The sequence below is a fragment of the Eisenbergiella sp. OF01-20 genome (assembly GCF_003478085.1).
Classification (GTDB): Bacteria; Bacillota; Clostridia; order Lachnospirales; family Lachnospiraceae; genus Eisenbergiella.
The window spans coordinates 1-57,671 of the sequence record NZ_QUES01000033.1; the positions used below are offsets into that span (position 1 = coordinate 1).

At 47.9% G+C, this 57,671-nt stretch carries 53 protein-coding genes, 1 tRNA gene and 1 pseudogene (1 of these 55 running past the window's edge); 6 read left to right on the plus strand and 49 right to left on the minus strand.

Annotated elements, in window-relative coordinates; all coding sequences use genetic code 11:
* Positions 1-85 precede the first annotated feature (85 nt).
* Positions 86-508 (plus strand): MerR family transcriptional regulator, encoded by a 423-nt coding sequence (locus tag DXA36_RS25565; RefSeq protein WP_069410233.1) that lies wholly within the window; start codon positions 86-88, stop codon positions 506-508.
* 46 nt (positions 509-554) lie between these two features.
* Here the strand turns inward: DXA36_RS25565 and DXA36_RS25570 are convergent, their stop codons facing one another.
* The 35 genes from DXA36_RS25570 to DXA36_RS25735 form a co-directional block, all read right to left on the minus strand.
* A complete protein-coding gene (locus tag DXA36_RS25570; RefSeq protein ID WP_069410278.1) occupies positions 555-884 on the minus strand; it encodes a DUF3852 domain-containing protein in 330 nt (109 codons plus the stop codon).
* Positions 885-981: 97 nt separating this feature from the next.
* Positions 982-2,694 carry a hypothetical protein gene (locus tag DXA36_RS25575; RefSeq protein WP_069410232.1) on the minus strand — a complete coding sequence of 571 codons (1,713 nt, stop codon included), beginning with the start codon at positions 2,692-2,694 and terminating at the stop codon, positions 982-984.
* 64 nt (positions 2,695-2,758) lie between these two features.
* Entirely contained in the window at positions 2,759-3,310 is a 552-nt protein-coding gene (locus tag DXA36_RS25580; protein ID WP_069410231.1) for a DUF6550 family protein, read from the minus strand.
* A gap of 94 nt (positions 3,311-3,404) precedes the next feature.
* Positions 3,405-3,965 (minus strand): hypothetical protein, encoded by a 561-nt coding sequence (locus DXA36_RS25585; protein WP_171905979.1) that lies wholly within the window; start codon positions 3,963-3,965, stop codon positions 3,405-3,407.
* An 11-nt stretch (positions 3,966-3,976) separates the two neighbouring features.
* Positions 3,977-4,327, minus strand: a complete 351-nt coding sequence (locus DXA36_RS25590) for a DUF4320 family protein (protein ID WP_242879955.1) — start codon at positions 4,325-4,327, stop codon at positions 3,977-3,979.
* A 123-nt stretch (positions 4,328-4,450) separates the two neighbouring features.
* The gene (locus DXA36_RS25595) at positions 4,451-5,323 is read right to left on the minus strand and encodes a type II secretion system F family protein (RefSeq protein WP_069410230.1); all 873 of its coding nucleotides are present in this window, start codon (positions 5,321-5,323) and stop codon (positions 4,451-4,453) included.
* Positions 5,324-5,327: 4 nt separating this feature from the next.
* Complete coding sequence (locus DXA36_RS25600) at positions 5,328-6,257, minus strand: type II secretion system F family protein (protein WP_069410229.1); 930 nt, start codon at positions 6,255-6,257, stop codon at positions 5,328-5,330.
* A gap of 23 nt (positions 6,258-6,280) precedes the next feature.
* The gene (locus DXA36_RS25605) at positions 6,281-7,948 is read right to left on the minus strand and encodes an ATPase, T2SS/T4P/T4SS family (RefSeq protein WP_069410228.1); all 1,668 of its coding nucleotides are present in this window, start codon (positions 7,946-7,948) and stop codon (positions 6,281-6,283) included.
* Complete coding sequence (locus DXA36_RS25610) at positions 7,942-8,754, minus strand: AAA family ATPase (protein ID WP_118682216.1); 813 nt, start codon at positions 8,752-8,754, stop codon at positions 7,942-7,944. The genes DXA36_RS25605 and DXA36_RS25610 overlap by 7 nt, the downstream gene beginning before the upstream one ends.
* Positions 8,751-9,650: a Flp pilus assembly protein CpaB gene (cpaB, locus tag DXA36_RS25615; protein WP_069410226.1), complete on the minus strand. Its 900-nt coding sequence runs from the start codon at positions 9,648-9,650 to the stop codon at positions 8,751-8,753. The genes DXA36_RS25610 and cpaB overlap by 4 nt, the downstream gene beginning before the upstream one ends.
* A gap of 155 nt (positions 9,651-9,805) precedes the next feature.
* A complete protein-coding gene (locus tag DXA36_RS25620; protein WP_081336488.1) occupies positions 9,806-10,294 on the minus strand; it encodes a prepilin peptidase in 489 nt (162 codons plus the stop codon).
* A complete protein-coding gene (locus DXA36_RS25625; protein WP_412250472.1) occupies positions 10,284-10,460 on the minus strand; it encodes a DUF6133 family protein in 177 nt (58 codons plus the stop codon). The genes DXA36_RS25620 and DXA36_RS25625 overlap by 11 nt, the downstream gene beginning before the upstream one ends.
* Positions 10,461-10,534: 74 nt before the next feature.
* Positions 10,535-10,876 carry a SpoVG family protein gene (locus DXA36_RS25630; RefSeq protein WP_069410274.1) on the minus strand — a complete coding sequence of 114 codons (342 nt, stop codon included), beginning with the start codon at positions 10,874-10,876 and terminating at the stop codon, positions 10,535-10,537.
* An 83-nt stretch (positions 10,877-10,959) separates the two neighbouring features.
* The gene (locus tag DXA36_RS25635) at positions 10,960-11,514 is read right to left on the minus strand and encodes a YodL domain-containing protein (RefSeq protein ID WP_069410224.1); all 555 of its coding nucleotides are present in this window, start codon (positions 11,512-11,514) and stop codon (positions 10,960-10,962) included.
* 15 nt (positions 11,515-11,529) lie between these two features.
* Positions 11,530-12,084: a hypothetical protein gene (locus DXA36_RS25640; RefSeq protein ID WP_069410223.1), complete on the minus strand. Its 555-nt coding sequence runs from the start codon at positions 12,082-12,084 to the stop codon at positions 11,530-11,532.
* 3 nt (positions 12,085-12,087) lie between these two features.
* Positions 12,088-12,369: an AbrB/MazE/SpoVT family DNA-binding domain-containing protein gene (locus tag DXA36_RS25645; RefSeq protein ID WP_069410222.1), complete on the minus strand. Its 282-nt coding sequence runs from the start codon at positions 12,367-12,369 to the stop codon at positions 12,088-12,090.
* Positions 12,366-12,509 (minus strand): hypothetical protein, encoded by a 144-nt coding sequence (locus DXA36_RS33140; protein ID WP_159464066.1) that lies wholly within the window; start codon positions 12,507-12,509, stop codon positions 12,366-12,368. The genes DXA36_RS25645 and DXA36_RS33140 overlap by 4 nt, the downstream gene beginning before the upstream one ends.
* Positions 12,506-13,465 (minus strand): DNA adenine methylase, encoded by a 960-nt coding sequence (locus DXA36_RS25650; protein ID WP_081336487.1) that lies wholly within the window; start codon positions 13,463-13,465, stop codon positions 12,506-12,508. Before DXA36_RS25650 ends, DXA36_RS33140 begins: the two co-directional genes overlap by 4 nt.
* 47 nt (positions 13,466-13,512) lie before the next feature.
* Positions 13,513-13,836 (minus strand): LPD28 domain-containing protein, encoded by a 324-nt coding sequence (locus DXA36_RS25655; protein WP_069410220.1) that lies wholly within the window; start codon positions 13,834-13,836, stop codon positions 13,513-13,515.
* 44 nt (positions 13,837-13,880) lie between these two features.
* Positions 13,881-14,972, minus strand: a complete 1,092-nt coding sequence (locus tag DXA36_RS25660; protein ID WP_069410219.1) for an antirestriction protein ArdA — start codon at positions 14,970-14,972, stop codon at positions 13,881-13,883.
* Positions 14,973-16,508 (minus strand): hypothetical protein, encoded by a 1,536-nt coding sequence (locus tag DXA36_RS33660; RefSeq protein ID WP_242879953.1) that lies wholly within the window; start codon positions 16,506-16,508, stop codon positions 14,973-14,975.
* Positions 16,501-17,181 carry a hypothetical protein gene (locus DXA36_RS25670; protein WP_069410218.1) on the minus strand — a complete coding sequence of 227 codons (681 nt, stop codon included), beginning with the start codon at positions 17,179-17,181 and terminating at the stop codon, positions 16,501-16,503. The genes DXA36_RS33660 and DXA36_RS25670 overlap by 8 nt, the downstream gene beginning before the upstream one ends.
* A 19-nt stretch (positions 17,182-17,200) precedes the next feature.
* Complete coding sequence (locus tag DXA36_RS25675; protein WP_069410272.1) at positions 17,201-18,097, minus strand: phosphoadenosine phosphosulfate reductase family protein; 897 nt, start codon at positions 18,095-18,097, stop codon at positions 17,201-17,203.
* Between the two features lie 134 nt (positions 18,098-18,231).
* A complete protein-coding gene (locus DXA36_RS25680; protein ID WP_069410217.1) occupies positions 18,232-18,519 on the minus strand; it encodes a hypothetical protein in 288 nt (95 codons plus the stop codon).
* 104 nt (positions 18,520-18,623) lie between these two features.
* Entirely contained in the window at positions 18,624-20,237 is a 1,614-nt protein-coding gene (locus DXA36_RS25685) for a hypothetical protein (protein WP_069410216.1), read from the minus strand.
* A gap of 141 nt (positions 20,238-20,378) precedes the next feature.
* A complete protein-coding gene (locus DXA36_RS25690; RefSeq protein ID WP_118682217.1) occupies positions 20,379-21,758 on the minus strand; it encodes a hypothetical protein in 1,380 nt (459 codons plus the stop codon).
* 238 nt (positions 21,759-21,996) lie between these two features.
* Positions 21,997-22,554, minus strand: a complete 558-nt coding sequence (locus DXA36_RS25695; RefSeq protein ID WP_069410214.1) for a hypothetical protein — start codon at positions 22,552-22,554, stop codon at positions 21,997-21,999.
* 502 nt (positions 22,555-23,056) lie between these two features.
* Positions 23,057-24,793: an extracellular solute-binding protein gene (locus DXA36_RS25700; protein WP_069410213.1), complete on the minus strand. Its 1,737-nt coding sequence runs from the start codon at positions 24,791-24,793 to the stop codon at positions 23,057-23,059.
* Positions 24,794-24,960: 167 nt separating this feature from the next.
* Complete coding sequence (locus DXA36_RS25705; protein WP_069410212.1) at positions 24,961-25,884, minus strand: carbohydrate ABC transporter permease; 924 nt, start codon at positions 25,882-25,884, stop codon at positions 24,961-24,963.
* Between the two features lie 8 nt (positions 25,885-25,892).
* On the minus strand, positions 25,893-26,834 hold the full coding sequence (locus DXA36_RS25710) for an ABC transporter permease (RefSeq protein ID WP_069410211.1): 942 nt from the start codon (positions 26,832-26,834) through the stop codon (positions 25,893-25,895).
* A gap of 20 nt (positions 26,835-26,854) precedes the next feature.
* On the minus strand, positions 26,855-28,351 hold the full coding sequence (locus DXA36_RS25715; RefSeq protein ID WP_069410210.1) for an alpha-L-arabinofuranosidase C-terminal domain-containing protein: 1,497 nt from the start codon (positions 28,349-28,351) through the stop codon (positions 26,855-26,857).
* 282 nt (positions 28,352-28,633) lie between these two features.
* A complete protein-coding gene (locus DXA36_RS25720) occupies positions 28,634-29,662 on the minus strand; it encodes a LacI family DNA-binding transcriptional regulator (RefSeq protein ID WP_069410209.1) in 1,029 nt (342 codons plus the stop codon).
* A 604-nt stretch (positions 29,663-30,266) separates the two neighbouring features.
* Positions 30,267-31,673: an ABC-F family ATP-binding cassette domain-containing protein gene (locus DXA36_RS25725; protein WP_243114745.1), complete on the minus strand. Its 1,407-nt coding sequence runs from the start codon at positions 31,671-31,673 to the stop codon at positions 30,267-30,269.
* A gap of 139 nt (positions 31,674-31,812) precedes the next feature.
* On the minus strand, positions 31,813-32,091 hold the full coding sequence (locus tag DXA36_RS25730; protein WP_118682218.1) for a hypothetical protein: 279 nt from the start codon (positions 32,089-32,091) through the stop codon (positions 31,813-31,815).
* A gap of 45 nt (positions 32,092-32,136) precedes the next feature.
* Positions 32,137-32,745: a sugar O-acetyltransferase gene (locus DXA36_RS25735; RefSeq protein WP_118682243.1), complete on the minus strand. Its 609-nt coding sequence runs from the start codon at positions 32,743-32,745 to the stop codon at positions 32,137-32,139.
* Positions 32,746-33,094: 349 nt separating this feature from the next.
* Here DXA36_RS25735 and DXA36_RS25740 point away from each other — a divergent pair, with 349 nt between their 5' ends.
* Positions 33,095-34,366 (plus strand): hypothetical protein, encoded by a 1,272-nt coding sequence (locus DXA36_RS25740; RefSeq protein WP_182479264.1) that lies wholly within the window; start codon positions 33,095-33,097, stop codon positions 34,364-34,366.
* A gap of 28 nt (positions 34,367-34,394) precedes the next feature.
* Here DXA36_RS25740 and DXA36_RS25745 read toward each other — a convergent pair.
* The 8 genes and pseudogenes from DXA36_RS25745 to DXA36_RS33145 form a co-directional block, all read right to left on the minus strand.
* Positions 34,395-36,542: pseudogene (locus tag DXA36_RS25745) on the minus strand (thioredoxin domain-containing protein).
* 150 nt (positions 36,543-36,692) lie between these two features.
* Positions 36,693-37,517 (minus strand): choloylglycine hydrolase, encoded by an 825-nt coding sequence (locus DXA36_RS25750; protein ID WP_118682220.1) that lies wholly within the window; start codon positions 37,515-37,517, stop codon positions 36,693-36,695.
* A gap of 175 nt (positions 37,518-37,692) precedes the next feature.
* Positions 37,693-39,135 carry a 23S rRNA (uracil(1939)-C(5))-methyltransferase RlmD gene (gene rlmD / locus DXA36_RS25755; protein ID WP_118682221.1) on the minus strand — a complete coding sequence of 481 codons (1,443 nt, stop codon included), beginning with the start codon at positions 39,133-39,135 and terminating at the stop codon, positions 37,693-37,695.
* A gap of 68 nt (positions 39,136-39,203) precedes the next feature.
* Positions 39,204-39,524, minus strand: a complete 321-nt coding sequence (locus DXA36_RS25760) for a hypothetical protein (RefSeq protein WP_334295107.1) — start codon at positions 39,522-39,524, stop codon at positions 39,204-39,206.
* Between the two features lie 134 nt (positions 39,525-39,658).
* A complete protein-coding gene (gene pcrA, locus DXA36_RS25765) occupies positions 39,659-41,995 on the minus strand; it encodes a DNA helicase PcrA (RefSeq protein ID WP_118682223.1) in 2,337 nt (778 codons plus the stop codon).
* Between the two features lie 121 nt (positions 41,996-42,116).
* On the minus strand, positions 42,117-42,722 hold the full coding sequence (locus tag DXA36_RS25770; protein WP_118682224.1) for a hypothetical protein: 606 nt from the start codon (positions 42,720-42,722) through the stop codon (positions 42,117-42,119).
* Positions 42,723-42,843: 121 nt separating this feature from the next.
* Positions 42,844-44,421 carry an O-antigen ligase family protein gene (locus DXA36_RS25775; protein WP_118682225.1) on the minus strand — a complete coding sequence of 526 codons (1,578 nt, stop codon included), beginning with the start codon at positions 44,419-44,421 and terminating at the stop codon, positions 42,844-42,846.
* Positions 44,422-44,445: 24 nt separating this feature from the next.
* Entirely contained in the window at positions 44,446-44,622 is a 177-nt protein-coding gene (locus tag DXA36_RS33145; RefSeq protein ID WP_182479265.1) for a hypothetical protein, read from the minus strand.
* Between the two features lie 310 nt (positions 44,623-44,932).
* Between DXA36_RS33145 and DXA36_RS25780 the strand changes: the two genes are divergently transcribed.
* Positions 44,933-45,952 carry an ABC transporter substrate-binding protein gene (locus DXA36_RS25780; RefSeq protein WP_118682226.1) on the plus strand — a complete coding sequence of 340 codons (1,020 nt, stop codon included), beginning with the start codon at positions 44,933-44,935 and terminating at the stop codon, positions 45,950-45,952.
* A gap of 538 nt (positions 45,953-46,490) precedes the next feature.
* Entirely contained in the window at positions 46,491-47,036 is a 546-nt protein-coding gene (locus tag DXA36_RS25785; protein WP_118682244.1) for a Uma2 family endonuclease, read from the plus strand.
* A 494-nt stretch (positions 47,037-47,530) separates the two neighbouring features.
* Here DXA36_RS25785 and DXA36_RS25795 read toward each other — a convergent pair.
* A tRNA-Ala gene (locus tag DXA36_RS25795) sits at positions 47,531-47,603 on the minus strand.
* 286 nt (positions 47,604-47,889) lie between these two features.
* On the opposite strand from DXA36_RS25795, the gene DXA36_RS25800 reads away from it, so the two are divergent.
* Positions 47,890-48,873, plus strand: a complete 984-nt coding sequence (locus tag DXA36_RS25800; RefSeq protein ID WP_118682228.1) for an alpha/beta fold hydrolase — start codon at positions 47,890-47,892, stop codon at positions 48,871-48,873.
* Positions 48,874-48,939: 66 nt separating this feature from the next.
* Positions 48,940-50,001, plus strand: coding sequence for a hypothetical protein (locus DXA36_RS25805; RefSeq protein ID WP_118682229.1), 1,062 nt, complete (start codon positions 48,940-48,942; stop codon positions 49,999-50,001).
* An 80-nt stretch (positions 50,002-50,081) separates the two neighbouring features.
* Here the strand turns inward: DXA36_RS25805 and DXA36_RS25810 are convergent, their stop codons facing one another.
* The 5 genes from DXA36_RS25810 to DXA36_RS25830 form a co-directional block, all read right to left on the minus strand.
* On the minus strand, positions 50,082-51,962 hold the full coding sequence (locus DXA36_RS25810; RefSeq protein WP_147366652.1) for a hypothetical protein: 1,881 nt from the start codon (positions 51,960-51,962) through the stop codon (positions 50,082-50,084).
* Positions 51,963-52,013: 51 nt separating this feature from the next.
* Positions 52,014-53,525 carry a response regulator transcription factor gene (locus DXA36_RS25815; RefSeq protein ID WP_118682231.1) on the minus strand — a complete coding sequence of 504 codons (1,512 nt, stop codon included), beginning with the start codon at positions 53,523-53,525 and terminating at the stop codon, positions 52,014-52,016.
* A complete protein-coding gene (locus tag DXA36_RS25820; protein ID WP_118682232.1) occupies positions 53,522-55,321 on the minus strand; it encodes a sensor histidine kinase in 1,800 nt (599 codons plus the stop codon). The genes DXA36_RS25815 and DXA36_RS25820 overlap by 4 nt, the downstream gene beginning before the upstream one ends.
* A gap of 98 nt (positions 55,322-55,419) precedes the next feature.
* Positions 55,420-57,048: a DUF3502 domain-containing protein gene (locus DXA36_RS25825; protein ID WP_118682233.1), complete on the minus strand. Its 1,629-nt coding sequence runs from the start codon at positions 57,046-57,048 to the stop codon at positions 55,420-55,422.
* Positions 57,049-57,168: 120 nt separating this feature from the next.
* Positions 57,169-57,671, minus strand: the 3' portion of a protein-coding gene (locus tag DXA36_RS25830; protein WP_118682245.1) for a carbohydrate ABC transporter permease. The gene runs 406 nt beyond the window's last position; 503 of the gene's 909 nt are visible here — the last part of the coding sequence; its start codon lies beyond the right edge, outside the window — the gene reads right to left on this strand; its stop codon occupies positions 57,169-57,171.

Consider the following 57,671-nt stretch of genomic DNA (forward strand, 5'->3'; position numbering starts at 1 on the left):
TGCTATAAAATCAATGTTTGGTAGATATCACGAATTCACTTTGAAATTTTACCTTTTTTAGGAGGTCCCTTTTTAGGAGGTCAATATGAAATATACCGTCAAGCAATTAGCAGATAAAATGGAAATCAGCGAGCATACACTGCGCTATTATACCGACATGGGCTTGCTGCCCTGTGGTCGTGACAAAAATAACCGTCGAGTATTTGATCAGGAGAGTGTCAATTGGGTTGAGGGCATCAAGTGCTTGCGTAGTTGCGGAATGTCCATTGAGGCCATCAAGGAATACTCTGATCTCTGCATGGAGAAGGAGACCGAGGAGAGACTGAGGGCGAGGGAGACCATCTTCCTCCAGCAGCAAAAGGTAGCCCACCAGCGGCTCGCCCAAGCGCAGGCAACCGCTGACTATATAGACAAAAAGGTGGAGCATTACCGGGCGGTCTTGGCTGGAGAAACAGCCAACGACACCAATCCGAACAATTGGGATGCAGCGCCTAAAAAGGGATGCTGATAGAACAAAGCCGTAGAGTAGATTGATATGCTCTACGGCTTTGTTCTTATATACCTAATATAGTCCATACATACGTCGGGGCTGTTAACATAAACACAAGACATACAAATAAAATCGCGGGTGCAACCCACTCAAATTGTCCGTGTTTCCGGTAATCAAAATACGCTGTGCCAAGCTTGGCAAAAAAGAAAACAGCCAGAACTAGATCAATGGCAGGAAACACCACGTTATTTACGACTGCTTTTATCTGTTCTGAAGCCGCCCCCCATGTCTCCTCGATGGCACTTGCCACATCCCCGTTTGCTGCACATACCGGGATACAGAAAACACTGGCTGTCAGGATTACCGCACAGAGGATTTTTACAATTTGTTTCATTATTTCTCCCTTCCTGATGGTAAATAAGATGGAAAAGAAAAAACCGCAGATCCTGTATCCGGTTTCCACAGTTCTTTCTTTCCTGCTGTTCTATTTTTTACTCCGGATTCTGTGGTGCGTTATGCCAATCCTCCCAGGCATTTCCTTCAATGGTTATGGTATCTGACAGGTTCATGCTCAGCATGCCGGCCGGGGTCCAGCAGTCTGCGAGCCATGTATAAGGCGTATAACTTCCATCCGGAAACCATAGGGGAACAAAGTGCGTACGCCTGTTATAGGTGCTGTAGCGGTTTTCCTGGAATTCATGGGTCATATCGTATCCCCCGCCCATCCGATCTAATAGCCGCCAGTACAACTCATAATGAAACTCCGGGAAATAAGTGACTGCATTCTGCGCCGCCGTTACTGCGGAGCCCTGGTTTGTAGAAACATGGGTAGTAACCTCTTCATTGATCCCATAGCCTGACTTCATACTTTTTTCTTTGGCTGTAGGTGACTTTTCATCCGGAATGATGGCCATGGAGGCCGTCAGGCTGGCAGAGTAACGATCCAGTTCAAATTCCCATTTTCCTTCATCTTTCCAATACCCTTCATCCCCTGATATTTCTGGATTCCCACTATGCCAAACCCAGTTGGAATGCCACCATGGCCTCCAAACAGTCCAGTCCGCTGCGGTACACTGCTCTTTTCCCGGTATTGAGAGCCAAAAAAAGCTGTCATTTCGATCATCTGCCTGGGGATCCGGGGGAGGATTGTCGTCCAGATCTACAATATTTACCCGGATGCTTCCCTTATTCACAGAAGCACTCCCCTGTACCTGAACCATAATCGTGATTTTCTGTGGTTCCGCCGGCGTTGTCCACCGTATCCAAGCCAGCTGGCTCTCGCCCTCCGGATAATAAACATTCTCAACCTTATAACTTTGTCCTGCCACATGGAAGACTACCGATACCGCATGATCCGGATCGCTCTGCCCGCCTCTCACCGTCACTGCGGTTATCACCTCCGTATTGGTCCGGTACTCATAGTCAAAGGTACTGATTTCCGGCTCTTCCGGGGGCATATCTTTGAAACGCACAATTCCAAGGCCCAGGCTGGATATAATATCCGCATCCGACGCGGCTGTGCTGCGGCTGCCGCCCCATGCAGGAAAACCCAGATCGGCTGTTTCCAGAAACATGGATAATGGTAAGTTTTTATGTGTCAAAGATACCATCTTCTTACGCAGACCGCCGCTTAGCTGTTGATCATATATAGCTGCTTCGGTTGCAGTTGTTGCAATCATTACGCCTTGAAAAGTAAAATAGGCTACAGGCTCCAAAAGTAGGCGGTATTCTCCTCCGATCAGAACATCATAATCCATCCCGGTATGGTTCGCCACAAGCTGCGCAAGAAATTCTGAGCAAAAATATCTCTTTATTACCTCTATATTATTTTTACCATTTGAACTAATTACTCGTGGTATTGATTGTGGCGGTTTAATACAGGCATACCCGCCTTTTATTGGAGAAAGCTTTGCTCCATTGGTATACTGCAGCTTACTCACTTTTCCAAAATGATAAAGGCTGACCTTTGGTGGTGCATTTGTCAAATCAATTGAAGGTGCCACTATTGCATGATCACTGGCCCTTACCACGGTAACGCGAACCCCCTCATTCCCTGAAGTCCATCTATTCTGGCTCGTTCCCTGCCCCATCCCACCACCACCAGTATCAATATTTCCACTTCCTCCGGTGTCCGCATAAGCCGTTAAAGGGAATCCGCCTAAAAGCACACATAAAATAACCATAATACTATAAAAACATTTCATAGATTACCTTTCTGAAAAAAGAAAAAGCACAGTAAAATACTGCACTTTTTCAAAATAAAAATTATTAATCCATTATACCCACTTGTTTGTTGATATCTCCATCACTTTGGCCATTAATTACCTGATTGGCACCTCCATCCGGTACATTATCAAATCCGGGCAACCCGCCTCCGCTATTCTCCGCCCCGTTGTCGGCAGGCGGTGTATTAGAATCTTGCACCTCCGTTGCCGCTGGCGTCTCAACTTTCGTCCCATCCGGCTTCTTTGTCGGATCGGTTTTAACCGCATCCTCCGGTTCTGCCGGCTTGGTCACCTCCGGCTGGATGCTCTGTTCTGTTTGATCCGTCTGGGCCGGACGGCTGTCTACCGGCTGGTCTGTGTTATCCTCTGCCGTATTCGGCTGGATCACCATTTCCGTTTCCCTGCTTTCTTCGGTAGCTGCAGCTTCGGATGGTTCCACCACGACCTCCGTCTCTACCTGGCTTTCCTCCGGCATTTTATCTTCCCCTGCTGGCTTCTTGGAAAACTGCAGGCCAATTGCAGCAAGCAGAAGCACACAAATCACAGCCCCTCCGCCCACCGCCAGATATCTTTTCTTTTTTTCTGTCCATTTCATAGGATAAATTCCTCCTTGACATAAATGATTTCCTGTTACGTAAAACATACTATAACATGCACCGGAAGTCCAGCAGATTCCTTCACCATTCCGCTTAGAATACTTCGATATATCCTGCCTGCACTTTTAAGGTGAGATGTATCGAAGGCAGCAGCCTGCCGCCAAAACGCACAGGCACCTCCAGCCGGATTACGGCATCCGCTTCAAACCGTTGGGAATTACCGGGATCGGCTGGGGCCAGCGGCGCATTGCACAGGGTTACCTGCAGCCCGTCCAGGGCAAATTCCACAGCGGTTCCTGCCTCCCCTGCATATTTCACATGGCGTTCCCCTTCCATCTCCATGCCCAGGGTACTGTCCAGATACGTATAGATGTCTCCTTCTATCACATCAGGCTCCCAGCCTGTCTCACCGGAAGCCTGATAGCCTCCTGCATACCCCTCCCTTATCCCATGGTAAACACCTGCATAGTTATCGTTGACAACCGTAATCACTCCATCCTGCAATGCCTCCCGTACCCCCGCAGTGATGATTTGCAGGCGGAAGTACTCGCTGACACAACAAAAAAGCAGAAGGAGTGCCAGTACTACAGCTATCACCAAGGGAAAGGCGGTTCCCTGGTGTTCCTCAAGGATCCGTTTGATTTTTTGAATCAACTGCCTCCTCCTCACTTCCAATACACTTCTGATTTTCCGGTTGCCTGGGACTGCAGTGTCACCGGGAATGACCCGAACCTCCCAAACAGTCCAATCTCCTTCGGGAGTGTCAGTGTCACCGTCACTTCCTCATTCAGCTGGATTTTTCCTTCCGTCGACCATGTTATTTCCGGATCGATACCTGTTTTCTCCCGCAAAACCGCCGCACGCCGTTCCGTTTCTGAACCTACATTTCCTGTTATCTCCGCTTCCCGTACCAGTTCTGTGGCAAAGGTATCCAGCCGCTGCTTGGCGATATATACCGGCAGCACCCGCACAGCCAGGGCCAGAACCAGGACTGCGCACAAAACCAGCACAATCATATCCACATAGCCTTCTCCCCGTCTGTCTTTCCCAAGCCTGGCAAGCCGCCTGGTTCCCGTCCGGATAAGGGCACGTTTTGAATCCTTCCCACCCATGTTGGTACCCATAAGTTTCCCCCTCTCCTAAAACATCCCGCCCAGGCTGGTCACTGCGATATAGCAGATCACGGCCAGATAAGTCAGCAGAAAACATAAAAGCATGGCAAACGAAAACACACGGATTTTAGGCGGTATTTTCTGTGCTTCTGTCTTTAACCGCTGCAGTTCCAGCTGCTTGAAATCATGGGACAGCATCTGGAAATATACCGCACTGTCGTCCCCCCGCAGAACGCCGATTAACCCCCGCACCACATCCGACAGCATCGGCGAGTTCAGCCTGGCCTCAAACCGGGTAAGGGCCGCCTCGTAGTTGGAGGATCGCATATCCGCCAGCAGGATGTCCAGTTCCCCCTTCAGCGCAGGGCCGGCGTTCTTCTGGTACCGCTCCAGCATCCCTATTACGTTCCGGCCGGCTTTTAATTCCTGTTCTATCGTGGCCGCCAGACGGGGCAGTTCCCTTTCGATTTCCTCCCGTTTGGCTTTCCTCTTTTCGTCTGCCTTCTGGCTTTCTTTCAAATAAACCAGGACGGCCAGGACGACAACAAGCGGGGCCAGTAAAGGGAGGAGAAACACGCAGGGAATTACCCCAAGCAGGACGGTCCCCGCCTTCACCAGGGAATAGGCATGGAAGACTTCCGGGGACATAGCGATTCCGGCAGCCTGCAATACATTGACCCTCCGGCTGCGTTTATATTCCTCCATCCGGATCCCCCTGGCCAGCCGAACCGCCACAGTCATCAGAAAGGTTTCCCATGTTTTGGCCGCTTTCCGCTCCTGTTTCACTGTCCCCAGCATGGCTCTCGCCGCCCCCAAGGTAGGAATCCGGAAGAAAGAAGCAGCCAGGAAGAACAGGCCCAGGGCTAAAAACAGCCCGAATAAAAAGAGCAGTCCTCTCATCCCCTCACCTCCTGTACTCTATGGGACGGGTCAGCTTTACCACACAGCCGGCAGATACAAATACTACTCCGGCTGTCACCGCCAGGATTCCCTGCCCCAGCGCCGTATGCATCAGGACCGCATACCAGTCTTTGTTCAGCAGGTACATAAGCGGGATATTGCCTACAACAAAAAGTACCATGAGCAAAAACTCCTTACGCGGTTCAGCAACCATATAATCCAGATCGGCATTCACGTTGCGCATATCCGACAGCTTGGCAACGATAGGCGTAAGGGTGGTTTTCAGGCTGCGGTCATGCAGGCAGTCGCACAGGGCATCACACCATTCCCGGAACACCCCATTATCAATCCTTCCCTGCATGGCCTTGATAGCCGCTTCCACATCTGGGTCCACCAGCTTTACCTGCATGAGGAAGCTGCGGAATACCCGGGATACCGGCGGGTTTACGTAGGTGACATTTTCTTCCACTGCGGTTACGATATCCTCCGTGCGCAGATAGGCGGTTGTGATTACGGACAGCGCCGTTTCCAGTTCCTCGGAAACATCCCGCTTATAATGGCTGGCCGTCAGCTTCACATACCAGAGGGGCAGGAACAAAAACCCTGCCGCAAGCACCGGGGCCAGGAAGAAGTTCCCTATCAGGATCGCGGCAGCCCCTCCCACACAGAACAATACCAGGGAAGCGGCACACACCAGGGAAAAATGCTTTTCCCGGCCGGTCATCTCCAGGACGGCCTGCGCCTCCCGGAGTTCCCGCTGCAGGATACCCGGTTTCTTTTTGTGGGTGGATGCTTTCAGTTCCTCCCGGATATTCCGCCGGGGCTTTAAAAGGGCGGCAAACAGGCCGTCTGAAAATTCCACCGGTTTTAAATCCAACAGGATAAACACACCGGTAATCATGCCGGCACAGGCCAGCAGTCGGATTGCTGTCATACCGTTTTCTCCTCCTTTTTCTCTTAGGGCATCCGGGTAAGCCGTTCCAGAATCGTCTGGGGCATGCCATTTTCCATCAGGCGGCGGGCCAGGCTTTCCGAAATGGGATTTACCTGCCTGTGTTCCCCGGTGATGACGAAACTCCCGTTTTCCACCCGGTTCTCCTGAATCCGGTACTGGAACAGAGGCCGGAACCTGCGGGTGCCGTCCCCCAGGATTTCACACTCCATGATCTCCATCAGACGCCGTTCCTTATTTTCCAGCTGCTTACAGAACGCTACAATCGGGTAGGCTTCCGTTACAAAACCCAGCAGGGTTTCATCACTCATATCCACGGCGCGCTTACACAAGGACACCATGCGGCGGTAGGTGGCGTCACAGCTCATGGAATGGATGGTGGTGACCACCGCCATCCCGGTACGGGCCGCCTCCTGGGCCGCATTTGCCTCCGGGCCGCGCATCTCCCCCACCACAACCACATCCGGGTTAAAACGGAGGGCCATGTCCAGCAGGGCGATTTGATCGACCTTCTGGCGTTCGTTCTCGCTGTCACGGGTTAAGGTATGGATGATGGAATTCATCACCCTCCCATCCTCCCTCCGCACCAGGGCCAGCTCCCGGGAACCGTTCTCAATGGTATAAATCCGTTTCTTGTCCGGAATGGTGGTCAAAAGCCAGCCGAGCAGGGTCGTTTTCCCGGAACTGGTGGCTCCCGCCACGCATACGGATATTCCGTACCGGATACATTCCGCCAGGAAATCTAACATTTGCCCGGTGGCAGTCCCGCCCTGGATGAAATCCTCCCGCGTCATGTTCTGGGGATTGACAATCCGGATAGAAGCCGCTATCCCCACATCCGCATCCACAACAGGGGCTTTCAGGACGGCAATCCGTATGTTTTTGCTTAAATGCCCCAGGACGCAGGGGCTGGCATCATCCAGCACCATGCCGGAGACATGCAGCATCCGGCGCACCACGTTCAGGGCATGCTCCGGGCTGTCAAAATGTTCGTCAAGCTTGCGCGTAACGCCCCCCGCATACTGCACCTCCACATCGTCCCAGGCATTTACGTCGATCTCCTCAATGTCTTTACTATAAATGTACTTCGTCAGGAACCCGAACTCCGCCATCTCCGAATAAATTTCATCAATCAGCTGTCTGGTAGTCAGGCCGTCAACAGCAATCCGCTGATCCTGGATGTACTTGCCCGCAAAGCGGCGGATCTGCTGTCTTGCTTCTTCACTGCCGTTATCCAGCACCAATTCGCTGTATTCTTTGGCCAGATATGCCTGGACCTCCTTCAGTATCTCTGCAAAATTCCTGCGGTTATCCTCTGCATGGAAGAAAAGATCCTGGGTACGTAACGGTGGTGTTGTCCGTGTGGATGACACATTCCATACGCCGTCAGGTTCCTCAAGGGCCTCCGGGGCTTTGGTAACCGTTTCCACCGTGTCTTTCCCTACTGCCTCCAAGGGCCTTTCCTCCTGAATATCCCCCGGTTCCCTGGCTTCTTCGTTTCCTTCGCCTTCCCATGTACCAATACGGATACCATTCTCCGGCACCATCCGTTCTGCTTTCCGTTCCGGCGGTTGAGCGATCTGCCTGCCGCTCCCTTTCGCCTGGCCAGTCTCTGGGACACCTTTAGGCACTTCCCCATAAAATGCCCCCCTGCTTCTCTTTTCCCCTAACATCCAAACACCTCCCTTCCTATGGCTTCCAGGGTTTTCCGATAAATGCGGCTGTCTTTCAGCCCCAGCTCTTTCAATAAATTTCCTTCCAGCACCTGCCCCGCCAGTTCTTCCGAGTGGGGAAGCTGGAAAGCCACGCTGCCGAGTACCTGCTCGATGTGGCTGCTGGCTTCGTTGGGCTGTACATTACTTGCCACCTTATACTGCTTTTCCGCATTCCATTCCGCATCCCTTAAAAGCGGAAGCTGGCTGGAAAGGTAGCTGATGCTCTTCAAGTCACAATTTACCAGCCGCAGTACGGCATCCGCTTCCATTAGCGCTACCGCGGACAAGATATCGTTGGCAATGGCGCTGCTGCAATCGATGATAAGATAGGGCACTATGCCGCGCAGGCAGTCCAGGAGTTCTTCGGCCTGCTTCCTTTCGTAGGGGGGATAGGTATATTCGTTTTCTCCTTTCCTCATCCCTAAAATCGTCAGATGGCGGTACCTTTTATGGGTGATGCAGTGATGCTGTACCAGGGATTCCGATACGTGGGAAGCAGCCAGGATGCTTCCCAGAGAATGCTCTTCCTCCAGATCCCCCGGGGGACAGATGCAGGGGAGCATAGGGGTATTCATGTCACACAACAGCAGTGCCACATCCCGCTTCTGTGTGGCCAGATAAGCCGCCAGCTTCACTGCGGTAGTGGTTTTTCCACAGCCCGGGCTGCCCCAGACTGCCAGTATCTGGTTCGCATTCACCGGCTCCCCAATCGGTTCCTCATCTCTTATACTCCGGTTGAAAATACTGTGTTTCAGGAAATTCACTGTGTTTCCCCCTCACTTTCCACGGAACCAGTTACCTCCCCGGCTTCCTCCCTTTCCATGCTTTTTGTTTCCGGCTCTCCGCTTTCTGCCGAAACAGCATCCTTCCCGGGAACCTCTTTTTCTGCCTGCTTTGTCTGCGATTCGCCTTCCGTTTCTACGTCCGCCGGATGGTACATCTCGTCCAGCACCGTCTCCTGGGCGGTGATAAATGCCTGGGCATTCTCTGCTTCCCCCCGGTACACAAGAGAAAGATGCAGTTTCCCATCTGCCTCAAGTTCCGCAAGCAGTCTGGACTGTTCCGGGGTAACCAGCAGGGTGACCGTACCCGGAAGTTCTTTTTCGGAATCTTCCTCCGCCTTATCCCCTGTATTGGCATCATACCCACTGTTGGCTGTGACTGCGATGACCTCTACATACTGCAGCTCTGCCGGGATGACGGTCAGGCCCTGTTTCCGGTAATCCGGTGCAATAACAGATACAATGTCGCCGCTTTGCAGCTTTCCAGATAGGCCGTTGGCAAAGGCTTTTACCGACACAGATATGGCCTGTTTTTCCCCGTTCAGCTGGTAGAGGTAGGCGTTTTCTGCGATAGGTTCCTCCGCAATCTTCGAAAGCAGGATCGAGTCTCCGGGGGCAAAGTCTGCACAGGCGTATTTACCGATAACGGTGTCCGCATTTTTAGCCGTATCCTCCGGCAGGTTATAACTGCCTGCCTCTACTACGTTTACTTTTTCTGCCGTGATCACTTCCCCCTTTTCCACTGGCTTTACCACACGGACTATCGCTGCCCTTTCACTCATACTTTGATTGAACAGCGGTGTCACGACAAAGCAGATGATCAGGGACAGCAGGATACAAACCACACCGATAACTGTTCTATTTTTTAAAAATGACATTGTTTCCTCCCGATTGTTACTGGCAGGCTCATTCTTCAGGCCTGCCTTACTGTTCTGTTACTGTACCGAATAGTTCTTATGGGCGCGACGGTAAAGCAGGACCGCCACTACAGCCGCAGGAAGTATGGTGCAGATGGCGATAATAAGTCTTTTCTTCATAAAATAGTTCCTCCATTTTTTAATAAATAAGCAGCAATAGCCCCTGCCGAAAGGAAGGGGCCGACCGGATAGCCTTCTTTTCCTTCTTTTCCCAGAAGCCGTTTGATTCCGGAACAAACTCCGGCATACAGGATAAAACCGGTCAGGCCCAGGAGGGAAGCCGCCAGGCTGGCAGGCAGCCCCAATACCAGACCGGTGGCTGCCGCCAGCTTCACATCCCCGCCTCCAATCCCATTATCAAAGAATAGCGCCGTCATAAGATATGGCACAGCGCCCAGGATTCCGGCCAGGTTTTCCGGGGAAAAGCACAGCAGGGACAGTCCCGCAATCCCAAGCTGCAGGCTGTCAGGGATTTCTCTGGTACGGATATCACAGACAGAAACAGCCAACAGCAGAAGAAGGAACAAAACCGCCTGTATCTGCCAGCGAACTTCCCCTGAAATTTCACCGGTTACTGCCAGAAGGACAGCCTGGTTACCCGGCATAGTTGAACATTTCCTGGATCCGCCTTGAGATCTCAGGCAGTACCACGTCCCCGAACAGGGCATATAAACCGGCCAGCAGCAGTGCCCCAAGGACTACGGCGATCAGGATCACGACGGCCTGATCCACGTATCCGGATCCCCTTTTGTTCTTCAGTAAGGCAGCCATCTTTTTCCCCAGACAGTCCTTGCCCTGATTCCTGCGAAATAGTTTCTTCATTCTTTTTTTCTCCTTCCTCTCTTTTACATACCGCCCATCTGCTGGCCAGACGGCAGCGCTTCCTGTGCGGGTGCCTCCCGTGCCGGCAGTGCCTGCGCCTGGGTAATGGCCTGCTGGTAGGCATCCAATATCCCATGATAGAGCTGTTCCCGGAACTCGGCAGTCACAGGGAAGCACACCTCCTTATATCCGTCCTGCGTTTTCCGGCTGGGCATGGAAACAAACAGGCCGTCCCTGCCGCCTTCCACGACCTTGATCCCCCGGATGGCCAAACAGCCGTCGATGGTTGCGGAAGCATAAGCCCGGATTCCTCCCTGTCCCCCCGCCGGGTACATGGAAGAGATTCTGACATCCAATGTTGGCATAATGGTACGCCCTCCTTCTTTTCTGATTTTCATTCATAAAGGTTCCTTTTTGTTTTGTTATGGCCGCCGCAGACAGGCATCCCCTACAGGCTTTGGCTGTATCCTATCGTTTGGCTTCCCGCTTCCGGCTTCACTTCCTGAAAACCACACCGGTCCACGTAGTGGTATATGCTGCCGGAATCATCATAGAGTTCTAAAATATCGCTCATGGAGAGGGAATGCCCGGTATAGCCGGAGGGATGCTGCAAGTTGAATACCTCATATAATTGGTCCAGGTCATTGGTCTGCACCGCTCCGTCATAAACCGGCGTATAGTTTCTTAAATCAGGGGTCCCAAACACATGGCAGAGTTCTTCATATCCTATAAATTTCATCCGGATATCCACTTCCGGCTTCAGCTGCCAGACACGGCAGTTTTTTAATGGAGGCTGTTCCGGCCCTTCCTTCGTATGGGTCATGAGTCGTTCAAACATCCCTTCCACCCACTTTACTTCCCGGACAGCCGGCTGTTCTTCCAGGAACTGGCTTACGTCCTCCCGGCGGAACATCGGATCCACCTGTGCGCATCCGTCGGTAACCAGGCCTGCCCGGTTACCATAGTAAATAAGGATGCCTTTTTCTATTCGGATTGGTTTCATGTCATGCACGCCTCCTTACTTGAACTCCATCCCGTTTTCTGCCTCCTGCAGGAAGCCTCTGTTATTCCCAGGCGCAGGAAAGATGACCTGCCCTTCCTGTACTTCCATCACAGCCAAATCCTCCCTGTCACAAATCAGGATACGGTGCTGGTAAGGCATCTGCATCCTGACATATGCCTCCGCCTCTTCCGGGCCGCACAGCCAGACACCGGACGTATACTTTCCATCCTGCAGAAAACAGTAACCGGAAAACAACGGATCCTGTACGGAAGGGTTCCCTGCATCATACGGCCGGATCTGGGACAGCTGCAGCTTTGCGTCCTCCGGCAGCCGTTCCGGCTTTAGGGTTCCCATGACTTTCCTCCGTTCTATCTGGTATCTCTCCCCGTCCGCCAAAGAAACCAGATCCAGGGAACACTCCCCGGTATCCGGATTGCTGCCCTCCGGGCAGAAGAAAAGCTGCCCCGGGTAATCTCCTGACAACGCATCAGGGGTAAGTACAACGACATAGTTTTCCAAAGGACAGGCCTCCCCTGTCCGGTCGCAATCCCTATCGGTATACCCTGCCATCCCTCACCCCTCCTTTCTTTGCAGCAGTCCGCTCAATTCCCCTATCAGCTCCAGCCTGATGCTGTCGGACATGGATTTGAAGGCGGCACGTACATACGCTTCTACCGCTTCCGGGGACTGGTCCCCGGCCTCGATGATATCCACCTTGCAAACAGAGACGCTGCCATCTTCCACTCTCAGACGTACGATATCGCCATACTCCATTTTTGCCGCTTCCCGCAGGTTTTTGGGAATTAATACACGCCCCTTGCTGTCTACCAGCTTATAAATCGGTCTGTTACTCATACATATCCTCCTTCCTCCAGCGCCTGCCTGACTTCTTCCATGGGGATTCCCAGCTCTTCCAGCAAAACAGGCACCGATTGGTTAGCCATATGCAGGGGTTCTTCCTTTCCACCCTTTCCTTCTTGCGTTTCCCCGTTCATTTCTCCTCCCTTTCCGCTCTGTCTGCCCCGGAGATACCTGCCTCCTCCCATAGGGAAAACAGGCTGAGCTGTTCCGGCCTGTTCTGCCGCCCCGGATCATAGTTCGTTATAACTACTTCCGGGTACTCACAACCGCTGTCATAGCGCTGGGCCAGGTTATTTAACCGGCTGACTGCCGTGATAGGATACCCGTCATAAAGCTCCCGGATAAAGGAACAGTCATTGTAACTGACCATCCATTTTCCCTTACAACCTGCCAGGGCATCCCGGAGCCTGGCGTGATCCTCCCTGGCAAACACCACCGCGTAGTGCCCCTCGGTTTCAAAGTATGGCGGATCACAATAGAAAAAAGCGCTTTCCCGGTCATATTGCCGGATCAGCGCCTCAAAATCCTTGTTTTCAATTACCGTATCCGCCAGCCTGTGGGAAGCTTCCCAGATAGCAGCGAAACACTTGCGTACATCAAAGGGCTGGCAGGCATAGGAAGTACAGCCGCTTCCATAACTGTAGCGGATCAGCTTAAAAAAAGCGGCTGCCCGCTTCACGTCCGTCACCTCTGCATTTTCCTGCAGGATTTCCCGCATCTCCTCATAGGCTGGCGGCGGCAGGTTCCGCTCTGCCAGTTCCAGCTCCTCCTGTAAAAACCGGGTATCGAATTCCTGTTTCTCAATAAAGTTCCTTATTACACAGAACTCATCCCTGCTGTTAATGGGCAGGAACCCCAGCTCTTTTAAAAAGGCGCCCGTCCTCTTTTTCACGCAGAAGAACAGGTTGGCCAGGTTAGAGTTATAGTCATTATAGACTTCCATGCACCTTGGGTCCGGCGGCTTTCCAAACAGCACCCAGCCGCCCCCGCCGAATACCTCGATGTAACGGTCAAATGCAGCCGGAAACATGGTATATATCAGCTTTCGCAGCGCCTTTTTACCGCCTACCCAGGATATAAAACTGTTGATAATGTCTCACCTCCCGTGATGTCCATTTCTTCCCGATACGGCTGCCGCTACGCAGATGTCTGCCCGGTTTGTCCCTGCCGGAATTCCTCCAGGGACATCCCCCCGCAAAACCCCCAGTTTTTCGGAGTATAAGCGCCTCCTTCTGCCAGGGGGAATGGTTCCCTGCACAGAATCGTTCCCAGGTGGTTTCCTTCCACAAAGGGCCGTACCTCCGTAAAGCTGCCGTCCAGACGGTCCGAATCCCGGATGTCATAGCAATAAAGTCCTTCCGGTATGGTAGCCCGGTCCAGCCGCATACTGGTAAACAGTACCTGCCTGCCGTCAATCCGTGCTAAAAGATACCCTTCTTTCCCTGCATTAAAAATAGCCATTTCCTCTTTCCTTTCTCTGCTATATTCTCTGCCCCTCCCCTGTTTTACTGCATGGACAGGCCAGGCTCTGTTTGGGTATACTCCGGCAGGAAGGGCTTTTCATTCCGCCCTATAATCCCATAGGGGGTTTCCACAAACCCGCTTCTACGAAGCTGCCGTTCCCCAAAACCTTCAAAATCAAAGCCGGAAAAGGCCGGATCCTTTGTATGAATCCCCGCCTCCTCCAGGATATATTCCCCATAATCTGCGGCAGACAGGATTACAGCGTCATATTCATAACATGACAGATTCCCGGCTATGTCCAGTTCCATGTCAAGATCATTGCAAATTTCCCATTCCAGGATCGCTTTGTATTTTACCAGCGTCCGTTTATCCGGGAATGCCTGGATCCGTTCTGCCAGGAGGTTCAGCTTCCTGATATCCTCATCCCCTGCCAGCTGGTATTCCAGGGAAGGAAGGATACTTTTCGTTTCCTTAATGACACAGTTATCAAAGGTTTCCTCCCCCAATATACGTAATGCTTCCTGCATTGCTTCTTCCTCTGCAGGCAGCTCCAGCCATACCTTCCTCCCTGTCTCCTCCTCTGCGGTTTCCAGACGCAGTGCCAGGATCCCACCATGTTCCCCAGCCGCCCGGGGCAGATGCATCCCGTCATAAACCTCCCGCCAATCTTCTAAGGTTCCAAAGACATACCCTTTCCCGGTAAACATTCCCTGGTCGATCCTGCGCTGCAACGCCCCTGCCTTTTCCTCATCCAGCAGTTCATACACTTCGTCAGGCAGATCCCTGATCACATCCAACATATCCTCCTGGATGCTGACAGGATGGGTCCTATCCGCTCCCTCCTTCAGCCTCAGAATCCCTTCATATGCGGCAAGCTTTGCATCATCCATTCCCTGCAGCTTATGCGCAAGGAAGTTCACTTCCTCCAGTGTTTTACTTTCACATAATTTCAGATAAGTCCTGAGGAAATTCGGCCAGCCCTGAAATTGGTGCAGCTCATAGCCTCCCCCTTCCGGCACACGGGCGCGTTCCAGGGCATCTTCCATAGAAAACCTGCCCGCAGGCAGTTCCAACGGTGCCCCTTTGTACCCGCGTCTTCCTTTGTATTTGTCCGCAATGATTGTTACAAACATCTACGGTCCTCCCATCTGTATCCCTGTCGCCTGCTCCTGCTCTCCCTTCAGCTCCTGTTCTGTTTGTATCTGGAAAGAATAAGGGTTCCAGAAGCTGATATAAAGTTCACCGTCTTCAATCATCACCGGCCTTTGTTCAAATCCTTCCCCAAACCCATCGGAACACTGTCCTCTCCACTCCGCCTTCAGTTCTTCCAGTTCACCTCTGGATAACATGCCAAAGGTCTGTACCTCTAAAACACCCCATAATTCCCCATTCCAACTTTCAACGGAAGGTTGCATGCTGTAAACTTTACGTTCCAATAGTTTGTGATGCAGGTAAATGGCAAGCCCCCTGTCCCCTTCTTCCTCCAGGTGTTCCCGGCCCAGTGCCTCCCTTATCTCCTCCTCGTATGCAGTCAATTGATAAGGGTACCATTTTTGAGGCATGCCTTCCGGGTATCCCCAGCAGTCTGCAAAGAATTCCGCTGATAAAGGACTAAAAAACCGGAACGTTTCCACTTCCCCGGAAAAAGAAACCGGATGATACTTATTCCCCACAAGGCCATAGGCAGTTTGTACGGCTCCCTCCTGACTGTCTTTATGGGTATCTCCCGCAGGGGATGCGGATTCCGGCAGGAACCGGTATGCCTCCAAATCCTTCACAATCCGGATGGCCTCTTCCACGCAGGCAGGTGCTTCCGCCTCAAAGGCCGCGAAACAGAGCCTCTGTTTTTCTTCACTGTTTAGTTCTGTTTTCAGCATAGCGGCAAGCTGGTTGAGCTCCACAAGGGAACTGCCGCAGGGTACCCTTTCCTTTAATCCTTCCATGCCTTCCTTGTTATCCCGGATAAAAAAATCCTGGAAATCCTCCAGGCTTCCCACACCCAGTTTTTCCTTCCAGAAATGCAGGTTCGCGTCGGTTGCAGGCAGATACAAGGTATGGAATGTCCTCTTATACGGGATGGTTACCATAAGCGGGCTGGTATTCTCGTAGTCCGGATCCGGCAGCTGTTTCCCATCATAGAACACCTCCGCCGGCTCCTCCGTTAAGCCCAGATATCCTCCCTGCATGAAACAGCCTGTATGGTTCTGTAGATATCTCTGCCCTACCTCTTCATACTCGGAAAGCCCTTCCTGATTTACCTGCATCTCCCCCTCGTCTTCCATGATGATATACTCTCCCAGCTCATATTCGGTCAGGAGCCTGGGATAAAAACGGAAATGCGCCATGCTGCAGGACAGGTTTACCATATCCGCCAGGGTATCCGGTTTCCGGAGGGTAACTGCCGCACCGAACCTTTCCCGCTGGGAATCGGTCATCCCTTCGATCCGCCTGGCAAGAAAGTTCAGTTCTTCCAACTCTTGCTCTTGGCAAGGTATCTGATACAGGCATTCTTTCAGACTGGGGAAGGATGCAACAACCTGGTTTTCCGCATTCCCTGCCGGTTCCTTGTGCTGCAGCCAGGTGAATGCCACTTTGAATTCTTCCGCCGCAGCGGGAAGGATAAGCTCCATCCCCGCTTCCCCTTCCCGCTGTAAATATACTTTAAACATAATTTTCCCCCTTCTCCGGGAAAAGGAGGCACGGCCCATACCTGCAGAGCAGGAAGGCGTTAATCACCAGCCGGAAAGCCCTGTCACTTACCAACTCCCCATCCGTCAGTTCGGCCAGACTGACATGGCTCGTTCCCCGGTACAAATCCTTTGCTGTATGGTACAGTACATATCCATCCATATCCACACCGCGGATGGACACGGAAGTAAAATCGATAAAGTCCGGTTTCACAGCCGCCTCCGCACCTTTCCAAAGATTACTGTCCGCAGTTAACAGATACAGTGCCGCACACCAGGCCTCCTGGTCCGCATTCGCTTCCCGCTTTTCCCAGCAGGCCTGGAAACGGCTGCGGTGGCCGCTTTCCGGGAAAAAAGGCTTCGGTCTGCAGGACAGGGGTTGTGCACGCAGGGAAAAAGATTCTTCCCATACTTCTGCCAGGAACTGATGCAGGTAATCGCTGTAACCATTTGCCCCGCCTTCTTCCTGCCCTGTACTTCCCTCCCTGCCCTTTTCACAGGCACAGGCCCTGCCTGCCTCTATCCTGCCCTCCCCCATGCGGTTTTCCAGATGGCATATCACCATGCCGCTTTTCCGGGGCCGGAACCCGGGTATCCTCTGCATTTCCTGCTCCAGCCCTGCATAGGGGGTACCGTCCATAAATCTTGCCGTCATCCTGCGTTCTCCCTTCCCATCAATACATTTCCGTTTCGTTTTCTTCCTTCCATTGCTCCAGATCGGACAGACACATCTGCCCTTCTATCGTTTGATCTTCCATCCACCAGGAAAACACATCCGCCGCCGTCTTCCATTTCGTTTCCCTGCCTTCCGCATGGATCGCTTCCAGCATCTTGGCAAAAGACCGCAGGTATGCCTGTTCATAAGCGGGGAACAGGCGGAATTCAAACCACCTTGTTTTTCCGGCTAAAGGGCACCCCAGGCAGCCAACCCGGTAAAAGCCCATCCCATACAGGGGATTGGACTCCAGATGTTCGGAAGCAATATAATCCCAGATATTGGCATTACTCCAGTCTACAATGGGATTACAGATCCGCTTTCCCTTGACTGCGCAGCTTTCAAACAACTGCCTGCCTTCCTCATTGTCATTGTTCAGGATCGTTCTCTTCCTGATATCATCTGTATAATTCTCAAACACGCCCCTGCTGTTCTTCCGTTTTACACTTTCCGCCCATCTGACGCCGGTAATAATAAAACGGTTTTTGCATTGGTTTTCTTTTAAAATCTGACAGCAGTACCTCTGCCTCCTGGTGGGCGGGAACTTCTTCCGGGGGATTAGTGTCCACATGGTAACCGGTACTCCCTGGTAAACCGGTTTACTTATGGAACAGCGTATCCCCTGGCTTTCCAACTTCCGGAAAGTATCCCGCACATAGTAAATCGTCTGCGGGGCATCTGCCGTGGTCAGGTTATGCTGCACTTCATAGGGTATCCCTGCCCGCTTTGCTATTTCCCGGCATACCAGGCTGTCTTTCCCTCCGCTGTCTGTAACGACAAGCGGCTGCCCATACAGCCGCAGCGACATCTCGGATGCTGCTTTTACCCGTTCGATTGCTTTCTGCTCTAAATCCATTCGAAATAGAGTCAGATATCTTCTCCCGGCCGGAACTCTGCCTCCTTTCCCTGGTTTCTTTGCATAAAAAAGAGGCCTGCCGGATTTTTGCCCCTCCCGGTAAACCTCCATACTGCGTTATTTAATTGGATTTCTTAGCGGAACATGCCGATGGATTGGAACAACTCCACCATATCCCTGGCACCCATGTGATAGATTAACAGCCAGTCCTCTATGGCTGTGGCAAAAACCGAATCCACATATTTTTCTATCACCTCCTCTGCCTCTTTAGGCATGGTTTCCAATAATATTTTCACCTCTTCACTTGCTTTCCTCTGTTTTTTTACCACCTCCCCATAGCTCTCCCGCTTTTTCCGTTCTTCTTCCAGCTGGAGCTGTAAATATTCAATACATGCATTCCGGAATAGTTCCTCTTTGTCCATGCTGCCTCCTCCTTTCCCGTTTTTGGCAACACAAACATACTCCAAACCCGTTTCCAAGTCCAGCGAAAGAAGGGGAACCGGCTAAATTTTCTTATTTTTTCGGATCACATCTTGAATTCCATGGCCGAAAACGCTTTTTCCATTTCTTCTTCTGTCCTGACATATAACTCTTTCCCATTCTCTTCATCCCAGAAGCCGAGGAATGCGTCATCCCCCTGATAATCCATCGGGGACTCCAGAAACTGCCTTCCCCACCCTAATGCCATCATTTCTTTCCATTCTTCCATGAGCGCATGGTATTCCCTGTCATTTAATTCGCCCTTGGTTTGAATGTCCAGGATACAGTAAAGATCCTGGGCATATGCCACCACATCCGGCTGCATGAATACCACCCTGCGCAGCAGCAGCTGGTTGGATAATCCATCCGCCAGACCGCTTTCCCCCCATTCCTCCATACTTTTTTCTATGAGGGTATGGATACGGCCTTGTAACGGGACGGCCTTCTCCCCGGATAAAATATCCGGGAAGGTCCCATCCTTTCCGTTATAGCAGCTGATGGTAAGGGGGCTGTACCAGCGGAAGGGTTTGCCGTCCCGCCCGATCTCCGGGATTGCCCTTACCCGGTTCCTGACAATCCCGTGGCTGGTTTCTACAGGGCTGTCCTTCTTTATCCCCTCTTTCCCAAAGGCATCATACTTAAAAAATGGTTCCAGCTCTTCTCTTATCTTTATCCCCTTTTTTTCCAGGAGATACCTGGCATACTTATCCGGCTGCAGGGACTTTACCGGCAGGATTTCATAATCCGCATAATCCCGGATGACCTGGCATGCTTTTTCCATGGATTGGGGGGCCTCCGCTTCCAGGGCGGCAAGCAGTGTCCTGCGTTCCACTGGTCCTTTCTCCGCCAGGGCCTGTACCTCTTTTGCCGCCTGGTTCAGTTCCCCCAGGGTGCTGCCGGGAGGAAGGTATTCATACAGGCCGTAAAATCCGGAAGACACTTCCATCTCCGTTATTTCTTCCATCTGCCCATAACCGGATTCCTGCCGGAGTTCTTCCATTGTCTGCCCATCTGCGGGCAGGGTAACCAGGAGATACCGGCCATGCCGCTTTTTTTCCGGTATCCGTACCCGGAACACCGGTTCCTCCCTTTCTTTCCGATCCATCTGCTTCTGTTCCTGTTTCCCCGTTTTTCCACTCTCTACAAACCCCTCCTCCGTCAGGCATCCCAGGGAACTCTCCCACACGCTCCCTAGCAATGTATAGTCCATATACCCCGAAAGTTCATCCGGTATCTTCCCCATAACCCGTTCAGCCGCATACTGTCCCAGCGCTTCATAGGTAAGGATATCCGGGTGCAGGGTATACCGCTTCCGATGGTCCAGGGTATCCATTACTTTTTCAATGGAATCCGGCTTTTCCAGCCGGAGGGCCGCTTCCAAAACTACCTTTTCCTCTTTGGATAGGGCATCCACGGTTTCCGCCAGCCGGTTCCATCGAACAAAATGGTCCCGGAAAAACAGGGTTTCCCCCGCCAGCCACCTGCCCAGCCGGTGGCTAAGCCCTTCCTCCCCACAGTCCACCTCCCCGGCAAAAGGCAGCATGGCAGAAGGGTGATGCCTGGCCAGATCCTGCAGCAATTCTTCCCTGTCTTCCTCGGAAGCCGGAAGGGAAAACCAGACACCGCCATCCCAGTTTTCTCTCTTTACATATACGTTCATTCTTCCTCTCTCCTTTCCATGGCTTACAGTCACTTTGGCGACTGCCCGCGGGAATAAAAAAGGGACTTCTGCCTTTCGGAAAAGACATCCGTCACCACTGCGGATCCTGCTTCGGTATGTTCCAGGATCTCTTTCAAGAACCTACATCCCTAAGTTCATGCCACCGAAGAACTCCTGCTTTCTTTCTTCCCCGTCCCTCTCCTGTATCCGTGCTTCTGTTAGTGTTTGGTTAACCAAACGGAGATCCAATTGAAAGACGTAATCGATATGCATACACATATCTTCCAGGGCAATTCTGCTTTTTTGTGTCATATTCCGGAGTTCTTCCTCTAATTGGTTTAAAACCGGTACTTGTAATTCGGCAGCCGTAAGCCTGTGATTATTTAAGTATCCAATGCAAGGAACCTTGAGTTTACTATCAAAAGCCATTCCTGGTTTCACCCCGATTCTTCTTTTGCCTTCCAATAGGGTTCCCTCATTGGTCGGCAGCGGAATACGTATGGTTTTCCTGTCATTGGATAATTCTAGCCAAATCGGATTTGTTTTTTGGTAAGACCACTCGCTGCTAAAATCCGGCTCAAATCCGGTAACGTTCAGCACATGCCTGGCACAATGAGGGGCCTGCAGATGGAACATTTCCGGTTCTGTTAAAACCAGTTCCCCCTGTGCCTGCTGGCATACCTCTGTACATTTGGTGAACTTTACATGCAAGGTTCCTTCCGCCACTCTCGTATCAAAGGGAAATCTGCGCCGGTCATATAGGATATCCGCATTGAAATGTTCCTTCAGGGTTTCTATTTCTGTTTCATCTAATGGATAGGTTACCTCTGCAATAATCACTCCCCAGAGCTCCCCGTTTCGCACTTCAACGTCCGGCCTCTCTGACAAAAATCCCTCTTGTTTACAGACAGGCAGTTGAGCCACAAATTGAGAACTTTCCCAATCAAACCCATGCCTGCTGCAGCCACTTTCTACTATCTTATACGACAGCTGCTGCTGAAAGGCCGCTGCCTCTTTGCCGGTCAGTTTTCGTTCGGAACCATCCGGACAATGGAGGCTGGTATGGATCGGGACATAAAATTTCACTAATTGAAATGCAGGATGCTGGTTCCTCCGATCCTGAAAACGCTTATATTCCATTAGATCAAACAGGTTTTGCCCGGTATACTGCGGCAGCAGGCCTTTCCCTGGTACCCCGGCGGCTTCCGGGCATATGGCCAATGCATAATTAATCATTTCCCCACCCCTCATTGGGAGGAGGGAGGGGTATGCTTCCTGAAATTCCGCCATCTGCCGCTGGTCAAACTGTTCGAAAAGATAGGCCAGCAGGTTCATTTCCTGCAGCATCATGAATACGGGAAGCTTCTTTTTCAGGTCTAACCCGTTGATATCCGCATACAGCAATTCGGAATGGACGGTAAAGAAAAAGAATGCGGAATCTTCCTCCTGGGCTAATTGGATTAGTTCTTCATCGCTTATTGGTAAAGGAACCGGTTTTTCATTATATTCTGCTATTATCATTTTTTTATCTCCTGCCTTTTATCTGTCTATATACCCGGTTGCAGACTGTTGTAACTGCATTTCTGGTTCCTGTCATCTGTTTTGTTTGCACTTTCTGTGTTCGGATTTTCATTAACGTCTGAGAACCAAATGCGATTTCCTTCCCCATGCTTCACTAAAATCATCGATACGTCCCTTCCAATTTCTATACCGTCTACGGTTATATCCAGAATACAAACAGCCTACCGTAATACTGGTTTTACTCCATGTTATTCCAGTTCATCTGAGGGTCTATCTTTTCATCATGCCCAGGCAGAAGCCGTACATCCTGAAGGAAATAAGGCACCAGCCTCTCTATATCTGGGAAATTCATAAATTCAGGAATGCAGGCAGTTATAATTACCGCATCCAGAACCTCTTTCCCGTTCTGATCATGGGATAATTCTATCAGGTTTCCCCAATATCCATCTCCTCCTGTATGCAGTAACTTATATATGCCATCCACCTCCAGCAGATATCTGGCGGTATCGACACCAACCTGTTTATCACGCTGCTTCTGGAAATCAAACTTGTATCCTTTTACATAGGTATCTATCGTATGTCCCGGTGCCATATAAATGGTAAGGGAACGGTCCATGTAACCAGGAAGGTCTTCCGCTTCACTTTCACTCAGTACTACCCTGGCTTCAAAACCGGCAGGCGGACTATAATCAACAACTAGCGTTGAAAGTTCTTCCTCACTAAAACGTTCAAAATACATAGGATCTCCAAACCGAATCCGTTCAGGGCATTTCATAAGATACTGTTTACTTTTCATCTGTTGTCCCCCTCTTCTTTTGGCAGATGATTATAATTTCCCAATACAGGAGCCAGGAAATTAATCCGTGCTGTAATAAAGTTGTAATTGTGTTACTAACCGTCTCTATCTCCATTTAATACTTCCATCTATTTTATAGAATAATAGGATTTTCTTAATACTCATAATTTTGTATGATACGTCAGGCTTCTTACATAGTTTAAATACCTCCACTTCCGGACAATCCGCGCCGCCTAAAAGAGAGAAGTATCTTTCTTCCGAAAGCATGCTGGGAGAACGGAATCAGGAAGAAAGGAGTTATAAGCCATGGCATACAGGGAAACGATGTATCGCAGGCAATTTCCCTTTCTCTTATAAAACTCTCCAAGATTGCAAGGGAAAAAGGTAGCATTATAAAAAAGCACCAGTCCAATTATATACTGCCAATTATTTGGCGTAATTAATGAACTGATGCTTTATATATCTGGTAATCTTAACTATATAAGCCTAGAATATTTGTTATTTATTGATTATTATAGCGTTCTGCTGCGGTTTCATTAATTTCAAGCCATCTTTGCAATCCAATACTATCCAGATTTTTAAGATAAGCATCCCATTCTTCTTCAATGCCCCCATTCATTATCCACTCGCAGGATTGACGAGCAATTTCACTTATAATATTCGTATTCAGAGTACTCATTTCATCTGCCTCTTCCGGCGTATAAAACACAGGGGGAAATGGTTCTACATAATATGGAGCACAATATTCATCATTAAAATTAGATCTAGGCTCAGTAAATGTCAGTCGCAGCACTTCATTGTATTCCTTTTCTTGTACACACCATGCTCCTGAATGACCAGGACATACAGAATATCGATAGACATACTGTGAATCCATTCCCTCCAAAGGTTCTCCTATAATATAGTATCCTTCATCCTGCAGTTGAAGTCTCCCCCCAAACTCTCCTTCTATCATCTCTAATGAATTAATTTTGTCATAGATAAAATCGACCCAGCGCAAAGCCTCTTCCGGATATTTGGTTTGAGATGAAATTACACAGCCGCTTCGGTCCCACCCTGGTGCAGCATATTTATAAACAATTGGTTCCTGTCCATCAGGTCCTTTAAGAGGTTTAATATAATCATACTTTTCTGTTGCATTAGGTGTAATAACCTGATCATTTATATCCCATACACCAGCTACTCCGACAATTGAAGGATCCGCTGCAAGTTTAGCAAGATACTGATTACCATCCATTGTAAAGGCTTCTGCATCCATCAAACCTTCTGAATATAGTTCATGAAAATATGAAATTCCTTCTTTCCACCCCTCTGTCGCCGCCGAACAAACAAGTTTTCCATTTTGAAGCATACGGAAATCATTATCTGCAATCACTCCAAAAGAACCCATCAATAAATTAAAACCACCTGAATTTCCCTGTAGCTTAGAATCACTCGCTGCTATTGTGAGCGGTAACTCATCATCTGGATCCCCATTACCATTCGCATCCTGCTCTTTGAACGCCCTCAATACCTCTTTGAGTTCATCTATGCTAGAAGGCATTTCCAACCCAAGTCTTTCCAGCCACTGTACATTAATAATCGCATTGCCATTCTGTTTCATCCAAGCACCCTCATTTATTCTGGGTGTTGAATATATATTTCCATCAGGTGACGTAATAAATTTTTTTATATCCTCTCTTTCTTTAAAAATGTGTTCGAGATTTGGGGCCATCCCCGGGTACTCTTTCATCAATTCATTGTAAGAGTAAAGGGTTCCATCCGCACCGTAGCGCGCTATTTCACTGTCTGTAAGACCATTCAGAATAATATCAGGCATATCGCCACTTGCAAGAGCCAACGCTTTCTGTTCATTAAACGCACTGCTTCCAGGCATTACCCATTCAATATGGATTCCAGTTCGTTCTTCGGCTCGTTTAAACAACTCCTGTTCATTCATATCATCGGGATGTTCTGGAGTATTCGCTATCATCACACGTAAAGTAACGGATTCATCCGTGATCTTCCAATCTGCCGCGCGATTTGCCTCAACCATCTCTGTCGGAGACATACCTGTATAATCTATATAGGTCCCTCCTCCTTGTCCGCTTGAAATATCCGTAGCAGAAACAGTCGAATCGTCAGATTCTGGCGCATCTTCTGACGGTGACACCGCGTTTTGTGCATTCTCCCCTCCACATGCGGTAAACATCATAGCTGCAGTTAATAGTGCCACTACTTTCATTGCCTTACGTTTCATAAATAACCCCTTCCTTTTACCTTTACAGGTAATATATTTGTTTTTTTACTATTGCCAATTTTAAATACATAGCTTAGTAATTTAACACCTCATAATGCAAAATCCTCTTCAGCGACTTACATACAGTTATTCAGCCTGCTTAACTATCCATCCTTTTCCGGACATACTCATTCTTTTATGGCACCAACCATGATCCCAGATTCAAAATATTTCTGTAAAAAAGGATATACGATTAAAAGCGGTGCACTGGAAATTATAATGATAACATATTTAAGAAGTTCTCCTGCTTTTTGCCTCGCAACCTGTTCTGAAACATCTGAAATCATTTGATTTGAAGTTCTATTAACAATCAATATATCCCGCATAATAAGCTGTAGTGGCTGCAACTTTTGGCTTTTCAGAAATATCATCGCATCAAAATAACTATTCCATATTCCCACTCCGTAAAAAAGCACCATTACCATAGTTAATGCCGATGAGAGTGGTAAAGCAATTTTAAAGAAAAATTTTATATCATTACAACCATCGATCTTCGCTGCTTCCAGCAAGTCCACTGGTAAACTGCTTGAAAAAAAAGTTCTTGCAATAATTAGATTCCAGATGGACACTGCATTTGGGAGCACCATACACCATATTGTATCTGTAAGCCCTAAATTTTTGACAAGAAGATACCTCGGTATCATTCCTCCATTAAAAAACATTGTAAGCGTGAAAATAACCATGATGAAAGAACGAAATTTCAAATCTTTCCTGGAAAGTGCATATCCTGCTGATAATGTCATAAATGTACTAATAAATGTCCCTAATATCAGATATATAATTGTATTTAAGTACGCTCTCCATATCTGGGTATATGAAAAAACCCTTTTATATCCATCGAATGTAATTGCTCTTGGCAAAAGCAGTACTTTACCTGCATTTACATAATTAGGATCACTAATTGAGGCAATCAGTACAAAGTATAGTGGATATAGAATAATTCCAGTAATAAGCAGAAGAACTACAATAACCAAGATTCTTATCGTTCGATCACTAACTATTGATCTTCTTTTATTATATTGTCTGTTTGAAATCATTTTACTAACACTCATAATCCCTCCTATAAAATACCTACATCAGTAATTTTTTTAGAAACTGTATTAATAATTAATAAGAGTGCCAGATTAATAATTGAATTAAATAACCCAACGGCCGTTGAGAAACTATACTGTGCATTATTTAACCCCATTTTATATACATATGTAGATATTATCTCGGAAGTCTGAATATTTAAATTATTTTGCATCAGATACGCTTTTTCAAATCCAATTGCCAAAATATTTCCGGTATTGAGTATCAGTAAAGTTACGACTGTCGGTAAAATACTTGGAAAGTCAATATATCTGATGCACTGTATTCTGCTGGCTCCATCAATACTTGCCGCCTCATAAAGATCGGGACTTATAGAAGACAACGCCGCAATATAAATAATGGAATTCCAACCAAGTTCCTGCCAAATTCCAGACCATACATACAAATGATAAAATGCATTTTTATCAGTGAGAATACCCAGTGTCAATGGCTCCAGGCCAGCCATGCCCCGTATACTATTATAAATATTGGTAAAGACACCCGAAGTTGGTGCAAAAAAAAGATTTATCATGGCAACTATAACTACAATAGATATAAAATGTGGGGCATACGATATTGTTTTAATGACATTTTTTACTTTATTGTTTTTAATTGTATTAGTAAACAAGGCAAAAATAATAGGTAAAGGGAATCCTGCTAGCAAAGAATAAAAACTAATTACCATAGTATTTGTAAATATAGTTTTAAAATTGTAGTCTGTAAGAAATCTCTTAAAATGCTTCAAACCAACGAATGGACTTTCCAAAAGCCCCAGGGATGCTTTATAATCTTGAAACGCCATTATCACACCCCCCATTGGGCCATATAAAAAAACCAGAACATATATCAGTGTAGGAAGCAAAAGCACATAAAGTCCCCATCTTAATTTTATTTCCTTTTTAATTCCTTCAATCCAGCCTTTTCTTTTCATTGCTCACCTCTTCTAAGCTTTCATAAACAGCCAATCTGGATTATTTCTACCGAATGAGGCCGCAGCATAATTTTCATGCCCTTTTTAAATTCACCCAGACATTCTTCCTGAATCTCAATTTCTGTATGATTGATATCATTGTAAGATGAAGTACTGTTACCACTTATGAAATATCCTATGACTTCACCCATCGCCTCAAACTCGAACCGTACCTCCGAAAAATTATCAGCAGATTTATTTACAAGTGCAATTGCTAATCCTGCTTTATCACTGAATTCAGTAACACAAATATCAACTTCATCTACCATCTCCTCTTTATTACCCTTATTTAATACACAAAGCTTATTCATATCCAAATACTTAGCATCTCTAACCAGATCACCCATATAATTTGTATACAAATAGAAAACATAATACGTACTTCGTAAAACAATGCCTTTTTGATATGTATAAATACACCCCCTGGTATTAATTACCGGTGCAAAATTAGCCATGCCTACAATATCGCAATTCCTATTTAATGCATTCAAAAAACATGCTGTAAATATGGCATCCCCCATTGTGTAGAGAGAATTATCATCATTGCTGTCTCTTGGGTATACATAATCTTCTTTTGTTATCCCCTGCTCAATCGTATGAACATTGGGATGATACCACTCTTTTAGATTCCATTCATCAAACGCAATTTTAATCTTATTTTCCATTCCCATTGCAATAAGCAATCCCTTAACTTTTTTAATGGCATCTTCTGTATGATTGGTAAAGGCTAAAACCCCTTGATAGTCTGCAGGGCAGTTCGTCTCATGTATCTGATCCCAATACTGATGAATAGAAATCCAATTAAGAAATTGGCCACTGTTACGAAGTAAATTAATGTTCCAATCCAAATCAGTCAGTGCTGCTGCTGTTAATTCAAGTGTTGGATCCACATGCTTCATCATTTTTGCCGCTTCTGCAACAAGTCTGCCCCACTCCTTATCAGATTTTGCACCAATTTCATGTCTTCCATAATTTTCGTTTCCTATACTCCAAAATTTCACACCATACGGTTTCTCATAACCATTCTTAATTCTTAATTTAGAGAATTTACCTTCAGAACTAAGATTACAATATTCAACCCAGTCACTCATTTCTTCTGCTGTCCCAGTTCCTGCATTAGTACATATATAAGGTTCACAGCCCAATTTTTTACATAATTTTATAAATTCATCTGTTCCAAACTCATTTGACTCCTCAACTCTCCATGTTTTATCAAAGTAAGGGATTCTTTCCTTACCAACACCATCTATCCAATGATACGATGACACGAAGCATCCTCCTGGCCACCGAATAATTGGAACATGAATAGCTTTCATGGCATCCAACACGTCTATTCTAAAACCATCATCATCAGACAAAGCGTTTGTCGGGTCAAAAATTCCTCCGTATATCTGACGATGAAAATGTTCTATGAATTGTCCATATAACATCGGATTTCTCTTTCCAATAACATCAAATTCATTAGTATATATTTGCATTTATAACATCTCCTTTTCTAATATGTGATTATTATAAGTTCCCTTTTAATCAATGTCAATAAAAATTTACGTTAATCTTATATTATTTTTAATTTTTATATAATTTATATATGCAATTTATCATGTTAGTATATAATTATTTTTAATATTATATATAAATTTAACGTTAATTCTCAGAAAATCATTTGTTCCTTTTTGAGTATTTTATTAAGAATTCTTTTTTGCAAAAAAAAAGAAGCATCTTGCTATTAGCAATACTTCCTTTTTAGACTTGATATTAACTTATACCATTATATTTTTTATAGAACTAATCTGTTCATGTAATGTGACAGGCAAAATTTCTGAGACTGTATCCACATTCGGCTCTTTTATTCTTCTAAGCAATAGTAAAACTGACTTTTCTGCCATATCCGCTTCATACTTACTTGCGATACTTGATAATGGCTGTAAATAGGATAAAGCTCCGCGGATATGATCAAATCCTATAATAGAAATATCATCAGGTACTTGATATCCATTATCCCTAAGTGAATTCATTACATGATATGCAATTTGGTCATTAAATGAAAATATACATGTATAAATAATTGGGGATAGAATATTGTATATCGTCCCTGCCTGAATTGCTGGATATATTTGATCAGCATCAATGATAGTTATGTGCGACAAATTTATACCACGTTGAATCAATGTATTTATAAATCCGCTCTGACGTAATGGTTGTGCACCATTTCCTTTAGGGCCTCCTATATATACAAATTTTCTGTGACCAAGATTAAGTAAATGTTCTGCTGCAAGGACACCTCCCTGATAATCGTCGCAACGCACTACATCTGCGGAAACTCCAGTAATAACACGATCAATAAGAACTAAAGGAACCCGGTTCTTCATTATCTTATTTGCAATATCTGCATCATTTGAATCTGGAAAATAAAGTATTCCATCTACAGAATTTGAAACCGAAAGATTTGCCATACTCTGTCTTTTGTCAAGCCTTCCTTGAGTGCACAAAGTCATTGTATCATATCCTTCTTCTTTTAACAGAGAATCCATCTTATCTATTAGCGTAGCATTATGTGGATTTTTAATATCATCAACGATAACAGAAATTAATTTACTTTGACCAGATCTCATTGTTGCCGCTAAATTATTACGTATATACCCCATCTCCTGCGCTACCTGCTGAATTTTATGTATTGTAGCCTCAGAGATTCCTGGATCATTACGCATTGCACGAGATACCGTATTTGCTGTCGTTCCACAATACTCGGCAATATCCTTGATAGTTACTCTTTTGTTAGTTTTATTCATATACTATTCTACCTATCCATATATTACCAATCTTACATATTTATATATAATTGAACTAACTCTATTTTACACGATATTCTTGCTTTAATCCTTCTGTCAAATAAACTAAACGTAAAACAAAGTCCGTTTAACTCAATATATATTATTTTTAGTATAACACACCACTATTTTCCAGTCAAATATTGTAGCTATAGGTCTAACTGGAAGTTTTAACTCTGTATTTTACACTCTCCCTATTTTATTCTATCAGTATCTTATCTTGACTGTTGCTTTTAAAACGGTTCCAGTTCTGTGATATTCTATTAGGCCATTCCTAATTACACGTTCACAAGACGCGCATCTAAATCCGGTACAAAGCTGTTCAAGAGAACTTGGGGGCGCAACATTCAACACACAGTTAAGGCGATGAACATCATACTGGAGCCTGCGCTTATACTTACGTATTTATTTTATTTATAAGCCCTTTTTGATAGTTATATATCCCCCTCCTACGAATAATAATTCTTACAACATCACTTAAGTCTTTAACTCTATAACTTATCTCTTTACGCCATACACATTTTTCACTTCTAGGTGTGTATCAAGTTCTTAAATCTCTACTTTTTCAACTCCATGCACTGTATGCACAGCAAGTTTCCCTACTCCATTTAACGTCGAGTATCAGGTAATTGGGAAGCCGCATAAAGATTTTTGCCAGAGCAAGCCTTACCTTCTCCCCGCCGGAGAGCATGTTTATTTTCTTAAACACTTCCTCCTGCCCGAAAAGGAATGCTCCCAGCCAGGAACGGACCTCCAGACGCTTCCGATCCGGGAACTCCTCCCAGAAATCATCCAGAACCGTGTTATCGCTGGTATACTGTGCCATCTGCTGCTCAAAATACCCGATATCCGTACGTTCACCGAAGGTGAAGCTGCCGCCAAGCGGTTCCAGCTGACCTGTAAGCGTACGCAGCAGCGTGGATTTTCCGCTGCCGTTATCCCCTATAATTCCTATTTTCTGCCCCTTTTTCTGTTCAAAGCTCACTTCCGCCAAAGGCCTGTCATAGCCAATCCGCAGCCGTTCCGTCCTCAGTACGTCCGTAACGCTTTCCCTTGCCGGCTGAAAATCCGCATGAAAGCTTTTCAAATCATATCTGTCAGGCGCATCGATTTTTACCATATGTTCAATCTGCTTGAGCTTAGAACGGGTCATCGCCACCTTGGTGGGCTTATTTTTAAATCTGTCCACCAACTTCTGCAGCCGTTCTATCTCCTTTTGCTGCAGCTCGTAATCCTTCTTCTGTTTTTCCCAGTTCAGCCGTTTGCGTTCTACAAACGCGGAGTAATTGCCGGGATATCTCACTGCCGTCTTATATTCTATTTCATAGACCACATCCACCACCCGGTCAAGAAACATCCTGTCATGGGACACAATGACCACCGCCCTGTCATAATCTTTCAGATATCCTTCCAGCCAGCTGATAGTGGCCATATCCAGATGGTTGGTCGGCTCATCCAGAAGCAGGATATCCGGCTTGCTTAACAGCATCCTGGCAAAGGCTATTTTCGTCTGCTGGCCGCCTGAAAATTCGGACAGTTTCTTCTGCTTATCCTCCGGTAAAAACCCCAGTTTCTTAATTACTATTTCATATTCCTTTTCAAAACTATAGCCGCCCAGGTAAGCAAACCGCTCTTCCAGTCTGACGTAACGGGAAACAGCAGTTTCCTCATTCTCCTTTCCCATGATCTCCACAAGACGTTCCATCTCTGCCTTCATCTGAAGCAGGTCGGAAAAAGCCTTACGCACCTCCTGCTCCATCGTCAGGCTGTCGTCCTCAAATGCACTCTGTTTTAAATACCCAATTACAGGCTTCCCCGCCCTTGCGATATAGATATCCTCATCACTGTCCCTCTTGGACAGCTCCACTTCTCCTGCAATAAGCTTTAATAATGTGGTCTTTCCGCACCCGTTCCGCCCTACTACTGCAATCTTTTCTTTACTGCGTATTTCAAAATTAATACGCTCAAGCACCGTTTCCGCTGCAAATCTGATATAACATGATGGTTATCCTCTCTTTTTTTCGATAGTAAAACAAAAAAAGGCACTGTCTGCTTCCAAACAGTGCCAGTGCCCAAACAAAAAAACAATAAAATGCGGCCCCTATTCCGCTTCAGAAACCTATAGCTTCCTCCGCCTGCCGCTTCCATCCATATTCTGTCCTGCTGCCTGTTTGTAAATACAACAAAAATAAATCCGTTCTGCAATGCGGCATTTCTTCCGCACCGGACGAATTCCTGTCATTTTTTAAGTTGTAGTCTACTACCAGCAGCGCTTCATGGGTCTCCTCCGGACAATCATCTTTTTTACCAGCGGTATACTTCCCGCCGTATTTATTTTTACTATAGCAGGTGCGGCGGACAGCGTCAATGCTTTCTTCCGTATCTTGCATTACTCCGAATAAAACATTTTCAAACCCTTCCGCTATTTCTGTTTCTTATTCAGGAATCGGTTCAAATTCTTTCAAGTCATCATCCGTAATGTTTCGTATCACCTTACAAGGGCTGCCTGCGGCAAAGCACATGGGAGGAACATCTCTTGTAACAACGCTTCCCGCCCCGATTACCGAACCCTTACCGACAGTCACACCGGCGCAGATAACAACATTGCTTCCAATCCAGACGTTATCTTCAATTACTACTTTTTTACAGTACATTTCTCCACGGCTGCGCGCCATATAGTGCATAGGATGATTGGTGGTACTCATAGTAACATTCGGCGCAATCAGAACGTTTTCCCCTATGATGATTTCGTAATCATCAACCAATGTAAGGTTGGAATTAATATAAGTGCCGTTCCCGATTGAAACCGTTTTTCCCATTGCGAGTGTAAGCGGCGGTTCGATCCATACACCGTCCCCGCAAAAAGCAAGCAGTTTCTTTAAAATTTCTTTTCTTTTTTCCGGTTCGGCCGCTCTCGTTTGATTAAAATCCTGGCAAAGCCCTCTGGCATATATTTGCTGATTCATATTTTCGCCGGTATCAACCCATAATAAGCCTTCTGCCCTTCGTTCAGCCATTGATAAGGTAATAACATCCTTCTTCATCCGTTCTTCCTCCCCTGCCTGAAAAAGCAGTTCCCGCATTCAGGCCTTTTCGCTTTCCTTCCCACTGAAACCAGCCTACGTATATTGTAATATCCGTGCGATATTTTAGCCCTCTTTTTCACGCATTACCATAGGTATCCGGTTTTGCTTTCTATTCTTATGAAAACAATTATACATTGGAATCCTCACAAGGGCAATCTCTATCTGCGCAGACTGAACAAATACAAAAATATGGCGAAAAATAACAGCCATTCAAACCTGTCCGAACGGTAGCACAACTATTCTTTTTTATGATATAATAGATTTTATGTTACAACACATCTATTTATTTTTTACAAAGGGGGAGAATATGAAAAAAAGATTTATTTTTGCGGCAGTATGCGGCGCTCTGTTACTCAGCGGCTGTTCAAAGGAAGTGGAAAACGAACCGTTGGAAATAACTCTGGCATATGGAAAATATGCAGTGGAATATACGGGCACCCTGGAAGACGGTGTTCCGGAGGGAGCTGCCGCTATTACAGGAGAAGCTCCTGACGGTTCCCAATGGAGCGCCGAGGGAACTTTTTCATCCGGAAAGGTAACAGATGCCAGAGTGGTATCTTTTCCCATGGAATTGCAGGCAGCAGGGCAGAAATATACGGGAACCTTTGAGGGAGAAGTTAACGGGAATAATTTCTCCGGAACCTTTACCGGTACGGACGGCTTTATGTATCACGGTGATATTTCCGACAATTGTGCATCCGGAAAAGGAAAAGTAGAGGGACTTGCCTATACCTTACAGGAGAGAGACCGGCAGATAGAAGGTATTTATTCCGGCGAACTAAATAATTCTGCAATAACAGGCAGCGGTCAATTCACATCAAATGACGGTGGTTTTATATATGAAGGCGGTTTCGAGGATGGTATGCTGAAAGGAGCCGGTAAATTAAAGGATAACGCCTATCTGGTATCCTTTACCGACTTAGACAGAGTAGGAACATATGAGGGGGACACGATAGACGGACTGGCAGAGGGGCAGGGGGCTTTTACTGCCATCAGCAGTGAAAATCTGCAGTATACATATCAGGGGGGCTGGAAACAGGGACTCTTTCATGGTTATGGATCCAGGACATTCGAAGATGAAAGCATCATGGAATCAAACGGGAATTATACAGAAGGTGCCTATGATCCAAATGCACAGGAGTTTTTTACCTCTTTAGGAACATTAGGTGCATTCCCCTATACTGTCACAGAGTTAGCAGAAAATTTTCTGTCTCAAAATGATTCGCTTTTTTTCGAACATAATATAGATGATTATAGTTCCTTCCATGATGAAGAATTCAGCTATAAAAAATTCGAAAAAAATCCCGGTAAATTCGGAGATAAAATTATTCCGTTAAAAAGCCTGAACGTAACACAGATTTTTGAAAGTGATTTTGGTGAATATCTGCCGGTTGTTACTACAATAATTGCAAGTGACTCTTCCAATCTCTATTGGATTTATTATATCGGAAGCTGTGATAACGTATACGCAGGCAGTACGATTGAAGCATATTTGCTTCCCATGGGATATGGAAGCTATACCACAGTGATTGGAACAAGCAGAGCGGCTATGGCGGCGGCAGCAGCAGCGATCAAATAATAATAGGGATAAACCGTTCCCCTTTCACCTATTTTTCTTCCTTCAGCATGGCAAGCACCTGCCCAAGCTCCCGTACCGGCGGCATACATTGATGGCCGTCGCAAAGGTAGTATAGTTCCCCCTTCTCAGGTATCGGATACTCTTTGGTATAAGGCGCCAGCCTTTCCAGCGCCTGTTCATTTTCCTCTGTTTTTACGATGACACACAGGCCGGGTACGGTTTCCGCCAGATATCCCAGCTGTGCCAGCAGTTTTTTCCGCTCCTTCCTATCGGAGGCAGCAGAAAGCGAACAGGAAAGTTCTTTCGTGGGATACAGTTCCTCCATCATAGCTAAGAGGGCATAGCTATGCCCGGAAGGATAGCCGGCCATAGATCCGGCCAGAAAATGCAGCTGTTTCTCCAGCGCCTCCTGCCATTTTTTCTCACCGGTTATCTGCGCCAGCTGCTGCAGTACCCGGGCCGCTGCGGAATTCCCCGACGGCATCGCACCGTCGTAAGTCTCCTTTGTGCGCAATATAAGCTGTTCCCCTTCTTTGCCGTACAGATAGAAGCCCCCGTGCTCCCGGTCCCAAAACTGTGCAAGCATGACCTCCATGCACCCGGCCGCCCGCTCTAAATAATCGGTCTGAAAGGTCACGCGGTAAAGCTGTGTCAATGCGAGGGCATAGCCGGCATAATCCTCAAGCTTTCCCTCCCCTGCCGCATCACCGTCCCGGTAACGTACCAGCAGGTGTCCGTCTTTCATAAGGGATTGCCTGATAAAGTTTTCGGCCCGGATCGCCTGCGCAATATATCTGTCATCACCGAGCACAGCCCCTGCCTTTGCACAGGCACAGATCATCCAGCCATTCCAGGAAACAAGGATTTTATCATCCTTAGGGAGCGGTGTCCGCCTGATGCGGTATTCATACAGCTGTTCGCAGCTCCCCTTTTCCCGGCTGCCGGTGCTGTCGCTACTGCCGCTGCAGTTTCTGCCGCCCATATTGTCTCTGCCGCCGTTGTCCCATTCCTCACTAACTGCTTCATAATTTTCATTATCCAGCAGGTTCGGAATGCTTTTTCCCTCAAAATTGCCTTTCCCGGTAATCCCATACCCTGCACAAAACGCTTCCCCTGCACGCTCTCCCAGAACCGTCTTTATTTCTTCCCGGGTAAATACATAATATTTTCCTTCCACGCCGTCACTGTCCGCATCCTGGCCGCAGTAAAAACCGCCCTGCCTATCGGTAAGCTCCCGTTCCACATAGGCAAGGATTTTTTCCGCCACACATCCATACAGTTTCCGGCCGGTCATGCTGTATGCCTCCAGATAAGCCAGAATGAGCAGGGCATTATCATACAGCATTTTCTCAAAATGCGGTACCAGCCATAACTCATCTGTGGAATATCTGGAAAAGCCGCCTCCAATGTGGTCAAAGATCCCGCCCCTGTACATCTGCACCAGGGTGGTTTCCGCCATTTCTATCGCTTCCCTGCAGCCCTCTCTCCTCCCGTACGCCATCAGGAACAGCAGGTTATGAGGGGTGGGAAACTTCGGGGCGCCGCCGAACCCGCCGTATTTGTTATCGAAGCTGCCCGCAAACTGCCGGTACGCCAGATGTACAAGAGCCATCCCCGGCTCAGCTGCCGCTTCGGTATGGGACTGCTCTTTTACAAACGCTTCTATCTGTTCCGCACTGTCCAGAAGTTTATTTTTTTCCGCCTTCCACTGCATGGCCGCCGCTGTCAGCAATTCTTTCAGCCCCGCACTGCCATAACGCGCCGTGGGAGGAAAATAGGTTCCCGCAAAAAAGGGCCTGCACGCAGGTGTCATTATAATTGTCAGCGGCCATCCTCCCTGTCCGGTCATGGCCTGACAGACCGCCATATATACCGAATCCACATCCGGCCGTTCTTCCCGATCCACCTTTATACACACAAATTCCCGGTTTAAAATCTCCGCTATCACATCGTTTTCAAAAGATTCCCGCTCCATCACATGGCACCAATGGCAACAAGATTTCTATAACCAACGTCAGGAATACCCAATAGATAAAAAAACAGGCTTATCTTCTTCTTTTGCTTTCATAAACGCCTGTTCACACCAGGGCCACCAGTCGACCGGATTATAAGCGTGTTGAAGAAGATAAGGACTTTTTTCATGGATTAATCTATTGGGTATCTTGCCAGTTGTCATAGGGCATCACCTCCTATCTTACCTAAAGATATAACCTTATTATACCCAAACAAAAAGTGACTATGTAAGCCGCATAGCCACTTCTTTATTTCGGTCTTTCGCAATCGTCAGGCATGCCTTACAATTACTTCTTCTTCCTTTCCGTCGTTGTCACTTATATAAACGAAGAAGATCCTTCACTACTATTTCTCCATTTGTAAATTGTATTTTATTATTGCCTAAAAAGCCATCCAACGATTCGATTGTTTTGTCCATAATAGAAATTTTCCATCTTTTGCTTCTATCTTTCTTAAAACTGATATAAATTTCATTTGCTAATGGTTTATATACTATGGAACACAGCGTATTCTCCTGTCCGGTTTTCCTTAAAACTTCAAAGGCTTCCTTTATTCCAAAGTTATGAATCTTACTATTAATATATTCATAGGCACAGATATATCTGTCAGCACCTATACCATGTACGTTCTTATAATCTGCTTCCCTGAAATCCCCATTGGGAAAATTAGTCATTATAATAAAATTATTTTGGCAGGGACTTATTATATTGGTATCATTTCCTTCTTCCAGAATACATGCATCACCGGTTTTATCAGCGATCATCGTATGCAGCCCTAAATGGGGGAACAATGGATTTACAGGATAAGAGATCACTCTTTGATTAAGATATTCAAAAAATTCAGACGTTCTTCCCGTTTTTTTCAACGCCTCATCAAAAATAGCAAAAGCAAACCAATCATTTTCATCACAACTTGATTTAAAATCCGGACTATATTCCACTGCCTGGTTACAGATAAAAAGCCCCTCGCTGTTACAGCCGGCGATATCCCTGTATCTGTTATTCATTAAGCCTGAAAAGTAAAATATGTTCCTATCATGATTACCAATTACCCTTAGTTTTAAATCAATTTCCTCCGCATCGAAATTCATGCCGTAAACAGTTCTATCCTGGCCGTATACTGCAAAACTTGTACACATTTTGACGCCTCCTTTTCCTATATAATTCTGTCGTATACCAGCTTAGAGTATTTCAAAATCATTCAGCTATTATTCATTCGCTTCCCTCTTTCTTATACTTCCATCTATAGCATACCACCAGACATCCCCATGTTCCTACCTACAACATTTTTCAGAATCAAACCTGTTCCGGTTTTCATTTCCGCCTGCTCAAGAGACATATTGTTTCAATCCCCGTCGTCCACGGAAACTGATCTACCGCAACCGCCTTCTCCACCACATACCCGTTACCGAGCAGTACCTCCAAATCCCTAACCAGGCTGGTAGGCTTACAGGATATATACACCATCCTGTCCACCCCGTACGTAATAATCTTCTGAAGCGCCCTGGGATGAATGCCGTCCCTGGGCGGATCGAGTATGATAAAGTCCGGCTTTTCCGCAATGTCGTCCAGAACCTTCAGCACGTCACCCGCAATAAACTCACAGTTGGAAAGTCCGTTCAGCCCGGCATTCTTCTTCGCCGCTTCCACCGCTTCCTCCACGATCTCCACACCTATCACCTTTCCTGCCACAGGCGCCATCAGCTGGGCGATGGTTCCGGTACCGCTGTACAGGTCATAAACCACACAGTCCTCTTTATCCAGCCTGCCGATATACTCCCGGGCCGTCTGGTACAGCACCTGTGCCCCATAGCTGTTTGTCTGGAAAAAAGAGAATACAGAAACCTTGAACTTCAGTCCCAGCAGCTCCTCATAAAAAAAGTCCTGCCCATGCAGGATAGTAGTCCTGTCACTCTTCACCACATCCGCAACGGAATCATTTTCTATGTGGAGGATCCCCGCAATTTTCCCCTGCAGCGGAAGCGCCAGAAGCATGTCCCGGAACGGAAGAAGATCCCTTTCCTCCTGTGTGGTTGTCACAAGAGCTATCAGGATTTCCCCCGTATGGGAAGCCTTCCTCACCAGCAAATGCCGCAGATACCCCACATGGGTAAGGCGGTGGAAATAAGAAGCCTTTTGTTCCGTAAAAAAACCCAGCGTCCCCCGCAGTATCTGCCGGTAATCCCCATCCACGATGCGGCATTCCTTTACAGACACAATATCATAAAAACTCCCCCTCTTATGCATTCCCAAAGCCAGGGGGCCGTCTTTCACTTCATCGCCGAAGGAAAATTCCATTTTGTTCCGGTATCCCTGCTGTACGGGACTGGCTTTAATGGGTTCGAATTCCCAGGGCTGATCCTGGCCGCAAAGCACGCTGTCCAGCAGTTCTTTCACTTGTTTTTCCTTGAGACTGAGCTGTTTTTCATAAGGAAGGGACAGGTATGTACAGCCCCCGCAGGTTCCGAAGTGGGGGCAGGATGCCTGTACTTCATCAGGTGAAGGGGCAAGCACCTGCAGAACACGGCCTTCGCCTTTTCCTTTCCTGACCTTCGTTATCATAAGGGAAATCCGCTGTCCGGGCAGCCCGTTTTTAATTGTACAGTATTCTTCCTGTTCCTCTGCCTGTATGCCTGCATCCGCTTCTTTGACCGGTATCCCCGGCTCCGCGCTTACAGGCGGAAGCAGCTTCACAATTCCTTTATTCGGAAACTTTACATCTATCACAATTCCTTCTCTGATCTGTCCTTTTTTCATATCGCCCTCTCATCTGTGAAACCGGAAAAAACGGGATGCCTCAGCATCCCGTCTCCTGTTGATACTTTTTATTCTTCACTTGTTTCATCATCGGATGACTCATCATCATCGGATGCCTTGGCTGTATCTTCTGTTGTATCGGCGCCTTCTTCCTCTTCATCTTCAAAGAATTCATCGTCGAAATCATCATCGAAATCGTCATCAAAATCTTCCAGATAGTCAGGCGTAAGATAACGGTACACCGCATAAGCAATTCCTGCTACTGCTGCAATTGCACCGATTATTGCAAGAATCCAGAGTACTGTATTTCCGTTGTCTTTCTTTTCTTCTTTTTTGCCAAGGAGTTCGTTTACTTTCATCATTTCCAATACCTCATCCAGCTTTCCCATGCAAACCATCCTTTCTTCCCTGCTACTAGTATGCTTAAATACTGTACTTATCATACCACTTTTTACAAAGCTTTACTATAAATTTTTCATGAAATTACTATGAATTTACAATTCAGGAAATAACCTCCAGCCGTTTATATTTTTTTTAATTTTGCAAAAGCCGCGTACATGATCTTCTGTCCGGCATTATCAAAATCAACGGTAACCTGATAATCCCTGGGACCGTCCACGATACGCAGGACGGCGCCTTCCCCGTATTTTATATGGCGGACTCTGTCTCCGACGCCGTATTCCAGACTCGCCTGTTTGGCACCGGTTCCTTTGTTCAAACCGTCCACACCGGACAGGCTTCCCAGTCCCTGGGCGATGAATGGCTTATTTTCCGGGGCCGTTCTCTTTGGCTTCACCACGGCTTTCGGCCTCCAGTCTCCTGACTGGGTTCCTCCGCCATAGTTCCCCCCGTAAGGGGCGGACTGGAATCTTGCCTTGCTTTCAGGCGTTTCCCTGAAGTCCTCAAAATCCACTTTCTTTTTGAATACGGGCGGCTTATTGTCCAGCAGTCCATCCGGTACTTCCCGCACGAAACGGCTCACCGGATTATACTGGGTCTCTCCGCGCAGCATGCGCTGCCTTGCACAGGTTATGGTAAGATCCTCTTTTGCCCGGGTTATTCCCACATAAGCAAGCCTTCTCTCCTCTTCCACCGCGGAAGGGTCATCGGAGGTAATGGTCATATAGCTGGGAAACACGCCATCCTCCATACCTGCCAGGTATACGTGGGGGAATTCCAGCCCTTTTGCTGAATGTATGGTCATGAGCAGCACCCGGTTATCTTCCGCATCTACGCCGTCAATATCGGCAACCAGAGCAACCTCTTCCAGAAATTCACTGAGCGTCGGTTCCTCGTGGCTGCTTTCATACGCCACGACCTTACTCACCAGTTCATCAATATTCCGGATCCGGTCCTCGGCATCCTCATCATCAGATTCCTCCAGTTCCTTCACATATCCGGTCGTCTCCATCACATCATTTATCAGTTCTTCCAGACTGTAATATTCCAGCTTGCTTCGAAAGGTCTGAATCATAGTCACAAAAGGCTTAAGCTTTACGGCACTTTTTCCGATGCTCATTATCTGGTCGGCTTCCCGAAGGGCATCATAAAAACTGATTCCCCTGGCATCGGCATACTCCTGTACCCGGAGGATGGTGGTAGCACCGATTCCCCTTCTGGGCACATTTATGATGCGTCTTACCGCCAGATCATCCCTGCCGTTATCAATGGTTTTCAGATAAGCCAGTATATCCTTGATTTCGCGGCGGGCATAAAAATTCACACCTCCCACCACATCATAAGGTATGCCTTCCATAATAAAGCGTTCCTCCAGAATACGGGACTGGGCGTTGGTACGGTATAAAACCGCGCAGTCCCTGTATTCGGCTTTGCCGTATTTTTTCTTCTTCCCGATCTCGTCTGCAATGAATTCGGACTCTTCATAGGCCGTATCAAACTGGCGGAAATGGATCAGTTCTCCTTCTCCCTTTTCGGTCCACAGGGCTTTTTCCTTACGCTCTACGTTATTGCGGATTACGGTATTGGCGGCATCCAGGATATTCTGGGTGGAACGGTAGTTCTGCTCCAGCTTGATGACCTGCGCTTCCGGAAATACTTTTTCAAAATCCAGGATGTTGCTGATGTTAGCTCCCCGGAATTTATAAATAGACTGATCGTCGTCCCCGACCACACAAAGATTCCTGTATTTGCCTGCCAGCAGGCGCACCAGCTCAAACTGGGCGGTGTTGGTATCCTGGTACTCGTCCACCATAATGAACCGGAACCGTTCCTGGTAATAATCCAGCACATCCGGACAGCTGCGGAACAGCTCCACAGTCATTCCAATCAGATCGTCAAAATCAAGCGCGTTATTCTTGCGCAGAACCGCCTGATACTCCTTATAGACGGAAGCCACCTTCTGCCTGCCGTAATCCCCCATGGCCTTCAGTTCAAACTCCGCGGGGGAAATCAAATCGTTTTTGGCCGAAGAAACCGCAGAAAGCAGGGCGCGTTCCTTATATTGCTTGGTATCAATTTCCAGACGTTTACACACATCCTTCATAATATTTTTGGAATCATCGGAATCATAAATAGTAAAATTATTACCGAATCCCAGCCTTTCTATGTACCTGCGCAGAATCCGCACACAGGTGGAGTGAAAGGTGGACACCCATATGCTCTCCGAACCGAAGCCGACGATATCATCCACTCTTTCCCGCATTTCTCCCGCCGCCTTATTGGTAAAGGTTATGGCCAGGATATTCCAGGGGTTTACACTTTTCTGTTCTATCAGGTAAGCGATCCGGTGGGTCAGCACACGGGTCTTGCCGCTTCCCGCGCCGGCAAGGATCAGCACAGGGCCATCCGTATGGAACACAGCTTCCTGCTGCCTGTCATTCAAGGTATCATAAATGCTCATTTTCCTTCTCCAATCTCAGTACTTCCGTAAACTCATGTCCTTTATTATATAGGAACATGCATTCGATGTCGATAGAAAAAAAGAAAAAGTGTCAGGGCAGGCTGAACGGTAACGTAAGAAATCAGTAGACCAGGGCGAGAGCTCCGAAATTGGTGGCAGCTACCGTCACGGTTCTGGGATCCACGTCCAGATCAGAGAGGACTTCTATATTTCCGTCTGCAATACTGATTACCTGGAAATTATTCCAGGCCTGGAACTGGTCGGGCACGCCGATGGTGAGTACCACAGGGGCCTGAGTGCGGTTTACAACAGTGGTTTTTCCTGCTGTGGTCCGCGTGAGCTGGATATCAAGCAAGGCCAAAAGGCTCCTGCCGTTCAGAGCTGCCGTAGTGAGAACGGCCTGTTTGGCCTGGGGGCCGGTTTTTCCTTCCGTAACGCTAAAATATACGGAGGCGCCTCCTTTTATCTGGGCATCTGTGAGGCCTGCCGCGGTTTTTACCATACCCTCGGGGGAAAGGACGATGAGTCCCTTTACGGTATCCGCATAAAAATAGGTGGGTATGGTGGAATTCAGCTTGGTGCCTGTGCTCATCTGCACAACATTGGGCTTTGTGGGAGCCGGTGCATTCCCGCTGGCAGAATCGGAGGCACCTGCTGTTATGGGAATAATGACGGTCAGCAGCACGGCGGCTGCCAGGTATGTTATCCATTTCCTTGTTTTATTCATAATATCTCTTCCTCCTTTTTGGCATGGGTTCACACAAGGTTACTTTATTTTAATTTTACCTGATCCGCTGTCTATATACAAGCCTCCGCCGAATAGGGGGTGAAGATAAAAAAGATTGGCTTCACCCGGAATAGCTGCGGGAAAGGCTTTGGGAAAGCCCCAGCGCCAGGAACAGGAGAGGCGTGCTGGTTATCTGCTGGAAGCTGACCATGTTATGCACCGTATAGGTAAGAAGGACGGCAGCGCCCACAAGAGCAGGCAGGCTGCTTTTTCGGAAAAGGCGCAGGAGAATCGTGATCAGAAACCCCACATAGGCCAGCAGTCCTGCTGCCCCGGTATTCATGAGGATCGTCATCCATTCATTATGGCAGTTAGTCAATACCGCATCCCGGTAGGTTACCGCCAGAAGCGGGCGGCTTCCCTGTTCCGTGTACAAAAAAGCGTTCAGACAGTCCGGCCCCACACCGAACAGTTTGCGCATCAGAGGCTCCCGGCTCCAGATATCCAGACATTCCCCCCAGATTCCGCCTCTGCCGTTGCCCCATTGTGCATCCGGTATGAAAAAGGCGGGCAGACGTTCCTTCAGGACGGCCGGCCCCCAAATCCCCGTCGCCAGAAGCAAGGCCGCCCCTGCCACCAGCAAAAGCAGGAATACGGCAAATCCCTTTTTCATCCCTGCAAGCTGCCTGCGGCATAGTTCCGGATCCCCTTTGCTTCTCCAGTATTTCCAGAATGCCCTGCCGCCTGCCGCTGCCAGAAATACCGGCGCTGCCGTTTTGACCGAAAGGATTGCCAGACTTTTGCTTTCATACAGGATTCGCTGGGGAAAGCAGTCCCGGAGCAGCCCGCCGGCCAGCCAGGCCCCCGCTGCCGTTACCAGAACATCCCAGAAGGCGTCCATCCCTTCAGCGTCCCGGCAGGATAACCGGAACAAAATACAAAGAACGGTCCCGGATACCAGAAGGCCGCTGTCGCTTCCCTGTAGTGCCGTACAGAGAAAGGCTGCTGCGGTAAACAGGCCTGCCGCCGCAGCCTTCCCGGCCTGTCCGCGATCCGTATCCCTTCTGCTTCCCCAAAACAGAACGGTTCCCGCAGGCAGCATAACGGAAAGATAACCGCACAGCCAGTTCACGTTCCCAATTGTGGAGAGGGTTCCTTCCGTCCGTCCCGGTAAAGCGGCCGGCCATATGCCGAACCGGTTCAGTACCGCAACCGCGCAGATAAACCCGCCCACTGCCAGGATAACAGCCACAGCCTCTTTTTCCGCCTTCCACACATAGGCATAATAAAAATACAGGAGCAGAAAGCTAAGCTGGGAAAAAAGTCCCATATACCAGCCCTCCGCTCCGAACAGCCCATCCTTTTTATAGGGGGAAAGAAAAAAGGACAGAAGGTTGCATAAGCCGTACCCGGACAGAAATATCTCCGGGAGCAAAGCTATCCCTTTCCGCACCGCCTCTTCCTGCCGCCTTCCCCTCTGTTTTATCCGGCTTATCCCTTTCCCCGCACATACGAAAAACAAGACCGGCAGGACAAAAAAGCCAGTATTCCGGTAAAGCATGAATTTCCCCGTACTGAGTCCGTAATATCCATTCCGCATATATAAAGGCACCATGCAGGCCACCATGAATAAATAAATGGCAGCTACAGCATGGAGTCCTGCTTTTTCCTGTCCTTTATCCGCTGTACTTATCCCCATGCAATCCCTTTTTTCTCCGTCAGGTTAAAACTGCGCAGCCGCCCGGTAAGGCTCTGCTGCCTGGTCAGCCTTTCTTCCTGCTGATTTGGTTTTAATGCTCTCCAGATCCTCCTCACTTTCCGCATTGAATATCCGTATCCTATCATCAACCGGTTCGTTTCCTGTGAGTTTCTTTTGCGCCTCAAGCGTATGGATTTCCAATTACACGCTCCCTTCCAATACAAAAAGAAGGCGCAGCATCACCATCTACGTTTATTATACCCACTCTATGTGTATCTCTCAATCTTTTTTTCTGTTGATTGACGCTTCCGGCGGACTGCCGGACGGAATGCCCTGCGGCATGAAAATAGAATAAAATAAGAACCGGTGAAAAATGGAGGATAAAACAGGTTGAGCAGACAGCATGTACGGATCTGCGGGCCATCACGATTTACCAGGGAACATTTCGTAAAAACGGCACATTCCGGGCCGTCTTTTCATAGAATATATCATCAAGCCTATGGAGGGATTTATGAAAAAAAGAATTCTCGCATTTACATTAGTGCTTGCCATGGCCCTTTTCTGCTTTGCGGGCTGCGGCAAAAAACAGGAAGCCGTAAAGGATACCCCGGATAAAACAATGATCGACGTAACATTGAATGAGGTTGCTCATTCGATTTTTTATGCGCCGATGTACGTAGCTATCGAAGAAGGGTATTTTGCGGAGGAAGGCATTAATCTTACGCTGGTTACCGGCTTCGGAGCCGATAAAACCATGACCGCCGTACTTACCGACGAAGCCGATATCGGCTTTATGGGCTCTGAAGCTTCCATTTATACCTATTTAGGCGGCACGGAGGATTATGTTGTAAACTTCGCACAGCTGACCCAGAGAGCCGGGAATTTCTTAGTGGCCAGGGAACCTATCGATAATTTCTCCTGGGATATGCTCAAGAACTGTACGGTTCTTGGAGGAAGGGCCGGCGGGATGCCCGAGATGGTCTTCGAGTATATTTTGAGAAAGAACGGCATCGATCCGAAAGCGGATCTGAGCATCGACCAGAGTATAGACTTCGGTTCCACCGCAGCGGCCTTTTCCGGCGGGCAGGGAGATTTCACCGTTGAATTCGAACCCCATGCCACCGCCCTGGAGCAAAAAGGAGACGGTTATGTAGTTGCCTCTCTCGGCGAGGATTCCGGTTATGTCCCCTACACCGCTTTTTCTGCAAAGAAAAGCTATCTTGAGGCGCATCCCGATGTAATTCAGGCTTTCACCAACGCCCTTCAGAAAGGTATGGACTATGTGCAGTCCCATACCCCTGAAGAAATCGCCGCCGTCATTCAGCCCCAGTTCGAAGAAACGGAAAAAGAAACCCTTACCACTATCGTCACCAGGTATTATGATCAGGCATCCTGGAAGGATAATCTTGTATTTGACGAAGACGCCTTCACCCTTCTCCAGAATATTCTGGAAGAATCCGGCGAACTGGCCCAGCGGGTTCCTTATGCAGATCTGGTTAATACGGATTACGCACAGAACGCAGCCAAATAGCACGGGATGATCCTCTCCCCCGGCACACTCCAAAAAGGAGGTCCCGCTCTCCCCGGCGGAACCTTCTTTTTTCGTAAAAGCTGGTTTCCTTTTTCCTTTCCTACAGCGTATCGTCCCACAGCACCTCCGCCATATTACACCGTATAAAAGAGCATCAAGTTTACTGAACGCCTTAAGCTTCTCTGCACACATCTCCATATCTAACCTTTTTGCATCTGGCATCTATTCACCTCCCTTTTAGAAATGATTGACTTATTTAGAAATGATTGCTATTCTTCTACTTAGAAAGATTGGTTCAGAAACGGCTAAGATGCAAATGAAATCGTTTTTGCCGATGAAATTGTGGAAGATGAGTATCCTAAATATGCAGCAGAACCAGGTATGGGAAAGAACGAATCATTCTAAAGAGCTGTTATTTTCAGAATATTTTTGGCAAAAAAGGAACCGGGGCGGCTACTCCCCATGAAGGATTTATATACAGTCTTAACATATGTGTAGATACTTTGTTACTTTTGGCAATGAGAAGGGATGTGATAATATGTCATTACCCAAAGAACACTCTTATACCTCAGATGATTATTGGAATCTTCCAGATGACAAAAGAGCTGAACTGATTAACGGGCAACTCTACGATATGGCTCCCCCAAGCAGGATACACCAAAAACTGATTTCTCAGTTTACTATGATTCTTGGAGAATTTATCCGAGATAACCATGGTTCCTGTGAAGTCTATCCAGCTCCGTTCGCCGTCAACCTGGATGCCGATGATCAGAATTGGGTGGAACCAGATATATCTGTCATCTGTGATAAAAATAAACTGACAGATAGAGGTTGCACCGGTGCACCAGACCTTATTATTGAAATTGTGTCTCCTTCCAGCAGGCGACTGGACTATAATACCAAGATGGCGCTTTATTCTGAGACGGGGGTGCGTGAATACTGGATAATCGACCCTGCCAAAGAACGGACCACCATATATCGCTTTGAGGATGACGCAGCTCCTATGATTTATCAGTTTAATGATGAAGTACAGGTGGGCATCTACAATAACCTGCATATAAATATCTCTGACTTGCTAAAATAACACTTGAATGAAGAAGGAGATTTTTACTATGGCACTTATTAAATGTGCCGATTGTGCTGACTTGTGAGACATACGCCGGCCGGAAATATGGCATTGACAATTATTGCGAACGGAATTAGACAAAGAACTCCTGCAAATAAAAACAAGAGAAAAAGAGCTAAAAAAGGCCTGCTGTCAATGCTCTTTTACGATTCCGGTATCCTTCAGCCCTTCCAGGCCTCCCAGCTCCTGTAACTCCCCTCGTCCTGAAAGGTCACGGACAGATCCCAGGTATCCTTATATTTTTCAAAAACTGTTTTTCATAGGTAACCTCCTGTCTTTCTTTTGCGGCTGTTTTATAGATTGTATCTACCTTGTTACACTTTTGTGTAAAAAAAGAAGAGGCAGCCTGAGCCGCCTCCGCGTCCTTGATCTTATAAATAACCGGCCCCGTTTCTGCAGCCGCGACTTTGTGGACGCACAAAAAAAGTACCGCAGATACGGTACTTTCTAAGTGGAGCATACGGGGCTCGAACCCGTGACCTCCACGCTGCCAGCGTGGCGCGCTCCCAGCTGCGCTAATGCCCCGTCCGTGTATTATCATATCAAAAGTTGTCCCACTTGGCAAGAAAAATTTTGTCAGGATTTATATTTTTTTGCAGCAGCTAAAATTTACAGGTCTTTTCCAGGTGCAGATAAAAAAGTTGGTCATCACCCGCCCCAGCTTCCCTGTGCGGCCTGCTGCCATGGTAATATTCCCGCACATATGATAGAATGGGAGAAATCCGGAAACACAGCACACCGGAAACGTGTGAAACAAAGTACGTTTTAAATATGGAATTCATTTCCGCGCAAGCGGACAAGGGGTATAAAGATGAAAGAAAATTTGCAGGAAAAGATATACCGAGAGATCAACGGCCTTCGGCAGGGCATGTTCCTACAAAGCGAGGATACCGGGAATCCGGTCCTTCTGTTCCTTCACGGCGGCCCCGGCTCTCCGGAGATTCCCTTTACCCAGGAAAATCCCACCGGCCTGGAAAAGCTATTTACGGTCTGCTGGTGGGAACAGCGCGGCAGCGGCATTACCTACAGCCGTAATACCCCGAAACAGACCATGACCGTCGAGCAAATGATTTCCGACACGCTGGCGGTAACCCATTATCTGCTCCGGCGTTTCGGAAAAGAAAAAATATATGTCATGGGCCACTCCTGGGGTTCTTTCCTTGGCGTGCTTACGGTACAGCGGGCCCCGGAGCTGTTCCATGCCTATATCGGTATCGGGCAGGTGGCACGTCAGGCAGAATCGGAACGGCTGGCTTATTCCTTTATGCTCAGGGAATTCAGGGACGCAGGCAATAAACGTATGGTACGGCAGTTAGAGAAGTTTCCCATTGACAAAGGGGCGAAGATAGACATAAAATACCTGTCCGTGCGCAGCAAAAGTATGATGATGCTGGGGATAGGTGTCATGCACCGCAGCACCTCCATGCTTGACTGCGTCAAAATGGTGCTGCGTTATAAAGGCTATACCCTCAAAGAAAAGCTGAATTATCCTCTGGGAAACAGCTTTTCCCTGCGCTGCCTCTGGGATTGTGTGCTGGAAAGCGATTTCTTTACCCGGGCGCCCCTTCTTGCCGTTCCCGTCTATGTACTGCAGGGCCGGTTTGATTACCAGGTTTCCTATTCCGTGGCCCAAAAATATGTACAGTCGCTGGAAGCCCCGGTAAAAGGGTTTTATACTTTTGAAAATTCCGCCCACAGCCCCTGTTTTGAGGAACCGGACAAGATGTGCCGTATTCTGCGCGAGGATGTCCTGCAGGGCCGGGCAGATTTAGCCGATCCCCCCGAAACCAGATAACAGGAGAGCACGTACACCAGAATCAGCTCTGACCCATGCCCGGGAGAAGGGCGGACAGGAGAAGCCATGAATAAAAAAATGATATTTACACACATTACCGCCGCAATACTCTGCCTTCTGCTGGCAGGCAGCCTGACAGCCTGCGGAAAAAATGCCGATATTACACCTGTGCAGACAGAAATCTCCGCGCCTGCGGAAACCGTGCTGCCCCAAACGTCAGATACGTCGGAAACCTCCCCGGAATATCCGGCCTTAACCCCGGACAGGGATAGCGAAAGCGCATCCGCTGCCCAGGAGGCACCGCCGGAAAATGATTCCGAAACCATACTTGCCGATCAGTCCTTTGACGGCGTGGATCTGGGCGAATACCAAAATGTCCGCTTCACCACCAGCCAGGTTACCCGGAACGGCCTCTCCCATGCGCAGTATTCCCTGACGGATGACGGCGAAACGGTTTATACCTTCCCGGATGCCTATACTTCCTGGTACTTTGAACATACCATTAACTTTATAACCTTCCGCGACATCAACGGGGATGGAAAAAAAGATGTTATCACAAGCGAACAGTACATTACCGGAGCCGGGCCGGAAGGCGCCCTTCCTTTTTCCATGGTTCGTATTTACCTGAACCAGGGCCGGGATTTCCTGTTCGCAGAAGGTCTTTCCATCTCCATCGGCAACAGTCTGGATGTTTCAAACGGAGAGACATACACCGCTGAAAATGTCCTTTCCGTGCTGGAGGAGCAGGTTTACTGTAACTTTGACGGCAGCGGCGGATGGACCAGAGGGGAAATTGAAAGCTTTGCCTTCCTGGTAAAGCAAGACGTCCTTACGGACAACAGGCAGTCACTTGCGCAAAAAGTCCGGTATCCCCTGAACATTGTCCGCAACGGCTCGGAACAGCAGATTCAATCCCCGGAAGAATTCGTGGAACAATATGACGAAATCCTGAACATGCAGGTCATCTACGATGTGGAAGGCGCGGAAACCGAAGGCCTCTTCTGGAACCAGGATGGTGTCATGCTGGGGACCGGCGCCATCTGGTTCGGTAAAATGGAAGACGGATCGATTAAAATTTATTCCATTCCGGCAGAGGTACAGTATTGTAATCCGCTGAATGTGGATTAAGAAGCGGCCGCATTATCCACAAGGTAAAACGCTGTTTTCTTCATAAACCCGACTGCTTCCCATGTGCCGCAGTACTGTTTTCAATCCTGCAGCTCCGCATCTGTTAGTTCCATAGCCGCATTCAGACAGAATGCCTGCGGCCATGCCACCAGCCAGTCGTTGATTTCCCCCGGTCCTTTTTCCACGCCCCAGCGGCATTGGCAATACCCTTCATTCTGTGCACCCGGGTGCCTCCACAATCCATGAAATAGCTTCCCTTCTGCCGGAGCTATATTCTGTATGGCATTCGCCCAGATCAGCTGTGCACGCCTTTTCCAGTTTATATCTCCTGTTATCCGATACAAGGTAAAAAGGGCCGGAACCACCAGCGCCCCCCAGGGATCCATATGGTGATGCTGTGCGGATACCGTTGTCCCTCCCAGGGTATGGTAGGCTGCGGTTTCAAAATCACTTCCTGCCTCCGGAATGGTGTCATAATGCATCATCCAGGAACAGAAATACCAGCCGGCTTTTTTTGCGATATCCAGCCATTCGCCGCTTTTCTCCAGCTCAAACAGCCGCAGCGCACCGATGAGCATGGGGCCGGAGGTTTCCTTATCAATACAATAGGTATCCAAAGCCCCCGCCGTGCAGAAAAATCCGGCCAGGTCCCGTTTATAGTAGAGCCGGCAGGCTTCTTTTGCCCGGTTCAGATAACACTGCCGGCCCGTCTCTTCATAAAGATCCACAAGCCCCGGAATGAGATAAGCCCCAATTGTTCCATTTTGATCCACACAATCACCCGTATGTACATCCCATGCTTTCCCAAATCCATAATCCGGGGAATAGTGTTCCACAAAAAAGTCCGCCGCTCCCTCTGCGGCCTTGTAATAGGCAGTCCGTTCAATACCGGCCGCCTTCAGCAGCCGGTATGCCTTCAGAAGTTCCATCACCGCAAATCCCTGGTTGCAGGTATCCACCACCGCCGGACCATCCTTTTCCAGGTCTTCGTATTCTGTCACGAGTAATCCTGTCTTGGCAACGGCATCCTCCGCCCAGGCATCCAGATTGCTCATACCGATATCCACAAGCTCCTGCTTTCCCTCCTGCAGCCCTTTCTGGATACACAGCCTTGCATACATGCCATTCTGCCCGCACCAGCCAAAAGCAAAACCGTCACGCTTTACGAAGCTGCCCTTTTCCGGGCTCATCCCAATGTGGAACATCTGTCTTCCCCGGTATAACGAAAGCAAATGCAGGGCATGGCTGAGGGAAAGCGTCTGTACCTCTTTCACCGGATACGCAAAAGGAAACCTCCTGCCAAGCAGCCATAGTGCCGTATCTTCTACATTTGCCGCAGCGAAAGCCGGCGCCTCCGGTTTCCCGGAAAGAAGATAGGCCGCTGCGCGGAATTCCTCCCCCGCCTCCAGATGGATAAAGGTTTCATACGCATCACTGTAACGGTCCCTGCTGCAATAGGTAAGCGGTTTTTCAATTGTGGGATAGAGCAGCCTGTGGATCATGCACCCGTCTTTATCCGCTGTCATGGAACAGGAGCAGAGAAGCGAGTTTTCCTCCCTGTCGGAAGCCATAAGGGCAGCATATTGGTCCGCGTTCTCACTGATAGTACAGCCGGGAATTGTCGTACGGCGGTAATCGAAAACCCAGGGCTGTCCTTCCCTCTCAAGGCCTTTCGGTTCCTTCCCGTTTCCCCAATGGTTTCCGTTATAGGAGACCCCGGGAATCACATAATGCGTATAGGGGAATCCCGCTTTCATCCGGATTTCCGGTTGGAAATCCACTGCTCCTTTGCCGATATTTTTCCAGCTATGAACCAGTCGTACACAATTATCATCCACTGTTTCATATTGTAAAGTAACTCTGAACTGTTTGTCCTCATATACATTTTCTTCCAAACGCTGCAATTCCCGCTGCCGGCCGCCGCGTGTATAGCAGGGCGGCAGCATTAACCAATTCTTCATAAAAACCTCCATACTCTCCAAGTCATCCCTTGACGGAGTTACTCATTTTCTTTATGTCACATATTTTTTCCGGTATTCCACCGGCGTCATCCCTTCGGTGCTCCTGAACACTTTTGCAAAATAATTGCCGTTGGAATAACCGCATCTTTCTGCGATTTCCACAATCCTGATGTGGGGGTTGCGCAAAAGCTTCTTAGATAAATCCAGGCGGTAATCACAGATATACTGCTTGATGGTTACGCCCGTCTCCTTTCGGAACAAGACATTCAGATGGGCCGCCGAAAAATGCATATCTTCCGCAATATCGGATACCGACAGCTCTGCCTCACTGCAGTGCTGCTCAATATAGGATATAGTATCCCTTACCAGCCGTGAAAACCTGCTTTCATTTTCCAAACGGGCCAAAAAAGCATCCAGCATTCTTTCAAACAGCTTCATCACCTCGTCAATGGATACAGCTTCCCGGATACAGCTGTCCAATTCCTCCTCCGTATCCATATCCGCCGCGGACAGAAGCAGGGCGCTTTTTTCCCGGACGAGAAGCCTTGCAAATGCCGACAGGAGCATGATAATATCCTCCTGCCGGTAAAATCCTTCCGAACAGATTTCTGTTACCAGGCGGTGCAGCCATCCGTCCACCTGCTCCGGCTTCTCTTTTATCATTCCGACGAATTCCGCATACAATCCGGGATTCAGTTTTTTCATCTTCGGGATCTCATCTTCTATTTCAAATACGGTCCTGCTGCTGTCAAAGAAAGATTGCTCTGCATTTAACAGTGCAATTTCGCAGCTTTGTGAAACAGCCATCAGATTATCCGTTTCGAAGCCCATGCCTATACAAAGCCCTTCCTGCAATTCTGTCATTTTACGGCACTCAGCCCTTACCATACGCATCCGGTATTTACCGCAGGCGGCCAGAAACAGATATTTCCCCCTGTCCACCATAGTGAGAAGAATGGGAATTCCTGATTCCTGCCAGAAAGAAAAAACCAATGGCTCCAGCTGTCCCGGCACTTCTTCCTTCTTGGCCCAGAGTACCGCGGAAAAATAAGCCGTGTCTGTGGGGAATCCAACCTCCCTGCATATCTTTTCAAGCAGAGCCTTATCTTGCGTTTTAAGCCTGAGCATGTTTAACAGACGCTGGCGCTCCAGCCTCTGCCACTGGCCCTCTTTTTTTTCATGCCGTTCCTTTTCCCTTACAAAATCCACTGCCTTTTTGACAGCTCCCTCCACTTTTTCCAGCTCGATGGGTTTTTCCACGAATTCCACCGCATCCAGGGATATGGCCTTTTTCAGGTACTCAATTTCCAAATACCCGCTCATAAACAAAAGCTTGCTGTCGGGGCACTGGCGGATCAGTCTTTCCGCGAACTCCAGGCCGTTAAGCTTAGGCATACGGATATCGGTAAGCACGATATCCGGCCGGAACCATGTGGATATTGTCAGCGCTTCCCGCCCGTCCCGCGCCTGCATGATCTCATCAATCCCGTATTTATCCCAGGAAATGGATGTAATCAGCCCTTCTCTTGCATAATCTTCATCGTCCGCAATCAACAGTCTCATAGCAGTCTCCCTCCCTCTGCCGCCTCTTCCGGATTATCCGTTCCCTTAATCTTACCTATCCGGATGCTGACACAGGTTCCGATTCCCTGTGTGCTTTCGTAAGTGATACATTTTTCCATGTTATAAAACAGCTTAAGGCGTGTCTCTATATTGCTTATCCCATATTTGCTTCCCTTGTGTGTCCGCTCTATTTCCTGTCCGGTAACCATGCCCACGCCGTCATCGGTTACCGACAGGAATATTTCATCGTCTTCTTCCCATCCGCTGATAAGTATGCTGCCCCGTCCCCCGCTTTTCTCCATAATACCGTGTACAATGGCATTTTCTATAAGAGGCTGCAGAGTGATTTTAGGAATCAGATAATCCCGTATCCCTTGCTCCACATCCAGTTCAAATAAAATTTTCCCACGGTACCGTTTCTGCTGTATGGCAATATAAGCCTCGCATAATTCTATTTCCAGGCCAATGGTAATGATATCCCTTCCCTTGTTGAGAATCAGTTTATAATACCGGGCAAGGGATAAAACCGTGTCCCTGATATTATCCGTTTCGTTCCTGGACGCCATCCAGTTAATCATATCCAGGGTATTATAGAGGAAATGGGGATTAATCTGAGACTGCAGGGCCATCAGTTCCGCCCCCTTTTTCTCCTGTCCCAATTGATACTGCTCCTCCAAAAGCTTTCTGATACGCCGTATCATATAATTATAATTCCGGATCAGCTCCCCTACCTCATCCTGCCCGGCCTCCTCGTCCAGGGTTTCCAGCTTTCCATTCTGTACCTTCTGCACGGTTCCGGACAAATGCAGGATTCTGGCGGAAACGGACCGGGAAATCAGCCATATCGCCAAAAGCAGGGCCGCACAGACCAAAGCAAATAAAACCACAGTAAAAATGCCCGTATCCCGGAAGCTTCCCCGGACAGTATCCGAAGGCATCACCGCATATAAAAGGAGGCCGCTGTCCCCTATATCACACACTCTGGCATAATACTCTTTACTATTGGCCCTGACTTTTCCGCCCTCCGGCAAACAGGCGCCCTCCAGTTCTGCGTCCGGGCTGATTTTTTCGTAGAGCTTCCGGTCGCTGACCGTAAGCAGCCTGCCTTCTTTCGATTTTATATAGTATACCTCTTCCTGCGGGGTGTTTAAGAAGCTTTCCGCCAGCTTGTCCGCATGAATATACACATGCATGCTTCCCAGATTCCTGCTGAAATCCGCCAGATCCGTTACCGGCCTGACAAATACCATATAATTTCCGGACTCTCCGTTTTTCTCCATCTTTGTAATCTGCCAGAAAGGCCGGAAACCATTCTGCACCATGATCGCATTAATCTGCTGTCCCTCTTCGCTGTTCCAGTTGCGTACATAGCCGGATATGCCGTCCGCAAAGGGATACCTCCCGTCCAGGTAAAAAAGAATGGAATCGTAATCCGTTCCATAATATATATTTTTAATCCATTCCCAGGCGGACTGGACCTGCACATACTGCCCGGCAAAGCCGCTGCTTTCCATCAGCTGCTTCAGGTAAAAATTCAGGTTTTCATTCCCGATGGCCATCCTGGTTATACTTTCCACCCGTTCCAGCTTTTCCTCCAGCATGGCCTGTGTCTGCTCAAAGCGCTGACGGGCCAGATATTCCTGGTTTGTCTGGGCCGACGAAGAAAGCTGCCGGTAAAACAGGAAAAATGCAGCCCCCATCGCTGCCAGACAGGCGCAGGAAAAGAGAAGAAACATCTTCACTGTTAATGATAAATTCGAAAACCGGTATTTTCCCCCGGATAAAATCCTCTTCATATATGCCCCTATCCGTACGCCTGTCGACAGAACCTTCTCCTGAAACCCCCAAAAGCCTTCCCGCAGGCGTACTGCTGCAGGAAGGCAGAATATCTTATTTAATCAGCCGCTTTCTTTTCCCGGAATGCGGTCAGCTGCTGCTGCATTTCGGCAATGTATTTTTCAATACCGGCCTTCTGCAGCTGTGCCAGGACATTATCATAATCCCCTTCCCTATCCTGGGTAACCCCGCAGAGCAGAGGCGTCATATACTGCGCTTTCACCGACTCCAGGGCCGCCGTTTCCGCTGAGAGGGAGGATGCGTCGAAGATAAAGCCGTCCAGAGGGCTGAATTCTTCCGGAGTTATCCGGGTCGCGTCCATCTGCTCCTGCCAGAAAGCGTTTTCACTGGGTACTTCCTCTTCCATATAACCGTCCACCAGACCGGTCCAGGAAGGCTTCACATTGCTGGCATCAATACCTGCCGTTGTGATTTTGCCGTCCGTCCTGTTATAATTTTCCCCTTCCACGCCCCATCTGAGCAAATCATAATAAGCCTGATCGGTATGTGCTTTTTCAATAAACTGCAGGGCTTTTACCGGCTCCTTGCATTTGGGATTGATGGAAATACAGGTAGAATTGGATACGGAGGGCAGATATACAGGCGCTTTGCCAAATCCGTAATCATACCAGCCCATTTCCCATTCCGGATTATTCCTGGCAATCTCGTTCACCGTTGCGGTAAGGGACCAGGCAGGAGAATTGGTCGTGGTCGCCTTTTTGTCCGCTTTCACCAGTTCCGCAATCTTATTTCCTTCGTTGGCGCTGGAAGCAAGGATATCATGGTCAATTATCCCGTCCTTGTACCATTTCGCCACATACTCCAGCATGGTTTTGTATTCCGGCGTCTGCGTCCTGTCTAATACCGTATATGGATCCTCCACCGATACCACCGTATAAGGGGTATTCATATAGCTGTCCAGCTCCAGGTATTTTCCGGCGGCCAGGATATTCCATACGGCGGACCATACCCGGTTATCCATAATCACGGAGCTTTCCGGATATTCCTCCTTCGCTTTATATAAATACTGCTCCATTGTCTCCAGACTGTTGATTTCCGGAAGCCCCCAGCTTTTACGAAGATCCTCTCTGTACATGAAGCCTTCATTTGCCGATACACTGTCCGTCGCTTTCCCGAACTGCGGAATCCCATACAGCTTTCCGCCGATTTCACAGCTCTCCAGCGTTTTGTCAGAAACCACGGAATAATGGGCCACCAGATCAGGCACCTCACTCAGTAAAGGCTTTAAATCCAGAAATGCATTCTTCGTCGCCATAACCTTATAATCGGAAAAATTTCCTCCTACATACAAATCGTATTCCCCGGATGCAATATTCAGATTTATTTTGTTCTTTTCATCTCCCCAGGGGATAAAATCAAATCTTACCTTGATTCCCAGATCCGTAACCGTCATGGCATCCAGCTGCTCATAAAAAGTATCCATTCCCGCAGCCGGTTCATTTCCCATAGTAAATCCTTTTAAGGTGACCACCTCACCGTTATCTGCCTCCGCCCATCCTGCTGCGGACTGCGATGCCTCACCGGACTCTGCATTCTGTGTTGTCCCGGCGGATTCCACACTTCCGGCTGTCTGCGCACCGCCCTGGCCGCAGCCGGCCAGGGATAATGTCAATACTGCCGCCATTCCTACCGACACCGCTCTTTTCCATAAATTTCTTTTCTTCATTGCGTAATACCCTCCTTTTTATTATACATCAGGCGCTTTGGGCCTGTCTGCATCACCACTTACCTTTTCTAAAAATATACCTATCCTTTGCTGCGGGGCGCAAGGGATCGTGTACCGCAGCTATCCTTTTACGCCGCCCACAGTAAGGCCGCCGACAAAATAACGCTGTACAAACGGATAGAATAACAGAACCGGTCCGGTTGCTATAATTGCCGTCGCCAGCTTCATTGTCTCGCTGGGAAGGGAAGCCACACTGTCCACCAGTCCCTTTTCGCTCATCATGGCAGACAGGTTCGCCATCATGGACTGGAGAAAATACTGCAACGTATAGAGATCGGTATTTTTAATATACAGGTTACAGCGGAACCACTCGTTCCAGTAGCTCAGGGCAAGGAAAAGCCCGATGGTCGCCACCGCCGGTTTTGCCAGCGGCATCACCACTTTATAATAGATTTTGAAATCCCCCGCCCCATCAATCCGGGCTGATTCCACCAAATCATGGGGGATGCTTTTTACAAAATTACGGAACAGGAAAATGTTAAACGGATTCATGACCGCGGGGAAAATAAGCACCCAGATATTGTTGTTCAGATGCAGAATATTTACATTGACCAAATAGGATG

What these genes read in the sequence shown, in the direction of transcription:
- DXA36_RS25685 (WP_069410216.1), bottom strand. Translation starts at nt 20,237, where the DNA reads ATGAACGTATATGTAAAGAGAGAAAACTGGGATGGCGGTGTCTGGTTT.
- DXA36_RS25690 (WP_118682217.1), bottom strand. Translation starts at nt 21,758, where the DNA reads ATGATAATAGCAGAATATAATGAAAAACCGGTTCCTTTACCAATAAGC.
- DXA36_RS25710 (WP_069410211.1), bottom strand. Translation starts at nt 26,834, where the DNA reads ATGAAAAGAAAAGGCTGGATTGAAGGAATTAAAAAGGAAATAAAATTA.
- DXA36_RS25720 (WP_069410209.1), bottom strand. Translation starts at nt 29,662, where the DNA reads ATGAATAAAACTAACAAAAGAGTAACTATCAAGGATATTGCCGAGTAT.
- DXA36_RS25675 (WP_069410272.1), bottom strand. Translation starts at nt 18,097, where the DNA reads ATGGATTTAGAGCAGAAAGCAATCGAACGGGTAAAAGCAGCATCCGAG.
- DXA36_RS25805 (WP_118682229.1), top strand. Translation starts at nt 48,940, where the DNA reads ATGAATAAAAAAATGATATTTACACACATTACCGCCGCAATACTCTGC.
- DXA36_RS25660 (WP_069410219.1), bottom strand. Translation starts at nt 14,972, where the DNA reads ATGTTTGTAACAATCATTGCGGACAAATACAAAGGAAGACGCGGGTAC.
- DXA36_RS33660 (WP_242879953.1), bottom strand. Translation starts at nt 16,508, where the DNA reads ATGTTTAAAGTATATTTACAGCGGGAAGGGGAAGCGGGGATGGAGCTT.
- DXA36_RS25620 (WP_081336488.1), bottom strand. Translation starts at nt 10,294, where the DNA reads ATGCCGGGTAACCAGGCTGTCCTTCTGGCAGTAACCGGTGAAATTTCA.
- DXA36_RS33140 (WP_159464066.1), bottom strand. Translation starts at nt 12,509, where the DNA reads ATGAACGGGGAAACGCAAGAAGGAAAGGGTGGAAAGGAAGAACCCCTG.
- DXA36_RS25810 (WP_147366652.1), bottom strand. Translation starts at nt 51,962, where the DNA reads ATGAAGAATTGGTTAATGCTGCCGCCCTGCTATACACGCGGCGGCCGG.
- DXA36_RS25575 (WP_069410232.1), bottom strand. Translation starts at nt 2,694, where the DNA reads ATGAAATGTTTTTATAGTATTATGGTTATTTTATGTGTGCTTTTAGGC.
- DXA36_RS25600 (WP_069410229.1), bottom strand. Translation starts at nt 6,257, where the DNA reads ATGACAGCAATCCGACTGCTGGCCTGTGCCGGCATGATTACCGGTGTG.
- cpaB (WP_069410226.1), bottom strand. Translation starts at nt 9,650, where the DNA reads ATGTCATTTTTAAAAAATAGAACAGTTATCGGTGTGGTTTGTATCCTG.
- DXA36_RS25735 (WP_118682243.1), bottom strand. Translation starts at nt 32,745, where the DNA reads ATGAAGAAGGATGTTATTACCTTATCAATGGCTGAACGAAGGGCAGAA.
- DXA36_RS25565 (WP_069410233.1), top strand. Translation starts at nt 86, where the DNA reads ATGAAATATACCGTCAAGCAATTAGCAGATAAAATGGAAATCAGCGAG.
- DXA36_RS25770 (WP_118682224.1), bottom strand. Translation starts at nt 42,722, where the DNA reads ATGAATAAAACAAGGAAATGGATAACATACCTGGCAGCCGCCGTGCTG.
- DXA36_RS25700 (WP_069410213.1), bottom strand. Translation starts at nt 24,793, where the DNA reads ATGAAACGTAAGGCAATGAAAGTAGTGGCACTATTAACTGCAGCTATG.
- DXA36_RS25640 (WP_069410223.1), bottom strand. Translation starts at nt 12,084, where the DNA reads ATGGCAGGGTATACCGATAGGGATTGCGACCGGACAGGGGAGGCCTGT.
- DXA36_RS25705 (WP_069410212.1), bottom strand. Translation starts at nt 25,884, where the DNA reads ATGAGTGTTAGTAAAATGATTTCAAACAGACAATATAATAAAAGAAGA.
- DXA36_RS25780 (WP_118682226.1), top strand. Translation starts at nt 44,933, where the DNA reads ATGAAAAAAAGAATTCTCGCATTTACATTAGTGCTTGCCATGGCCCTT.
- DXA36_RS25750 (WP_118682220.1), bottom strand. Translation starts at nt 37,517, where the DNA reads ATGTGTACAAGTTTTGCAGTATACGGCCAGGATAGAACTGTTTACGGC.
- DXA36_RS25570 (WP_069410278.1), bottom strand. Translation starts at nt 884, where the DNA reads ATGAAACAAATTGTAAAAATCCTCTGTGCGGTAATCCTGACAGCCAGT.
- DXA36_RS25595 (WP_069410230.1), bottom strand. Translation starts at nt 5,323, where the DNA reads ATGAGAGGACTGCTCTTTTTATTCGGGCTGTTTTTAGCCCTGGGCCTG.
- DXA36_RS25635 (WP_069410224.1), bottom strand. Translation starts at nt 11,514, where the DNA reads ATGAAACCAATCCGAATAGAAAAAGGCATCCTTATTTACTATGGTAAC.
- DXA36_RS25815 (WP_118682231.1), bottom strand. Translation starts at nt 53,525, where the DNA reads ATGAGACTGTTGATTGCGGACGATGAAGATTATGCAAGAGAAGGGCTG.
- DXA36_RS25630 (WP_069410274.1), bottom strand. Translation starts at nt 10,876, where the DNA reads ATGCCAACATTGGATGTCAGAATCTCTTCCATGTACCCGGCGGGGGGA.
- DXA36_RS25605 (WP_069410228.1), bottom strand. Translation starts at nt 7,948, where the DNA reads ATGTTAGGGGAAAAGAGAAGCAGGGGGGCATTTTATGGGGAAGTGCCT.
- DXA36_RS25625 (WP_412250472.1), bottom strand. Translation starts at nt 10,460, where the DNA reads ATGGCTGCCTTACTGAAGAACAAAAGGGGATCCGGATACGTGGATCAG.
- DXA36_RS25760 (WP_334295107.1), bottom strand. Translation starts at nt 39,524, where the DNA reads ATGGGAAAGCTGGATGAGGTATTGGAAATGATGAAAGTAAACGAACTC.
- DXA36_RS25820 (WP_118682232.1), bottom strand. Translation starts at nt 55,321, where the DNA reads ATGAAGAGGATTTTATCCGGGGGAAAATACCGGTTTTCGAATTTATCA.
- DXA36_RS25655 (WP_069410220.1), bottom strand. Translation starts at nt 13,836, where the DNA reads ATGGCTATTTTTAATGCAGGGAAAGAAGGGTATCTTTTAGCACGGATT.
- DXA36_RS25740 (WP_182479264.1), top strand. Translation starts at nt 33,095, where the DNA reads ATGAAAAAAAGATTTATTTTTGCGGCAGTATGCGGCGCTCTGTTACTC.
- DXA36_RS25800 (WP_118682228.1), top strand. Translation starts at nt 47,890, where the DNA reads ATGAAAGAAAATTTGCAGGAAAAGATATACCGAGAGATCAACGGCCTT.
- DXA36_RS25645 (WP_069410222.1), bottom strand. Translation starts at nt 12,369, where the DNA reads ATGAGTAACAGACCGATTTATAAGCTGGTAGACAGCAAGGGGCGTGTA.
- DXA36_RS25670 (WP_069410218.1), bottom strand. Translation starts at nt 17,181, where the DNA reads ATGACGGCAAGATTTATGGACGGTACCCCCTATGCAGGGCTGGAGCAG.
- DXA36_RS25715 (WP_069410210.1), bottom strand. Translation starts at nt 28,351, where the DNA reads ATGCAAATATATACTAATGAATTTGATGTTATTGGAAAGAGAAATCCG.
- DXA36_RS25580 (WP_069410231.1), bottom strand. Translation starts at nt 3,310, where the DNA reads ATGAAATGGACAGAAAAAAAGAAAAGATATCTGGCGGTGGGCGGAGGG.
- DXA36_RS25785 (WP_118682244.1), top strand. Translation starts at nt 46,491, where the DNA reads ATGTCATTACCCAAAGAACACTCTTATACCTCAGATGATTATTGGAAT.
- DXA36_RS25680 (WP_069410217.1), bottom strand. Translation starts at nt 18,519, where the DNA reads ATGGACAAAGAGGAACTATTCCGGAATGCATGTATTGAATATTTACAG.
- DXA36_RS25730 (WP_118682218.1), bottom strand. Translation starts at nt 32,091, where the DNA reads ATGCAAGATACGGAAGAAAGCATTGACGCTGTCCGCCGCACCTGCTAT.
- pcrA (WP_118682223.1), bottom strand. Translation starts at nt 41,995, where the DNA reads ATGAGCATTTATGATACCTTGAATGACAGGCAGCAGGAAGCTGTGTTC.
- rlmD (WP_118682221.1), bottom strand. Translation starts at nt 39,135, where the DNA reads ATGAAAAAAGGACAGATCAGAGAAGGAATTGTGATAGATGTAAAGTTT.
- DXA36_RS25590 (WP_242879955.1), bottom strand. Translation starts at nt 4,327, where the DNA reads ATGATTGTGCTGGTTTTGTGCGCAGTCCTGGTTCTGGCCCTGGCTGTG.
- DXA36_RS25695 (WP_069410214.1), bottom strand. Translation starts at nt 22,554, where the DNA reads ATGAAAAGTAAACAGTATCTTATGAAATGCCCTGAACGGATTCGGTTT.
- DXA36_RS25775 (WP_118682225.1), bottom strand. Translation starts at nt 44,421, where the DNA reads ATGGGGATAAGTACAGCGGATAAAGGACAGGAAAAAGCAGGACTCCAT.
- DXA36_RS25825 (WP_118682233.1), bottom strand. Translation starts at nt 57,048, where the DNA reads ATGAAGAAAAGAAATTTATGGAAAAGAGCGGTGTCGGTAGGAATGGCG.